At 71.5% G+C, this 40,372-nt stretch carries 34 protein-coding genes and 1 pseudogene; 15 read left to right on the top strand and 20 right to left on the bottom strand.

Annotated features, from left to right (window positions below; genetic code table 11):
• The 5 genes from ACIBCM_RS21165 to ACIBCM_RS21145 all read right to left on the bottom strand — a co-directional run.
• On the bottom strand, positions 1-154 hold a 154-nt coding region (locus tag ACIBCM_RS21165), incomplete at its 3' end, for an NTP transferase domain-containing protein (protein ID WP_399245377.1).
• Between the two features lie 89 nt (positions 155-243).
• Positions 244-2,265, bottom strand: coding sequence for a glycosyltransferase family 4 protein (locus ACIBCM_RS21160; RefSeq protein WP_399245343.1), 2,022 nt, complete (start codon positions 2,263-2,265; stop codon positions 244-246).
• A 90-nt stretch (positions 2,266-2,355) separates the two neighbouring features.
• Complete coding sequence (locus tag ACIBCM_RS21155) at positions 2,356-4,491, bottom strand: hypothetical protein (protein WP_399245341.1); 2,136 nt, start codon at positions 4,489-4,491, stop codon at positions 2,356-2,358.
• Positions 4,492-5,213: 722 nt separating this feature from the next.
• Positions 5,214-5,915 carry a hypothetical protein gene (locus ACIBCM_RS21150; RefSeq protein WP_399245339.1) on the bottom strand — a complete coding sequence of 234 codons (702 nt, stop codon included), beginning with the start codon at positions 5,913-5,915 and terminating at the stop codon, positions 5,214-5,216.
• Between the two features lie 505 nt (positions 5,916-6,420).
• Positions 6,421-7,083, bottom strand: a complete 663-nt coding sequence (locus ACIBCM_RS21145; RefSeq protein WP_399245337.1) for an RNA polymerase sigma factor — start codon at positions 7,081-7,083, stop codon at positions 6,421-6,423.
• Here ACIBCM_RS21145 and trpS point away from each other — a divergent pair.
• From trpS to ACIBCM_RS21130, 3 genes are all read left to right on the top strand, one after another.
• The gene (gene trpS / locus ACIBCM_RS21140) at positions 7,082-8,095 is read left to right on the top strand and encodes a tryptophan--tRNA ligase (RefSeq protein WP_399245335.1); all 1,014 of its coding nucleotides are present in this window, start codon (positions 7,082-7,084) and stop codon (positions 8,093-8,095) included. The two genes, ACIBCM_RS21145 and trpS, sit on opposite strands and share 2 nt — an antisense overlap.
• A gap of 430 nt (positions 8,096-8,525) precedes the next feature.
• The gene (locus ACIBCM_RS21135; protein ID WP_399245333.1) at positions 8,526-9,116 is read left to right on the top strand and encodes a 2'-5' RNA ligase family protein; all 591 of its coding nucleotides are present in this window, start codon (positions 8,526-8,528) and stop codon (positions 9,114-9,116) included.
• Positions 9,117-9,192: 76 nt separating this feature from the next.
• Positions 9,193-9,825, top strand: coding sequence for a hypothetical protein (locus tag ACIBCM_RS21130; RefSeq protein WP_399245332.1), 633 nt, complete (start codon positions 9,193-9,195; stop codon positions 9,823-9,825).
• 35 nt (positions 9,826-9,860) lie between these two features.
• On the opposite strand, the gene ACIBCM_RS21125 is transcribed toward ACIBCM_RS21130, so the two are convergent.
• Entirely contained in the window at positions 9,861-10,616 is a 756-nt protein-coding gene (locus ACIBCM_RS21125; protein WP_399245330.1) for a decaprenylphospho-beta-D-erythro-pentofuranosid-2-ulose 2-reductase, read from the bottom strand.
• 147 nt (positions 10,617-10,763) lie between these two features.
• The gene (locus ACIBCM_RS21120; RefSeq protein WP_399245328.1) at positions 10,764-12,149 is read right to left on the bottom strand and encodes an FAD-binding protein; all 1,386 of its coding nucleotides are present in this window, start codon (positions 12,147-12,149) and stop codon (positions 10,764-10,766) included.
• A gap of 646 nt (positions 12,150-12,795) precedes the next feature.
• Between ACIBCM_RS21120 and ACIBCM_RS21115 the strand changes: the two are divergent.
• The 3 genes and pseudogenes from ACIBCM_RS21115 to ACIBCM_RS21105 all read left to right on the top strand — a co-directional run.
• A pseudogene (locus tag ACIBCM_RS21115) lies at positions 12,796-13,089 on the top strand (phosphatase PAP2 family protein); the annotation flags it as partial.
• Positions 13,086-14,054 (top strand): decaprenyl-phosphate phosphoribosyltransferase, encoded by a 969-nt coding sequence (locus ACIBCM_RS21110; RefSeq protein ID WP_399245326.1) that lies wholly within the window; start codon positions 13,086-13,088, stop codon positions 14,052-14,054. The pseudogene ACIBCM_RS21115 and the gene ACIBCM_RS21110, both read left to right, overlap by 4 nt.
• 40 nt (positions 14,055-14,094) lie before the next feature.
• The gene (locus ACIBCM_RS21105; RefSeq protein ID WP_399245325.1) at positions 14,095-15,117 is read left to right on the top strand and encodes a YihY/virulence factor BrkB family protein; all 1,023 of its coding nucleotides are present in this window, start codon (positions 14,095-14,097) and stop codon (positions 15,115-15,117) included.
• 361 nt (positions 15,118-15,478) lie between these two features.
• Here the strand turns inward: ACIBCM_RS21105 and ACIBCM_RS21100 are convergent, their stop codons facing one another.
• Positions 15,479-16,714: a D-alanyl-D-alanine carboxypeptidase family protein gene (locus ACIBCM_RS21100; RefSeq protein ID WP_399245323.1), complete on the bottom strand. Its 1,236-nt coding sequence runs from the start codon at positions 16,712-16,714 to the stop codon at positions 15,479-15,481.
• A 121-nt stretch (positions 16,715-16,835) separates the two neighbouring features.
• Between ACIBCM_RS21100 and ACIBCM_RS21095 the strand changes: the two genes are divergently transcribed.
• The gene (locus ACIBCM_RS21095) at positions 16,836-17,096 is read left to right on the top strand and encodes an SCO4848 family membrane protein (protein ID WP_399245321.1); all 261 of its coding nucleotides are present in this window, start codon (positions 16,836-16,838) and stop codon (positions 17,094-17,096) included.
• Positions 17,097-17,196: 100 nt separating this feature from the next.
• A complete protein-coding gene (locus ACIBCM_RS21090; RefSeq protein WP_399245319.1) occupies positions 17,197-18,714 on the top strand; it encodes a metallophosphoesterase in 1,518 nt (505 codons plus the stop codon).
• 103 nt (positions 18,715-18,817) lie between these two features.
• Here the strand turns inward: ACIBCM_RS21090 and ACIBCM_RS21085 are convergent, their stop codons facing one another.
• Both ACIBCM_RS21085 and ACIBCM_RS21080 read right to left on the bottom strand, forming a co-directional pair.
• A complete protein-coding gene (locus ACIBCM_RS21085) occupies positions 18,818-20,242 on the bottom strand; it encodes an ATP-binding protein (protein WP_399245375.1) in 1,425 nt (474 codons plus the stop codon).
• 164 nt (positions 20,243-20,406) lie between these two features.
• The gene (locus tag ACIBCM_RS21080) at positions 20,407-21,093 is read right to left on the bottom strand and encodes a response regulator transcription factor (protein WP_399245317.1); all 687 of its coding nucleotides are present in this window, start codon (positions 21,091-21,093) and stop codon (positions 20,407-20,409) included.
• 180 nt (positions 21,094-21,273) lie between these two features.
• Between ACIBCM_RS21080 and ACIBCM_RS21075 the strand changes: the two genes are divergently transcribed.
• On the top strand, positions 21,274-23,733 hold the full coding sequence (locus tag ACIBCM_RS21075) for an MMPL family transporter (protein WP_399245315.1): 2,460 nt from the start codon (positions 21,274-21,276) through the stop codon (positions 23,731-23,733).
• A gap of 111 nt (positions 23,734-23,844) precedes the next feature.
• Here ACIBCM_RS21075 and ACIBCM_RS21070 read toward each other — a convergent pair whose 3' ends face one another.
• The 3 genes from ACIBCM_RS21070 to ACIBCM_RS21060 are packed head-to-tail and all read right to left on the bottom strand — an operon-like array spanning position 23,845 to position 25,652.
• Entirely contained in the window at positions 23,845-24,642 is a 798-nt protein-coding gene (locus ACIBCM_RS21070; protein ID WP_399245373.1) for a TetR/AcrR family transcriptional regulator, read from the bottom strand.
• A gap of 59 nt (positions 24,643-24,701) precedes the next feature.
• Positions 24,702-25,190, bottom strand: coding sequence for a thiol-disulfide oxidoreductase DCC family protein (locus ACIBCM_RS21065; protein WP_399245313.1), 489 nt, complete (start codon positions 25,188-25,190; stop codon positions 24,702-24,704).
• A gap of 6 nt (positions 25,191-25,196) precedes the next feature.
• Positions 25,197-25,652 carry a hypothetical protein gene (locus ACIBCM_RS21060; RefSeq protein ID WP_399245311.1) on the bottom strand — a complete coding sequence of 152 codons (456 nt, stop codon included), beginning with the start codon at positions 25,650-25,652 and terminating at the stop codon, positions 25,197-25,199.
• A gap of 481 nt (positions 25,653-26,133) precedes the next feature.
• Here ACIBCM_RS21060 and ACIBCM_RS21055 point away from each other — a divergent pair, with 481 nt between their 5' ends.
• Both ACIBCM_RS21055 and ACIBCM_RS21050 read left to right on the top strand, forming a co-directional pair.
• Positions 26,134-26,805, top strand: a complete 672-nt coding sequence (locus tag ACIBCM_RS21055; protein WP_399245309.1) for a hypothetical protein — start codon at positions 26,134-26,136, stop codon at positions 26,803-26,805.
• Between the two features lie 11 nt (positions 26,806-26,816).
• A complete protein-coding gene (locus tag ACIBCM_RS21050; protein WP_399245308.1) occupies positions 26,817-26,984 on the top strand; it encodes a hypothetical protein in 168 nt (55 codons plus the stop codon).
• 185 nt (positions 26,985-27,169) lie between these two features.
• On the opposite strand, the gene ACIBCM_RS21045 is transcribed toward ACIBCM_RS21050, so the two are convergent.
• From ACIBCM_RS21045 to ACIBCM_RS21020, 6 genes are all read right to left on the bottom strand, one after another.
• The gene (locus tag ACIBCM_RS21045) at positions 27,170-27,709 is read right to left on the bottom strand and encodes a hypothetical protein (protein ID WP_399245306.1); all 540 of its coding nucleotides are present in this window, start codon (positions 27,707-27,709) and stop codon (positions 27,170-27,172) included.
• A 384-nt stretch (positions 27,710-28,093) separates the two neighbouring features.
• A complete protein-coding gene (locus ACIBCM_RS21040; RefSeq protein WP_399245304.1) occupies positions 28,094-28,852 on the bottom strand; it encodes a succinate dehydrogenase iron-sulfur subunit in 759 nt (252 codons plus the stop codon).
• Positions 28,852-30,606 (bottom strand): succinate dehydrogenase flavoprotein subunit, encoded by a 1,755-nt coding sequence (gene sdhA / locus ACIBCM_RS21035; RefSeq protein WP_399245302.1) that lies wholly within the window; start codon positions 30,604-30,606, stop codon positions 28,852-28,854. The genes ACIBCM_RS21040 and sdhA overlap by 1 nt, the downstream gene beginning before the upstream one ends.
• Positions 30,607-30,627: 21 nt before the next feature.
• Positions 30,628-31,104, bottom strand: a complete 477-nt coding sequence (locus ACIBCM_RS21030) for a succinate dehydrogenase hydrophobic membrane anchor subunit (protein ID WP_399245300.1) — start codon at positions 31,102-31,104, stop codon at positions 30,628-30,630.
• An 8-nt stretch (positions 31,105-31,112) separates the two neighbouring features.
• The gene (gene sdhC, locus ACIBCM_RS21025; protein WP_389267287.1) at positions 31,113-31,493 is read right to left on the bottom strand and encodes a succinate dehydrogenase, cytochrome b556 subunit; all 381 of its coding nucleotides are present in this window, start codon (positions 31,491-31,493) and stop codon (positions 31,113-31,115) included.
• 491 nt (positions 31,494-31,984) lie between these two features.
• Complete coding sequence (locus ACIBCM_RS21020; protein WP_399245297.1) at positions 31,985-32,494, bottom strand: 2-oxo-4-hydroxy-4-carboxy-5-ureidoimidazoline decarboxylase; 510 nt, start codon at positions 32,492-32,494, stop codon at positions 31,985-31,987.
• Between the two features lie 831 nt (positions 32,495-33,325).
• On the opposite strand from ACIBCM_RS21020, the gene ACIBCM_RS21015 reads away from it, so the two are divergent.
• Positions 33,326-34,933, top strand: coding sequence for a glycoside hydrolase family 20 protein (locus tag ACIBCM_RS21015; protein WP_399245296.1), 1,608 nt, complete (start codon positions 33,326-33,328; stop codon positions 34,931-34,933).
• Positions 34,934-35,068: 135 nt separating this feature from the next.
• Here the strand turns inward: ACIBCM_RS21015 and ACIBCM_RS21010 are convergent, their stop codons facing one another.
• Positions 35,069-36,328, bottom strand: coding sequence for a serine hydrolase domain-containing protein (locus ACIBCM_RS21010; RefSeq protein WP_399245294.1), 1,260 nt, complete (start codon positions 36,326-36,328; stop codon positions 35,069-35,071).
• Between the two features lie 771 nt (positions 36,329-37,099).
• Between ACIBCM_RS21010 and ACIBCM_RS21005 the strand changes: the two genes are divergently transcribed.
• The 3 genes from ACIBCM_RS21005 (at position 37,100) to ACIBCM_RS20995 (ending at position 40,289) form a co-directional block, all read left to right on the top strand.
• Positions 37,100-37,756 carry a hypothetical protein gene (locus ACIBCM_RS21005; RefSeq protein ID WP_399245292.1) on the top strand — a complete coding sequence of 219 codons (657 nt, stop codon included), beginning with the start codon at positions 37,100-37,102 and terminating at the stop codon, positions 37,754-37,756.
• A 677-nt stretch (positions 37,757-38,433) separates the two neighbouring features.
• A complete protein-coding gene (locus tag ACIBCM_RS21000; protein WP_399245290.1) occupies positions 38,434-39,327 on the top strand; it encodes an RNA polymerase sigma factor in 894 nt (297 codons plus the stop codon).
• Positions 39,327-40,289 (top strand): hypothetical protein, encoded by a 963-nt coding sequence (locus ACIBCM_RS20995; RefSeq protein ID WP_399245289.1) that lies wholly within the window; start codon positions 39,327-39,329, stop codon positions 40,287-40,289. The genes ACIBCM_RS21000 and ACIBCM_RS20995 overlap by 1 nt, the downstream gene beginning before the upstream one ends.
• Positions 40,290-40,372: the final 83 nt, after the last annotated feature.

Below are 40,372 nucleotides of genomic sequence, written 5' to 3'. Positions count from 1 at the left end.
CGGCCTGCTCGAAGATCGTCAGCGTGTGCTCGATCACGGCCTTGCCCGCGATCTTCAGCAACTGCTTCGGAATCGACAGCCCCACCCGTTGACCCGTACCACCCGCCAGCACGACTGCCGTGGTACGGGGCCTGGCCTCACGAAGCACTGACACGAAACGACCTACCTTGAAACGACTGGGGGACGCAGCGATGGGGACCGTTGCGGCGAGGGGGGCCGGGGGACGTCCCGGGACGGGGCGCCTCACAGGTCGACCACGTTGAGAGCGACATCGTTCGAGGCGGTGTAGAAGAGGCGGACCCGGACCTGCGGCGTCGGCCGTCCGAGGAGTCTTCCGGCGAGGGCTCGCGCGAGACTCCCCTGCCTCCTCTTCCGCAGTACGGCCAGCGGATAGGTGTAGATGTCCTTCTTCGCGACCACATCGTCCATGATCCGGCCTATTCGCACCGGCTGTGCGTCCGGGGCATAGCGGAGGAAGGCGTCCCACACATCGTGTGCGGTGATCTGCTCGGCGGCCGGGGCGGAACTGGTGACGGTGAAGTGGAACAGTCCCGTCCCGCCCCACCGTCCCGGAACGGTCAGTTCCGTCGCGGGCTTCCCCCGGCGGCGCAGTATCAGTACCGGAGTCCCCTCCGGGGTGGCGCCGATCAGACTGCCGGACAAGGTCATCTTCCGCCCGTCGACCCGAACGTCCGCGGCCTCGGCGTGCACCTTCCTCAGCCACGACCGGAGCAGGAGCGTGCCCCTGCTCCGGTCGGCGTACGGCACCAGATTGCGGACCGGCTTCCCGGGGGCGAGCCGCTCGGCGGCGCGCATCGCCCCGCGCTGATCGGTATCGCGGGCGGCGAGGCGGGCCCGCCCACCGGTCGTCGGAGACTCGGCGAACAGTTCCCAGACCCCTTCGCCGATCTCCCCGTCGGCGGGAACGGTCACGGAACCATCCGGCCCGAACGGGAAGACACGTACCTCGGTACCGTCCGTGGTCCGTACGCACAGCAGCCGCAGCCCTGCCGCTTCGGCCGTCGGACGGGGCGTGACCAGCTTGATGACCACATCGCCGTCCGCGTCGGCCACACAGTCGGCCACCGGCTCGAAGTCCGGCGCGACCGCGCGCAGTGCGGCGGCGGCGGTCAGTTCCTCGAAGAGGTTCTCGTACTCCTTGACGATCACCGAGGGGTCGAAGCGGCGGGCGTTCTCGCGGGCCGTGCCGCCGAGACGGCGGCGCAGTTCCTCGTCGTCGATCAGCCGGAGCAGTGCCCCGGCGATCGCCTCGCGGTCGCCGACCGGGACGAGGACGCCGTCCACACCGTCCTCGATGATCTCCCTCGGTCCGTAGTCGCAGTCGGTGGAGATCACCGGCAGGCCGCAGCGCATGGCCTCGACGAGGGTCATACCGAACGATTCGTGGCGCGAGGTCGAGACGGCTATCGCGCCCTTGGCCCACTCGGGTTCGATCGGGGAGTGCGGCCCCATCAGATGGACGCGGTTGTAGAGGCCCATGGTGAGGATCTTCTCGCGGAGTCCGGCGCGCTGGTCCCCGCCGCCGTAGATGCGCAGCACCCACTCCGGGCGTTCGGCCGCGACCTGGGCGAAGGCGTCGACGAGCACGTCGTACTGCTTCACGGAGGCGAGCCGTCCCGCGGCGACGACGGTGGTGCCCGTCCCGTCGGAGGGGGCGACCCGGGGCTCGGGAACGCTGTTCGGGATGGCCAGCACCCGGGTGCGCGGGAGGGGCATCCGCTCCCGCCACACCGCCGCGTCCCCCTCGGAGACCGTCACAAAGGCGTCCAGCGCGCCGAGATGCTCGTACATCTCGGCACGCAGGGCCGCCTTGTGGTGGTTGTGCGTCATGTGCTCCTGCCCGATGCGGACCGCGCCCGGCGGGGCGAACCGCGCGACGTACGCGACCAGCCCGGGCCGGGTCCCGACGACTATGTCCGCGTCGGAGGCCGCGTAGTGCTCGCGTACGCGGTCGTCGGTGAGCGCGCTGTACTCCTTGTAACGCGCTTCGTTCCGGGGGAAGTACTCGGCGGGCTGGAGCCGGGAGGGTTGTTCCCCCTCGGCCGCTGCGGAGTTCACCCGGGTGTCGACGAGGGGGACGACGGAGATCCGGGGGTCGATGGCGAAGAGCGGAACGTCCCGGTGGCGGAAGACCGAGACGATCTCCACCTCGTGCCGGTTCACGAGTTCCTCCGCCAGATTGAGCGTGGTGCGGATCGTTCCTCCGATGCCGTAGACGGTGTGAATGAGAAAGGAGATCTTCATCGGCCTCTGACGCTCCGCTCCATCGCGCTGTTCCCTGAACTTGTATGCCGGTTACCGGCGTTCATGCTGTTTCCCATCCGGCCTGATCCATCAGGCATGCCCTGGGCGGTCCTGCCGGTCCGCCGCCTGGTCCGGCCAGCCTCCGCCGAAGCCGCTGATGCTGAAGTCGCCCCCGTCGTCCCGGGGGCTCTCGTTCTCGGGGGGCCGGGCGGGCGTACGGGCCGGGGCCATCGGCAGCCGTTCGGCCGGGCGGCTGCCGGGTGTCCCGGCGCGGGCGGTCAAGGCGGCGACCGCGGCGTTGAACCGGTCGATGGAGGCGGGTTCTTCGGGCCCCAGCAGATACCGCTTCAGCTCGCGCCGTGCCGTCGCCGACTTGTCGGCCGCCGGGTCGGCGACGGCGTCCAGCAACTCCCCCAGTTCCACGGCGCTGTTGGAGACGATGACCGCGGCCCGGGCGGCGGTGTTCCTCCACTTGAACTCCTCGGCGCCCACGGCGGCCGAGTCGACGACGGCGTACGGCTTGCCGCTTGCGATGTAGTCCGAGACCACGCTGGAGATGTCGGACACCAGGCCGTCGGACTCGTTGAAGCAGTCGTAGAGAGCCGGCCGGTCTCCGGTCACCGTCCGGTGCTCCCACCGGTCGAAGGAGCGCCAGTACGCGTGGTTCCACTCGGCCAGCAGCGACGTGACCTCCGCGAGCCGCTGGGGCTCGGCGAGGGAGACCCGTGACATCTCGGCCTCGTCGCCGGGCCGGCCGCGCTCGGAGAGTTCGGCCAGCCGCACCTCGATATCGGCCAGGGCCTCCCGCGCCGCGGCTCGGCCGGCCTGCGCCGTGGCCGGCTCCCCGGCCCAGCGCGGGTCGGCGGCGCGCTCGGCCGCGGCCTTTGCGATCATCGCGGTGATCCTGGCGTGGACCACCCCTGCCCTCGCGCTGCGGGTGCCGGTGAAGGGATGCGGCCGGTAGATCACCCGGACCGGGGGCTCGGCCTTCAGCAGGCTCCTGACGATGTTCTCACCGGCCGACAGCAGTGAGGTGTTGCCGGGACCGTCGTCCCAGCCCTCCCAGGTGGGGGCGTACAGAATCGTCGGGACCGGGGGCTTCGGCGCCCCGGTCCAGCCCTCGATGGGGGCGAGCTGGGGCCGTCCGACCTCGACGATCTGTTCGTCGCGTACGCCGACCTCCGCGCGCCCGTACCGGTCGCGCCCCGCCCGCCCCGCCGTCCACACCTCGTCGTACACCTTGCTGAACGGGTTGACGCTGGCCGCCTTGTCGCTGTCCCCGTGCCCGATGAAGACATGTTTCATCGTCGGGACACGCAGCAGGTGGATGTTCTTGCCGACATTGGCCGGGTACAGAGCGACCCGGACCGTGGACAGGTCCAGGTTCATCAGGTCCTCCGCGCCCGGAACGCAGAGGACCGGCACGGAGGTCTCGTCCAGCCGGGGCACGATGGAGCGTTCCCGCAGGATGATCAGCGGGCGGGCGTCCAACCGCTCCATCGTCTCCACCCACATCCGCACCTGATAGGCCGAATTCCTGGAGCCGGAGAAGTACAGGACGACGGTCGGCCGGTAGGCGCGGAGCCAGGCGTCGACACATGTGAGTACCTGTGAGGTGCCCGGCACGAGCCGGTTCGGGCGCAGTCGGAGGCAGAGGACGGCGAGACAGAGCAGGGCGAGACCGAGGCTGATCGCCATGCCGGCGTACGCGGGAGCGCCGGTGTCCGTCCGGGTGGCGGCCAGCACACCGGCGACGGCGGGGATGTCGAGGTGGAGCATCTTCTCCGCGGAGCGGTGCAGCAGGGCACGGGGCGGGGCGTCGGGTATCCGTACGCCGTGCAGATCGATGTTGCGCGTGACCACCGGCATGACGCGGCGCTGCCTGATCAGGGTGGTGAGGGCACCGTGCGGAGCCTGTAGGCAGAGGAGGAGCAGAAAGCCGCCGATCGCGACGGGGAACAGGGGCGGATCGGTGAGGTCCAGCCGCGACAGCATCAGTATCAGGAGCAGCTGACGCAGCAGGAAGCGGGCCTGCAGGCCGAACCTGATTCTGCTCAGCCGCTTGACGAGGTGGCTGCCGCGCTGATGGAGATACCAGTCGGCCGCATAGGACGCCACAGCGGCCACGGCGAAGCCCACCGCACTGGGGACCAGCGCGGCGATCAGCGCGCAGAGCAAGCCCAGTCCCAGAAGAACCGCGGCGGCCAGTTCGGATCCGCTGCCCACGCGGGCCCGGCGAATGGCGGTCGAAAGCACGAAGAACCTCTCCGAGGGGATGTGGCACAGGCGACGGACCCCGGCGCCACCGCTTCGGCGTGGCCGGCTGTCTTTCGCTCCGCGGGTCGCGGAGCGGTGCCGGTGTTCCTGTATCCCCGGTGTCCGCAGCCGAAGGGGTTCCCCCTTCACGGCGTAGATGCCGCAGGGCTGGGAGAATGTTGCGCCGCGGCGCGTCATCCCGTCCGTGATGGTCCGGACCGGTCTGCTGAGCGGGCTGTCGGTGAGGCCCCGAACCGGTCCCGATCCGCGGACCGCCGGAGTCGTCCGCGGTGAGCGGTCGTTCCAGCCGCTCAGCCGGGGCAGCCGACGGGGCCGTGGCAGCTTGTGCCGGGAATGCCCGGGGAACCCGCCGCGATCGGCCCGTGGCCCACCGGGTTGGTCACGGACACCTGATACAGACACCCGAAACGGACACCTGGTACGGGGCGCAGCCCGCCGGCAGGCCGTTCCCCCGGCAGCCCCGCGACACCATCCGACAGGGCATACACAAGGGTCGTCGCCGCGAGATGGGCTCCGGGCGTCCGGGCGGGCTCGGGCCGTCGCCGCGTCGGGGGAGACCGGAACGGCCGGACGGACCGAGGGAGCCCCAGAGGGCAGGGCAGGCCCGGCGAGCCCTGGGAGACGACCACCGAGGGGCGGCCCTGCGGGCTCGGAAGGGCTCCGGGGGAGCCTCAGGGGGTCGATTCCGCGATCTCCCGCGCCCGGGAGAGGGACTCGACGCCCTCCAGTCGGAGCGTGACGCTTTCGTCCGATGTGAGCCACAGCAGAGTGGGGCCCGCGGTCCGTTCGGACTCCGTCCAGGTGCCGGTCCGGCCGTCGAGCAGCTCGAAACGGAGAAGGTGGGGGCTGGGGAACCACAGACCCGTGCCCCCGGCCATGGAGATCCATTCGGGGTGGTGGGGGCTCCTCTTGGCGAAGCCGAAGTCCAGCCGCGCCGGGAACTGGTCCAGGCGGACCGTCCGGCCGGGGCCGTCCTCCCAGCACAGGGTCACCATCGAACGGTCACCGGGCTTCTCCGTGACCGAGACCGCGTCGGGCGGACCGAGTTCCTCCGGGACCAGGGCGGCGAAGCCCGCCCGGCGCTCCGCCTCCGCCGGGGTGACGGGCGCCGGGCAGCCGGGAACGGGGTCGCCCGGGGCCGGAGTCGCGGACGGGTCGTACCGCACCTCGACTCCGCCGAAGCCGAACCAGTCCACCACCGCCGCCCGCACCGGGGGAGTGAGCGCCAGCACCACCAGCACCCCGGACAGGAGCATCGTCAGGGAGCGCCATCTCCGGCGCACCCAGCCGCGCAGCCGCTCGGCGCGGCCGGGAGGCGGCACCGGGACCGGCACCGCGTCGGCGAGGAGCCGGGCGAGCACCCGCTCCGCCATCGTCTCGCCGTCGACGTCCGGGATCCTGATCCCGCGCCCCAGCGCCCGCAGCTCCTCGGCCAGTTCGCCGGCCCCTGGTGCACCACGGACCCGCCCGCCGTCCTCACCCCGGTCACCCCGGTCGCCCCGGCTGTCCCGGTCGCCCCGGCCTTCGTGATCTTCCCGGCCATCCTGGGCCGGACCTCCCCGGCCTTCCCCGCCTGCCCGGCCACCGCGGGTCTCCCGGTCATCGTGGCCTTCCGGGCCGCGCCCGCCTTCCCGGTCGTCCCTGCCTGCCCGGCCACCGCGGGTTCCCCGGGCCTCGCGGCTTTCCCCGCGTTCCCGGTCTTCCGGGTCGCCCCGGCCTTCTCCGTCGTCCCAGCCCCCCCGGCCACCGCGGGTTCCCCGGGGCTCGCGGGTTTCCCCGCCTTCGCGGTCATCGTGGCCTTCCGGGGCCCGGGGGCCTTCCGGGTCGCGCCCGGCTTCCCCGTCTCCGTGTCCGCCTCCCCGCGCGGTGCTGAAGTCCTCACTCATGCTCCTCACCTCCCGTCGCCCCTATCGACCGCCCCAGTTTTGCCAGCGCCCTGCTGAGCCGGGACTTCACCGTCCCCCTCGGCCAGCCCAGCGCCTCCGCCGTCTCCGCCTCGTCCAGCTCCAGCAGATAGCGGTGGGCCACGACCTGGCGCTGCTCCTCGCTCAGCTCGTCCAGGGCCGCTATCAGCTGCTCCCGGCGCTCCTCCCGGACGGCGGCCACCGCCGGATCCGCCGATTCCGGTATCAGCGGCTCCGGGCCGAGCAGCAGCGCCTCCCGGTCCGCCAGCGCTCTCAGGCGCCCGGCCGAGCGCACTGTGTTCCTGGTCTCATTGACGACGATCCGCAGCAGCCAGGGTCTGAAGGCGGCGCCCTCCCGGAACCGGCCCAGCCCCTGATACGCCTTGAGGAACGCGCTCTGCACCACGTCCTCCGCGTCCGCCCCCGCCCCGAAGGCGACCGCCGCCCGCAGCGCGACCTGCGTATGGGCGCGCACGAGCTCCGCGTACGCCTCCGGCTCTCCGGCGCGTACCCGAGCGATCACCGCCTGCTCGTCGACGACGCTGCGGCCCCCCTCCAGGGTCCCCTCCCGCGTGCTCACACCTTTGATACACCGGCGGCCGGACTTCGGTTCCACACCTGAGAGAATGAGAACCATGGCCGCACTCCGACCCCGCGCTCTCTCCGGTATCCAGCCCACCGCAGGCTCGTTCCACCTCGGGAACTACCTCGGAGCGATCCGCCAGTACGTGGCGCTGCAAGAGACCCATGACGCGTTCTACATGGTCGTCGACCTGCACGCGATCACCGTGCCGCAGGACCCCGCCGAGCTGCGCGCCAACACCCGGCTCGCCGCCGCCCAGCTCCTCGCGGCCGGGCTGGACCCCGATCGCTGCACCCTCTTCATCCAGAGCCATGTGCCCGAGCACGCCCAGCTCGGCTGGATCATGAACTGCCTCACCGGCTTCGGCGAGGCGTCCCGGATGACGCAGTTCAAGGACAAGTCGGCGAAGCAGGGCGCCGACCGGGCGACCGTCGGGCTGTTCACCTACCCGATCCTCCAGGTCGCGGACATCTTGCTGTACCAGGCGGACGCCGTCCCGGTGGGCGAGGACCAGCGCCAGCACATCGAGCTGACCCGCGACCTCGCGGAGCGCTTCAACACCCGCTTCGGCGAGACCTTCACCCTTCCGGCGCCGTACATCGTCAAGGAGGTCGCGAAGATCTACGACCTCCAGGACCCGACGAGCAAGATGAGCAAGTCGGCGTCCACTCCCAAGGGCCTGGTCAATCTGCTCGACGAGCCGAAGGCGACGGCGAAGAAGGTCAAGAGCGCGGTCACCGACACCGACACGGTGATCCGCTTCGACCCCGTCGAGAAGCCCGGTGTGAGCAATCTGCTCACCATCTACTCCACGCTCACCGGCCGGACGATCGCCGAGCTGGAGAAGGAGTACGAGGGCCGGATGTACGGCGCGCTGAAGACGGACCTCGCCGAGGTGATGGTGGAGTTCGTCACGCCGTTCCGCACGCGTACGCAGGCCTACCTCGACGACCCCGAGACGCTGGACTCGGTCCTCGCCAAGGGCGCGGAGAAGGCGCGTTCCGTGGCCGCGGAGACGCTCGCCACGGCATTCGACAGAGTCGGATTCCTGCCCGCCAAGCACTGATTCCAGCCACGGGCATCCCGCGACACCCACGGGTCCGGACCCTGAAGCGCGCTCTCAAACAGGGTCCGGAACCGGCCTGACCTGCGGCGGAGACCCAAGCAGGGCCGGATGGCCGCGGGCCAGTGTGTCCAACGCCTCTGGCCACATCCGTCATCAAGCCGCCACACTGGCGGCTGGACGACGGACGGGAAGAGCCGGACGACGGACGGGACGACCCGGGAGTACGACCGGACAGGACGACCGGGGACGTACGACCGGGAGCACGGGCCGAGGGCCCGGTCGGCGGACAGCCGGCGGACGCCCGGCGCACAACCGGCGGACAGCCGCGCGGCCCACGCGCGGCGGACGGCACGACAACAGCACGACCGACGGCACGACAGACCGAACGGCAGCCCGGCACGACAGCCGCGAGACGAACGAGGAGAACGATGTGGGGACCGTAACGCTCGGCGTTTCGATCGCGGTCCCGGAGCCCTACGGCAGCCTGCTCCAGGAGCGGCGCGCGAGCTTCGGGGATCCTGCCGCGCACGGCATTCCCACCCATGTCACCCTCCTTCCGCCGACCCAGGTCGACCCCGCGGCGATGCCCGGGATCGAGGAGCATCTGAGCGTGGTGGCCGCCGCGGTCAGGCCGTTCCCCATGAGGCTCTGCGGGACGGGGACGTTCCGGCCGATCTCCCCCGTCGTCTTCATCCAGGTCGTCGAGGGCGCGGCGGCCTGCTCCAGGCTCCAGCAGCGGGTACGGGAGCCTTCCGGCCCGCTGGTGCGCGAGCTCCAGTTCTCGTACCACCCGCATGTGACCGTCGCGCACGGGATCGCCGAGGAGGCGATGGACCGGGCGTACGAGGAGCTGTCCGCGTTCGAGGCGGCCTGGACCTGTGCCTCCTTCGCGCTGTACGAACAGGGACCGGACGGTGTGTGGCGCAAGCTGCACGAGTACGCCTTCGGGGGCGGCATCGGAGGCGTACCGGCGCAGGGCGGCTCCCCGGTCGACGAGCCCGCGACCGCGCCCTTCACGTAGGACGCGTCCGGCACGTCAGGCGGGCCCCGGTCGCGCACGGCACCTCGGATCCGCACCCGGTTGGTAGCCTGCGCCGATGGGGCTGGACATCACCGTGGTCATGGCCGACTGGGAGCACCTGGCCCGGATGCCGGCCGGCGAACGTCTGGAAGCGCTGACCGATGCCGTGTACCCGTCCTTCCGCTGTGCCCCGTGCGAGGAGGCCGACCTCGCGGCGCAGGGCGGCTGGGTAGGGACGTGCCGGTCGAAGTGGTGTGCCGAGTACCGGTTCTTCGGAACCACCGGTTCATACAGCTGGCACGTCCATCTGGCCAACGCCTGGGACGACATGAGGGCGTCGGCCGAGCCCGGTCTGAGGGGCGCCCTCGACTGCTTCCTGGGGGGCCTGGTGTGGGACGGCCCGGGCGGGGGCGCGGCGGACAGGTACGACGCCCCGCCGTCCGCGGGCGGCTTCCCGGACGACCCCGCCCCCTGGCGCCCCCGGGTACTGCTGCTCCGCGCGCCGGACGAGGTGCCGGAGCTCGTCCGCGCCTGGGAACTGGCCGCGCCGCGGCTGGAGGAACTCCGCGAGCCCTTCGACACCGAGGCCGCCGGCTGGGCGGCCCGGCCCGGCACCTTCGACGACGCCGTCGGGCTCATACGCGAGTGGGGCGAGGTGGTCACGCGGGCCCGGGCACGGGGCTGGGGCCTGGTCGGGCTCCCGTTCTGATCACTCCGTACCGCCGCCCCGGCCCCGGGGACCCGTCACACCGGGAGCCTGCGGAACAGCGGGCGCGGGACGTGCCGCAGTGCCGACATCACCACACGCATCGCGCCCGGCACCCACACGGTCTCCGACCTGCGCCGGAGCCCCTGTTCCACGGCGAGGGCGACCGCTTCGGGCGTGGTGGCGAGCGGTGCGTCGGGGAGGCCGGCGGTCATCTTCGTACGGACGAATCCGGGGCGTACGACCATCACATGCACGCCCGTTCCGTGCAGCGCGTCCCCGAGTCCCTGGGCGAAGGCGTCGAGACCGGCCTTGCTGGAGCCGTAGATGAAGTTGGTGCGCCGGGCGCGTTCCCCGGCGACCGAGGACAGCACGACCAGCGAGCCGTGGCCCTGGTTCTGGAGCGAGGCGGCGCAGACGAGGCCCGCCGAGACGGCTCCCGTGTAGTTGGTCTGCGCGACCCGGACGGCGGCCGGGGGGTCGCCCTCGTCGTTCGCCTGGTCCCCGAGCAGACCGAAGGCGAGCAGCACCATGTCGATGTCGCCCTCCGTGAAGACCTTGCCCAGCGCCTCCTCGTGGAGGGCCGGGTCCAGCGCGTCGAAGGCGACCGTGCGCACATCGGCGCCGAGCACGCGCAGCCCCTCCGCCGCGGCTTCGAGGTCGGGGGAGGGGCGGCCCGCGAGCCAGACCGTACGGGTGCGGCGGGCGATCAGCCGGCGGGCGACGGCGAGCCCGATCTCGGATGTGCCACCGAGGACGAGCAGGGACTGCGGGGTGCCGAAGGCGTCCTTCATGACCGGTGACTCCTTGAGGGGTGCTGGGATGGGGCGGGGTGTGGTCCGCGTACGTCTGCCGATGGCTGCGGTTCCTGCCTGCAACCGGTGACGTCCTGCGATGTCCGGTGACGTCCGGGCAGGCAGGCAGGCGGGCGGGCGGGACGGTCAGAGCGCGAGCCGGCGGGAGAGGTCGGAGGTGAAGACCCCCCGGGGGTCGAGCCGGGCCCGAAGCTCGCGGAAGCCGGCGAGCCGGGGGTACATCTGCGCGAGCAGTTCGGGCCGGAGCCGGGAGTCCTTCGCCAGATAGACCCGGCCGCCCGCGCCGACGACCTCCTCGTCGAGTTCGTCCAGGAACGCGCCCAGGCCGGGAAGACCGGCCGGGATGTCCAGCGCCAGCGTCCAGCCGGGCATCGGGAAGGACAGCCACCCGGGGTCGCCCTCGCCGAACCGTTTGAGGACCGCGAGGAACGAGGGGCAGCCGCGGCGCGCGATCCGGCGTACGACCCGGCGCAGTGTCTCCTCGCGGCCGTGGCCGACCACGAACTGGTACTGCACGAAGCCGTCGCGGCCGTAGATCCGGTTCCAGTGGGGGAGGCCGTCCAGCGGGTGGAAGAACGTCGAGAGCCGCTGGAGTTCACCCGTCCGGGAGCGGGGAGCCCTGCGGTACCAGAACTCGTTGAACAGTCCGACGGACGTACGGGTGAGCAGGCCCCCGGGCACAAAGGCGGGGGCGGCGGGCAGTTGACCCGGCCGGAACGCGAGGGGCGCCCGGCGGGCGCGCGCGGGGAGCGCGGCGAGTGGCGCGTGCTCCCCCCGGGTGATGACCGAGCGGCCCAGCGCGCGCCCGCGGGCCAGCAGATCGATCCAGGCGACGGAGTAGCGGTGGCGCCGGTCGGCGGCGCTGAGCCTGGCCATCGCGTCGTCCAGATCGGTGGCCCGTTCCGTGTCCACCAGCATCATCGAGGTCTCCACCCGGTGCAGCCGGATGGTCGCCGAGAGGATCACCCCGGTCAGGCCCATACCGCCCGCCGTCGCGTCGAACAGATCCGTGCCCGGCACGGCGGTGTGGACGGTGCCGTCCGCGGTGAGCAGCTCCAGCGCGCTGACATGGCGTGAGAAGGACCCGCTGACGTGATGGTTCTTGCCGTGGATGTCGGCGCCGATCGCACCGCCGACGGTGACATGCCGGGTTCCCGGTGTCACGGGTACGAACCAGCCGAGCGGAAGCAGCACTTCCATCAGCCGGTGCAGACTGACCCCCGCGTCGCAGACGACGGTTCCGCCGCTCGCGTCGACGGAGTGGACGCGGTCGAGGGCGGTCATGTCGAGGACCGTGCCGCCCGCGTTCTGCGCCGCGTCTCCGTACGCCCGGCCGAGCCCCCGTGCGATCCCGCCGCGCGCGCCCCACTCCCGTACCGCCGCGGCGGCCTCCTGGTGGGTTCGGGGCCGCATCAGATAAGCGACGGTCGGAGCGGTACGGCCCCAGCCGGTGACGGACACGAACGAGTCGTCGAAGTCGGTGGCGGGTGTGGTGCGGGTGTCGGCAGCCATACTCGTGACCGTATCGCCGCTTATGCCCACATTTTTGCAGGCCTCACGGACTCGCCGAAATGGGTGATTAAACGAGTGTCATCAAAGAAGGACGTGAAAGTCGGCCGATCGCCCAGAAGAGTCCCGTCAGGCTCATGAGAAGGGGTGGCGAATGAGATACGCGGACCGGGCGCCGTACGCGGCGGCCGACCGACGGCTGCTGGCGGCGATGCGCGACTGCGGAGACCGGCCCGGTGTCGCGGCGGTGGCCCGCGCGCTCTCCTTCGCCGGGGAACACGGTGCGCTCTGGCTCGCCACGGGGCTCGCGGGGGCGGCGGCCGACCCCGCCCGACGGGGCGCCTGGCTCCGGGCCACGGCACTGATCGCGGGCGCGCATCTGGCGAGCATGGCGGTGAAGCGCGTGGTCCGCCGTCCGCGGCCGGGGACGGCGGACCCGGCCGTACGGAGCCGGGGGGCCGGACCCGGGACGGTTCGCCGGGGTCCGGGATCCGCGACGGTTCGCCGGGGTCCGGGATCCTCGACCGCTGAGTTGGGCCCGGGACCCGCGACCGTTCCGGCGCCCGGGCCGGAGGACGGTGACGTGTCGGGGACCCGGGCCGGCCCTGCGTCCGGGACCGTGGAAACCTCCGCCCCGGTACACGGCCACGCGGGACGGGCCGCGCGCGGGACCGGGGACCGTACGCCCCTTGTCCGTACAGCCGGGGCGCACTCGTTCCCCAGCTCGCACGCGACCTCCGCCGCCGCGGCCGTGGTCGCCTTCGGAGCGCTGACGCCCGCCGGACGCCGTCTCGTGCCGCCGGTCGCCGCCGCCATGTGTGTGTCACGGCTGGTCGCGGGGGTGCACTACCCGACGGACGTCGTCGCGGGCGTCGCCCTCGGAGGGATCGCCGCACGGCTGGGGGCACGGTGGGCGGCCGGCGACGGGAGGCGGGGGCGGTGACCGAGCGCGGCACCGCACTGCTCGAACGGCCGGAGCCGGAGCGATCCGGACAGCAGCCGGGGAAGGCCGACCCACCCCGGGCCACCGGTCTGCCCATGGGGCTGCTGAGGACCGTACGGCCCCGGCAGTGGGTCAAGAACGTCCTGGTCATGGCCGCGCCCGCCGCCGCCGGTGAGCTGATGTCCCCGCACACGGCCCGTCAACTCGCCCTTGTCTTCATGCTGTTCACCGCCGCGGCGTCGGCCGTCTATCTGGTCAACGACGCCCGTGACGCCGAGGCCGACCGGGCCCATCCGGTCAAGCGCCACCGCCCCGTCGCCTCCGGTGTGGTGCCGGTCCCGGTCGCCTACGGCACCGGCGCGATCCTCGCCGCTCTCGCGGTCACGGGCGCCATGACCCTGTGCAACGCCATGACGGGCGCGCTGATCGCCGCGTACCTCTCCATGCAGCTCGCCTACTGCGTCTGGCTGAAACACGTCCTCGTCGTCGACATGGCCGTCGTGACGACCGGCTTTCTGATGCGCGCGATGATCGGCGGGGTCGCGCTCGGCATCCCGCTCTCGCGCTGGTTTCTGATCACGACCGGCTTCGGGGCGCTGTTCATGGTCGCGGCCAAGCGGTACTCCGAAGCCGTCCAGATACAGGACGACAAGGGGGCGACACGTGCGCTCCTCAGCGAGTACACGGCCGGTTATCTGCGTTTCGTGTGGCAGCTCGCGGCCGGGGTCGCGGTCCTCGCGTACTGCCTCTGGGCCCTGGAGAGCGGTGGGGTGGCCGCCTCGGCGCTGCTGCCCTGGCGCCAGCTGTCGGTGATCGCGTTCATCCTGGCGGTGCTGCGGTACGCGGTGTTCGCCGACCGGGGCACCGCCGGAGCCCCCGAGGACGTGGTGCTGGGCGACCGCGCGCTCGCCGTCATCGGGCTGGTGTGGGCGGCGATGTACGGGCTCGCGGTCGCCGACCTGTGAGCGCACCGGTACGGGAGCGGCGGGAGGGTACGCGTACGACATGGACTGGTTGAGCAGGCTCCCCGTGATCGGGCCGCTGATGGCCCGGCTGATGCGGACGCACGCCTGGCGTTCGTACGAGACCCTGGAGCGCGTCCACTGGACGCGGCTCGCCGCCGCGATCACCTTCATCAGCTTTCTCGCGATGTTCCCGCTGATCACCGTCGCGGCCGCGATCGCCGCCGCGCTGCTCAGCCCGGACCGCGTCACCGCGCTGGAGGACAAGCTCAGCCAGCAGGTGCCGGGCATCTCGGACCAGCTCGACATCAACTCCCTGGTGGCCAACGCCGGCACGGTCGGGGTCGTCGCCGGAGCGCTGCTGCTGCTGACCGGCATCGGCTGGGTCGGCTCGATAAGGGACTGTCTGCGGGCGGTGTGGGGGATCGACGACAAGGGCGACGACAACCCCGTCGTCCGCAAGGCGAAGGACGGCGCCGTTCTGCTCGGCCTCGGCGGGGTCGCGCTGGCCTCGCTCGCCGCGTCCGCGCTCGGCTCCACCGCCGTCGGCTGGTCGGCCGAACGGCTCGGCATCAGCGACGGCGGGGCCGGGGGCGTACTGCTGCGGATCGCCGCGATCGCCATCGCCGTCGTCGCCGACTTCCTGATGCTGATGTATCTGCTGACCCTGCTCCCCGGTGTGCATCCGCCGCGCCACCGCCTGCTGACGGCCGGGCTGATCGGCGCGATCGGCTTCGAACTGCTCAAGCTGCTGCTCAGCGGCTATCTCAGCGGGGTGGCGAGCAAGAGTGTGTACGGGGCGTTCGGTGTGCCGATCGCCCTTTTGCTGTGGATCAACTTCACGGCGAAGCTGCTGCTGTTCTGCGCGGCCTGGACGGCGACGGACAGCAAGGACGAGACGCGTGCGGAGGACGGGGCGCGTCCCGAGGGCGGGCCGCCGGACGGGGACGGGGGCGGGCGGCCGGAGAAGGGGGCTCAGGGCAGGGCGGAGAAGCCCGAGGGGGACGGGGAGTCCCCTGAGGAAGCGGCGGGTCGGCGTCGGGCGAAGAACAACGGCCCGTCCTGAGGGGGCTCCGCCGGTCGGGACGGACGCGCCGAACATATCGGACATGCCGCCGGTCGGGCCGGTGGCCGGATGAAGTGGCGGGATCCGGTCGGGCCGGACGGTTGGAAAGCCGGGGGGAGCCGGTGCGAGCCGGTGCGAGCCTGTGGGAGGCGCCCGGGACGACCGGCGCGGCCCGGGCCGGCCCGTACGCAGGCGGGTGGCCCCGGTCCGTACGCAGGCGGGTGGCCCCGGTCCGTACGCAAGCGGGTGGCCCCGGTCCGGGCCCGCAGATACGCCGGACCGGCCCGCCCGATCCACTCCCGCCCGATCAGGCTCCCCACCCGATCAGGCTCCCCTCCTGTTCCCCCGCGCCCTTCCCGGTTCAGCCGCGCCGGGACGGCCAGCGGCGGTTGACCAGGAACACGCCCCCCGCCAGGGCCACCAGGACGCCGCCCGCGATCGCGAGGGCCGTACCGACGCCCCCCGAGGAGCCGTCCCCGGTGGCGGCGACCGTCTGTGCCTGGGGGCCGTTCTTCGTCGGCCCGGCCGCGGTCGGCGGCGCCTGCGGCTCGGCGCCCCTCGGCGCCACCAGCTCGCCGACCGGGGTGACCTTGCCGGAGGCGGCGAAACCCCAGTCGAGAAGGCGGCCGGCCTCCTTGTAGACGGCCTGGTCCTCGTCGGAGTCCGGGTTCATGACCGTGACGAGGAGCACCTTGCCGTTCCGCTCGGCGACACCGGTGAAGGTGGCGCCCGCCTGTGTGGTGTTGCCGTTCTTCACCCCCGCGATCCCCTTGTAGAGGGGCACGCCGGACTCACCCGTGAGGAGCCGGTTGGTGTTCTGGATCTCGAACTTGTCGCGTACTCCGTTCTCCACCGTGCCGGGGAACTCGGCGCTGACGGTGGAGCAGTACTCGCGGAAGTCCTTCTTCTGGAGGCCGCTGCGGGCGATCAGCGTGAGGTCGTACGCGGACGAGACCTGGCCGGCCGCGTCGTAACCGTCGGGGGAGACGACCCGGGTGTCGAGCGCCTGGAGCTCCTCGGCGTGCGCCTGCATGTCCTCGACGGTCTGGGGGATCCCGCCGTTCATCGCGGACAGGACGTGGACGGCGTCGTTGCCGGAGCGCAGAAAGACCCCGAGCCACAGGTCGTGGACCGTGTACGCGTGGTCCTCCTTGACGCCGACGAGGCTGCTGCCCGCGCCGACCTCGGCGAGCTCCTCCTCGGTGACCGTGTGGGCGGCGTTCTTGGGCAGCTTGGGGAGCAGGGTGTCCGCGAAGAGCATCTTGAGCGTGGAGGCGGGGGGCAGCCGCCAGTGGGCGTTGTGTGAGGCCAGGACGTCACCGGTCTCCGCGTCGGCCACGATCCAGGAGCGTCCGCTCAGTTCCTGGGGGAGTACGGGAGCCGTGGAGCCCAGTCTGACCTGGGTTCCCGGCTTGCCGAGCAGCGCGCCCCCCACGGTGGACATGGCGGCCGGCGGGACCGGCTGCTTCGGTGCCGTGGCTCCGGGGTTCTTCGCGGCCCTGCCGTCGTGGGTGTTCGCGGCGGCGGGGACGGAGACGAGAAGAGGCAGCAGAGAGGCGGCAGCGACGGTCAGCGCGGTCTTCTTCAATACAGACACGGACGGAAAAGTACCTGGAGTTCGGGAAAATATGGTTGTCGGGTTGATGACTCGCCGTGAAGGCCGCCGGGACAGCCCACCCCCGGACGCCCTGGCGACGGGCGGCCAGGATACTGGGGGTATGAAGCTCAGCCGCCCCGTGTCCTTGTTCCTGCTCGCCTTCGGAGTATGGAGTTGGGTCATCTGGGTCACTTTCGTCAAGAACCTCTGGAAAGACGGCAGCGGGCTGGCGTTCGACGACGCGGGTGACCCGACCGGATACTTCTGGGTGCATCTGGTGCTCGCCATCGCGTCCTTTCTCCTGGGGACGGCCGTCGGCGTCATCGGGTTCCGTGGTCTGCGGGCCCTGCGCCGCGGAGCGTCCGAGATGGCCGAGTCGTAACTTCTTCGATCACCTCGGGCACAAGGACAACATCCGGCGCGTTAGCTATCGCGTGGGCATATGACGCCCTCTGAGCACGCGAAGGATAGGGGAGCGTCCTGTGATCGTGGTCGTCCTGCTCGTGGTGGTCGCGGTGATCTCACTGCTCGCCGGGGCCCACTGGTACCTCTGGCGGCGGCTGGTCCGTGACACCACGGAGAACCGCGCGGTACGGCGGACCGGCGCCGTGGTGCTGGTGGTCCTGCCGCTGCTGTCGGTCGCCACGATGGTGTCGGCCCGTTCCGGAGCGCCCTTCTGGCTGGAACAGGTGCTGGCCTGGCCTGGCTATCTGTGGCTGGCGCTGCTGTTGTACCTGGTCCTGTTCCTGGTGGCCGGTGAGGTCGTACGGGCGGTCTGGCTGCGGCGGGTGAAGCGGGCGGAGCGGGATCCGGCACCGGGAAGCGGGGCGGATTCCGCCGGTACGGCAGGCCCTTCCGGCCCCTCGGGACCGTCCGGTCTCTCCGGCGACCCGTCCCCGGCCCCCTCCCCGGCAGCCGCCGCGCGGCGCGAGTCCACCACCACCGCGCTCGTGATGGACCCGGTGGACGGTACGGGACGGCCCGCGACGGAGAGCGGAGCCGCCACGGCCCGGGTTTCCGCGACGGCGGACGATCCGGCCACCCTGCCCGGCCCCGACTCCGACCCCGCCGTGGACGCGTCCCGGACCCGGACGCAGACAGAGCCCGAGCCCCAGGCCCGGACCACGGCCCCGGATCCCGCTCCGGCCGGAGCCGCGCCCCCGGCCCCCGCCGTATCACGGCGGCTCTTCGTCTCACGTGTCGTCGGCGGGTCGGCCGCCGCCGCCGCGCTCGCGACCGTCGGCTACGGGACGTACGGCGTGCTGCGCGGGCCCCGGGTGAAGCGGGTCACCGTACCGCTCGCCAAACTGCCCCGCGCGGCCCACGGTTTCCGGATCGCCGTGGTCAGTGACATCCACCTCGGGCCGATCCTGGGACGGGCCCACACCCAGCGGATCGTGGACTCCATCAACTCCACCCGGCCCGATCTGGTCGCCGTCGTCGGGGACATGGTCGACGGCGAGGTGGCCGACCTCGGGTCCGCCGCCGAGCCCCTGGCCCAGCTGGAGGCCCGCCACGGATCGTTCTTCGTGACCGGGAACCACGAGTACTTCTCGGGGGCCGAGCAGTGGCTCGACCATGTGCGGGAGCTGGGGCTCAGACCGCTGGAGAACGAGCGCGCGGAGATCCCCGGCGGGTTCGACCTCGCCGGGGTCGACGACGTCGAGGGCGAGAGCGAGGGCAAGGGCCCCGACTTCGAGAAGGCCCTCGGCGACCGGGACCGTACCCGTGCCTCGGTGCTGCTCGCCCACCAGCCGGTCGTCATCCACGACGCGGTGAAGCACGGCGTCGACCTCCAGCTCTCCGGCCACACCCACGGCGGCCAGCTCTGGCCCGGCAACTACCTCGCCGAACTGGCCAACCCCACCGTCGCCGGACTCGAACGCTACGGTGACACCCAGCTGTACGTGACCAGGGGCGCGGGCGCCTGGGGCCCGCCCGTACGGGTCGGCGCGGCCTCCGACATCACCGTCGTCCAGCTGGCGTCCCGCCAGGCATAGCCGCGCAGCCGCTTCCCGCCCGGGTCCCGCTTCCCGCCCGGTGCCGGGTTCCGGGGCGGGGCCCGCCAAGGTCCCGCCCGGGCGACGCCTCCGGGGCCGTGCTTCACCCGGGCGGGAAGGTCACGGTCACCGCCAGCCCCTCGCCGGGGGCCGTGCGGACCGTGACCTCGCCGCCGTGGGCCGCTGTCACCGCGTGGACGATCGCCATACCGAGACCGCTGCCGCCGCCCCCGCCGGAGCCCGCCCGGAAGAAGCGGTCGAAGATCCGGTCGGCGTCCTCGGGGGCCATACCGGGGCCCTCGTCCGAGACCAGCAGCCGTACCGTGGCGTCCGGTCCGCGGACCACCTCCACCAGGACGGGCGCGCCGGCCGGTGTGTGGACACGGACATTGGACAGCAGATTGCCGACCACCTTGCCGAGGCCCGACTCGTCACCCCGTACGGTCGCCGCCCCCTCGGCCCGTACGGTGACGGGACGGTCCGGCTGCTGGGCCACCAGATCATGTGCCGCGTCCCGCACCAGCCGGCTCAGATCCACGGGGCTCATCCGCACCTCGGGCCGCCGGTCGAGACGGGCGAGGGTCAGCAGTTCCTCGACGAGCCGGCCCATCCGGTCGGCCTCCGTGTTCATCCGGGACAGCGCGCGCGCCCGGTCGGCGGGCCGCCGCAGCATGCCCCGGTCGTACAGCTGGAGATAGCCCCGGATCGCGGACAGCGGTGTCCGCAGCTCGTGCGAGGCGTCCGCGACGAAGCGGCGCAGCCGCTCCTCGCTGCGCTCCCGGGTCTCGAAGGCCGATTCGACCTGGTGGAGCATGGAATTGAGGGCGACCCTCAGCTGCTCGATCTCATTGACCGGATGCCGTCCGGCCGGTACGCGCCGGGTCAGATCGCCCTCCGCGATGGCCGAAGCGGTCTCCACCATGCCTTCCAGCGGCTGCACCAGATGCTTGGTCCCCATCGTGGTGATCAGGGCGAGAAGCGCCAGCAGAAAGGCCCCGAAGGCGATGTCGAGCCTCAGCGCCTCTCTGATCCCGGAGCGCACGGCATCGGTGCCGGTGGCCACCAGGACGATGGTGCCGTCGCCGAGACGGCTCCCGACGACCCGGTACTGTTCGCCGTCCACCGTCACATCGCGCACCTTGTCCGAGGCGGCGAGGGCGACGGGATCCCCCACCGCGTGCGCGAGACTCCGCTGGCGGTCGGTGGGTTCGAGCCGGTCGAGGGGGATCGGCCGGTTCTGCTCGTCGACGGCGATGAGGACCGTGTGCGAGCGCGGGAGACCGCCGGGTATGGAGACCCCGGGCGAGCCGACCTGGTCGACGAGGGTGGAGATGGCCCGGATGGAGTCGATCTCGTCGCGTGTGAACCCGGTCTTCTCCAGCGCGGCCCGGCTGGTGATCAGTTCGGCGTCCACCCGCTCCAGCAGATAGTGCTGCATCGTCATCAGACTGACGACGATCGCGGCGGCGATGCCGAGCAGCAACAGCAGCACATTCACCAGGGTGAGCTTGGTGCGCAGGGACTGCATCCGCCGCCGCCGGTCCCGCACCCAGCCCCGGAGCGGATGCGGCGAGGCGGTCCCGGCCCCCGTCCCCCGGCCGGTCCCGGCCCCCTTCTCCCGGCCGGTCCCGCTTTCGCCCCGGCCGGTCCCGGCCCTCCCGTGACCGGCCTCGGGCGCCTTCTCGCGCGCCGTCATACGAGCCCGTATCCGACACCCCGGCGCGTGGTGATCAGCGGTGGCCCCAGAGGATCCAGCTTGCGCCGCAGATAGCTGATGTAGGTCTCCACCACGGTGGACTCCGCCTGGTGCTCGTACCGCCACACATGCCGCAGCAATTGCTCCTTGGGCACCACCCGCCCCTCGTTGCGCACGAGGAACCGCAGCAGCGCGTACTCGGTCGGGGTGAGCTGGACCGTGTGACCCGCGCGCCGTACCGCGTACGTCGTCTCGTCGAGCTCCAGGTCCCCGTACCGCAGCGGCGGCCGTACGGGCAGCACATCGGCGGGCCGGGTCCGGCGCAGCACGGCGGTGATCCGCGCCACCACCTCGTCGACGTTGAACGGCTTGGTGATGTAGTCGTCGCCGAAGCCCAGCGCGCCCACGATCTCCGCCGGGGCGTCGCGCGCGGTGACGAAGACGACCGCCGTCTGCGGGTGCCGGTCGCGCAGCTCACGGCCGAGCACCCGGCCGTCGCCGTCCGGGAGCATCACATCGAGCAGCGCCACATCGGGCCGGGTCCGTTCGGACAGCCGCTGTGCCTGCCGTACGCTCCCCGCGGCCATCACCTCGAACCGGTGGTGGCGCAGGGCGATGGTGAGGACGTCCGCGATGCTCGGCTCGTCCTCGACGACCAGGACGGTCGCTCCCTCGTGGTCCATGACCGAAGCCCCCTTCGCCGATGCATTCAGTATCCGCGCACCGGGCGCCGGCGGGGCGGGCCGCTGTCTGGGAGTTCCTTGAGAGTCAGGGCCGCGGCCCGCCGCCCGGCCGGTTCCCGGCCGATGCTGAAGCCCGGCCCGGGGGACACGGGAAGACCGGACGACGAAGGGGCAGTGATCGTGGAGGCATGGGCACGGTGGTGCTATCGGCGCAAGTGGGCGGTTCTGCTGTTGTGGGTGGGCGCGCTGTTCGGTCTGGGGGCCGCCGCCAGTGTGGCGGGCACCAACTACTCCAGCATCTTCAGCCTCCCGGACACCGACTCCCGGCGCGCGACCGAGCTGATGACCGAGGCCTTCCCCGAGACCTCCGGTGACGAGAACACGGTGGTGTGGCGGGCCTCGGACGGCACGGTGCGCGACGGGGCCGTCAAGGACCGGCTGGAGGAGGCGCTGGAGAAGATCGCGGCCATGAAGGGAGTCGGGGAGGTCACGAGCCCTTACTCCCCGCAGGGCGCGGCACAGATCAGCGAGGACGGGCGGATCGCCTACGCGCGGGTCGTCTTCACCGAGCAGGCCGACGCGATCTCCAAGGACCTGGTCGAGGACGTCGTCAAGGCGGCCGAGGAGGCCCGGGGGGACGGCGTCCAGGTGGAGCTGGGCGGGCAGGCGATCGTCTTCGCCAGCGAGCCCGCGGAGGGTACCGCCGAACTCGTCGGCATCGTCGCCGCCGGAATCGTGCTCTTCGTCGCCTTCGGCTCGCTCTACGCGATGCTGCTGCCGCTGGTGATCGCCATCTTCGCGGTGGGCACCGGCACGCTGACGGCGAACCTGCTCGGCCATGTCACCGATGTGCCCGAAGTCGCGCCGGTGCTCGGCACCCTGGTCGGCCTCGGCGTCGGTGTCGACTACGCGCTGTTCATCGTCACCCGGCACCGCAAGGGGCTGCTGCGGGGCGCCGACCCCGAGGAGTCGGCGGTCACCGCGCTCAACACCTCCGGTCGCGCGGTCATGTTCGCGGGCGCCACAGTGTGTATCGCGCTCGCCGGGATGCTCGTGATGAATATGCGCTTCCTCAACGGTGTCGCGCTCGCCACATCCCTCACCGTCATCCTGAGTGTGCTGGCCGCCGTGACACTGCTGCCCGCGCTGCTCGGGATCCTGGGATCGCGGGTGCTCAGCAGGCGGCAGCGGCGCCGGCTCGCCGAGCAGGGCCCGGTGACCGCGGAGCCGCGGGGCGCCGCCGCCCGCTGGGCGAGGGTCGTGGAGCGGCGGCCCAGGGTCCTCGGGCTGATCGCGCTGGTGGTGATGGTGGCGCTCTCGATCCCGGTGCTGTCGCTGCGGCTGGGCACGACCGACCAGGGCAACCACCCCGAGGACTCCACCACCCGCAAGGCGTACGACCTGCTCGCCGACGGCTTCGGGCCCGGCTTCAACGGTCCGCTCCAGCTGGTCGCCGACGGCACGGAGCCGGAGGCCGTACGGGAGCTGGTGGAGCGGGCGCGCCAGACCGACGGGGTCGCCCGGGTCGTCGCGCTGCCCATGCCGCCGGGCTCCGATGTCTCGGTGATCCAGGTCGTTCCGACGACCTCGCCGCAGTCCGTGGAGACGGACCGGCTCATCGACGCCCTGCGCGCCGATATCAAGGAGTCCGGCGAGAAGGTCCACGTCGGCGGGATCACGGCGGTCTTCAAGGACTTCGCCCAGGTCACCGGTGACCGGCTGCCGTACTTCGTGGCGGCGATCGTCGTACTGGGATTCCTGCTCCTGATGGTCGCGTTCCGCTCGCTGGTGGTGCCGCTGACAGCCGCGCTGATGAATCTGATCGCCGCCGCCGCGTCCTTCGGGCTGCTGGTGGCGATCTTCCAGTGGGGCTGGGGGGCGGAGGCGCTCGGCATCGGCAAGGAGGGCCCGATCACCGCGTTCCTGCCGGTCATCATGCTGTCCCTGCTCTTCGGGCTCTCCATGGACTACCAGGTCTTCCTGGTGAGCCGGATGCACGAGGAGTGGGTGCACACCAAGGACAACGCGCGTGCGGTACGCGTCGGTCTCACCGAGACCAGCCGCGTCATCAACTCCGCCGCCCTCATCATGATCTGTGTGTTCGCCGCGTTCGTCTTCAGCGGTGACCCGGAGGGCGCGATGGTGGGCGTCGGTCTGGCCGGAGCGGTGGCCCTGGACGCGTTCATCCTGCGTACGGTGCTGGTTCCGGCGGCGATGCATCTGCTGGGGAAGTACAACTGGTGGCTGCCCGCGGGTCTGGAGAAGCGTCTGCCGCATCTGGCGGTCGAGCCCCCGGAGCGGCCCGTGGCGGCGCTCGCGGGAGTGCCGATGACGAAGTCCGCGGCGGGGACCCCCGGTTCGGACGGCCCGCACGGATCGGTCGTCCACGGTTTCGTCCGTACGCCGGAGGGCGAGCAGGTCGGGGACGCGGAGCTGTCGCTGGTCTCGCCCGAGGGCCGTACGGTCGACCGGGTCGCCTCGCTGGCGGACGGCTCGTACATCCTGTCGGCGCCGGGTGCCGGCGCGTATCTGCTGACCGCGACGGTCGGGGCGGGGACATCCTGGTCACGGCACATCGTCATCGGCGGCGAACCGCTGGTCCATGACGTGGTTCTGACGGAGGTGGGCGCCGGGCGCTGAGCCCTCCCGTTCGCCCGGCCGGGACGGGGCCGCCCGGGCCGGGGCGCGGTGTTCCCCCGGAGACCTTTCTCCGGGGGAACACCTGGGAACACCGGGCGGGACCGGGCAGCATTAGGTCTCGGACACGGAGGGTGAGCCGGGTTCCGGAACGGTGCGCCTCTTCCGTATGCCCGCCGTGGTCTTCCCGCCTCCGGTGGCGGGCTTCCGGTCCGTGGCGGACTTCCGCGCGGCCACTGTTTCGGCCATCCCCGGCAGCAGATCCGTGAGCAGTTCGTGCACATCGCCGACCAGCGGGCGCAGCACCCGGAACCGGGAGAGGACGATGCCCCGGGTGGTCAGCCGGGCGCCCTGCTCGGCCAGCCGTCTGCTGCGCTGCCGGCCCTCGGAGCGGTCGAAGACCCAGTAGAGGACCAGCCCCATCTGGGAGAGCCACATCAGCTCCGGGAGGGAGTCCGCCAGTTCCGCCGGGATCTTGGTCTTCGCCCCGGACAGAACCTCCCGGTGGACCTGGATCGCCGCCTGGCGGGCGGGTTCCGACTCGGGGGAGAAGGGGCTGAGGGGGCTCTCCGGATCGGCCGCGTTCTTGAAGAACTGGGCCGAGAACTCGTGGTAGGGCTCGGCGATGTCCAGCCAGGCGCCCAGGACCCCCGCCAGCCGGTTGCCGAGATCGGTCTCCGTGTCCAGGAGGGGCCGGACCGCCGCCCGGTGCTCGGCGGCGATCCGGTCGTAGAACCCCTGGACGAGATGTTCCTTGGAGGCGAAGTAGTAGTACGCGTTGCCCACGGACACCCCCGCCTCCTTGGCGATGGCCCGCATGGTCGTCCTGTCGTAACCGCGCTCCTGGAACAAGTGGAGGGCCGTTTCCAGGATCAGCGTGCGGGTCTGCTCGCTCTTGGGGGCGCTTTTCAGGGTGCTCTTACGGGAGTCCGCGGCTGCGGGGGCCTTCGCGTCGGTCACGGTGACCGAGCCTAACCGGGTAGGGCGCACTGGTCGTCACAGGGCGGACCGGCCCCTGCCCTCGGATCGGCCCCTGCCCCCGGACCGGCCCCTGCCCCCGGACCGGCCCCGGGCCCGGCCCCCGGCGCGGTGGCGTCCCGGTACTTGGCCGCGGCCAGCATCGTGACCCGTACGAAGGGGGCTCCCGCCGGCGTGGAGAGCCAGTGCGCCTTGGGACGGTGTTCGGCGAGTGCCCACAGACAGACGATCCAGGCGGCGGCCCCGGTGAAGATCTGTCCCCGGTCCCCGACGACGGTGATCTCCCTGAGCGTACGGGTGTGGTCGAGGCCCGGGTAGCGATGCCGTGCCTCGGCGGACCCGGCGGGGACCGGCTCCAGCGGGACGAGCTGGCGCTGGCGTACCAGCCAGTGCCGCAGATGGACGCAGAGGGAGCACCCCGCGTCATAGAGGACGGTGAGCCGGGTGACCGGGATGCCCGGGGCGCGGACGACGGCGGACACGGCCGCTCACACTCCGGCCGGGGGTGCCGCCGGCGGGGTGGTGGGCGGGCTCCACGAGCCGGGACCGGTGGGAGGGAGCCAGCCCTGAGGGCCCACCGGGGGCACCTGCTCGTGCTCCAGCGCACCGCGCCTGCGGATCTTGTTGAGCACATAGACGTTGGTGAGGTGCATCAGCCCGAGGACGAGCAGCACCACGCCGAGCTTCACCGAGAGGGCGTCGAAGAGGCCCCTGGTGTCCTTCACGCTCTCCGAGACCCGGAGGTAGAGGGCCACGAAGCCCAGGTTCACCAGGTAGAAGCCGACCACCAGAAGGTGGTTCACGGCATCGGCCAGTTTCTCGTTGCCCTTCATCACATCCGAGAGGAAGATCCGGCCGTTGCGGCTCAGCGTGCGGGCCACCCAGACGGTCAACGCCACGCTGATCAGCAGATAGACGATGTAACCGAGAACAGTGAGATCCATCCCCCCGACCTTTCTGAACATGTTCAAAAGATCCGACAGGGAGAATGTAGCGCTATTTTTGAACGTGTTCAACGCGGAATGCAGGCTTCCGGAGCGAAGGTTGGGGAGGGTCGCGCCGGGCGGGATCCCCGGGAGCGCGGGGGCGTTCTTTTTTGGCGCTCGGTTCACCTCCGAGGCGCCTTAGCGTCCGCCGACGGTCGATCGTGCTCGACCACTCGTTCCTCGCGGCCTCCGCGCGTTCTCCCTTTCGGCACCCGCGCGCCTCTTCGGCTCACTCGCGGAAAGCCCGGTCACCCACCCCCACAGGTGCGGACCCCTTTTTTTGGGCGCTCGGTTCGCCTCCGGGTGTCGGCAGGTTCAGATATCCGAGCGTGTGGAACAGGGCAATGAGGCCCATGCCTCCAACTCGACAGGGACACGGTGCCGTAGGAGGCGCAGGGGCCGAAGCCTGCTCCCTGGGCTACTCGGTAGCGTCCTTCTGGTGAATCTCAACCTTTTCGACGATGTGCCCGACGGCCTGACTCAACGAGCTCGGTCGTTCGTCCAGGCGCACGGAGTCAAAGTCGACGTCAGGCACGTCGAGGACCACAGACAGTGGTGGCGTGAGCGAGACGTCCCGGCGGCGGTCATCGACCGGATGGCAGCCTATGAGGAGCGCTGGGGCGGTCTAGTCCTACCACCCGCGGCTCAGTACGACGGCGGCCCGAGGTATCTCGAAGCCGATTCCCCCGAAGGCTCTGATTCTGAAGGTTGGTGGTTCGAGGCCGGGACGCAGCGGACCGCAGTCCCGTACGGGTTCGCGATCGGGCCGTCCGGCGAGTTCGGCATTCACGCAGGTCGGTGGGTGCCTCTCCATGCCACCATCGAGGGCTGGGTGGAGTCGCTCGCACTGACGCACCACGCGTCCATGTGGGCGAAGCGGATCATCGAGGTCACCGGCGATGATGTAGACGGCATCGTGCTGGACGGGTTCGAGCCGGTACGCGAAGTGATGGGACTCGCCGACGCCTGGTGGCGAGGGGGCGACTCATTGGTGGCGGTCTATACAGGTGAGGCGGAGGCCCTCTCCTTTCCGCGGGGCCGCACCGCATTCATCTATTCCGGCTTGGATGAGTGGGGCCTGCGAGGAGGCGTCAAGGACAGCACCAGCTGAGGACATCAGGAGTGCTCTCGCCAGCGTCTGATGGGCGGTCGGCCGCCCGGCCGGGGACCCTGCTGCCCGGGGCCCGCCACGAGGAACCGGCGTGGGCGGGGCATCTGCCGAGCCTGGAGCGACCGGGGGAGATCATCTGTCTGCTGACGGACTTCCCGGCCCCGCCGACGGGCGGCTGAACTCCCGTTACGGGGACGGTCGGTGACGGCCCGTCGTACGGTCGCGCGCTGTGGTCCGGCGGCGGACCGCCCGGCCGGCCGCTACCCCGGACCGGCGGTCATGGGAACCGGCCGGCGGCGCGGACCCGGGGCCCGCGCGGCAGGCGGCCGCGGACCCGCCGGTCCGCGAACCGCCCGCGGCCGTGTCACATCGCGCTGATCGACCGCGCGTAGTTGACCTGTCCCATGACCTGCTGGAAGGTCATCGGGCTGGTCGCCGGGATCATCGTCGAGTGGTGCCGTCCCCCGCTGGTGACGGTGACCTGGATGAAGCCCGTCGTGACCTTCTCCTTCATCAGCAGGAACAGCAGCCCCAGCAGACAGAAGATGAAGAACACGATCGCGAGCACGATCGCATGGGTGGGGATCTTCTCCTCGTACCGGGACATGTCCGTCGCGTTCCACACCGCGCCCTTGAGCGGCATCGTGCCCGCCGGGGTGACGATCGTGTCCTGGAGCACGGTGATGTCCCCGATCGACACCAGCGGCACACCGCCACCGGCGGGCGCGGGGGTGTGCATCGGCACCGGGACACCCGCCGGCTGGGTCTGGCCGTGCCCGGGAGCCGCCTGCGGATAACCGTAGCCCGGTGCGGGGTAGCCGTAGGCCGGTGTCCCGGGAGGGGAGTCGGGGCCCCACTGGTACTCGGGCTGTCCGTCCGCCGCGTACGGATTCGGCTCGGTCATGTCAGGCTCCCCGCTTTCCACTGCGTCAACTCAGAGGCCCCTCGATCCTGCCAGGTATCGCCTCGCCAGGAGAACCCCGCACTGCGATATGCCCCGGAACCGCCCCGATTCACAGGAACGGCACACCCGTCCCGCCCAAGTGGCCGAGATCCCGGGCCGCCCGACGATGCCCCGGACACGCCGGAGGGCTCCGCCTCCCGGACCGGGACACGGAGCCCTCCGTACACAGACGCCGTACGAGTACGAAACACACGCCGTACGAGTACGAACGCACCGCACGAGCCGCAGTGGCAACCTCCGTACGCAGCCTCCGTACGAAGACGCTCACGAACCCGCCACACGCGACTACCGCGCACGAACCGCCGCGCGAAACGCGGCGGACCGTCAGAAGCGGCGCGTGATCAGGGCGCGCTTCACTTCCTGGATAGCCTTGGTGACCTCGATACCGCGCGGGCAGGCGTCCGTGCAGTTGAACGTCGTACGGCAACGCCACACGCCGTCCTTGTCGTTCAGGATCTCCAGCCGCTGCTCCCCGGCCTCGTCACGCGAGTCGAAGATGAAGCGGTGCGCGTTGACGATCGCCGCCGGGCCGAAGTACTGCCCGTCGTTCCAGAACACCGGGCACGACGAGGTGCACGCGGCGCACAGGATGCACTTGGTGGTGTCGTCGAAGCGCTCGCGGTCCTCGGCGCTCTGGAGGCGCTCACGCGTCGGCTCGTTTCCCGTGGTGACCAGGAACGGCATCACGTCCCGGTACGCCTGGAAGAACGGCTCCATGTCCACGACCAGGTCCTTGAGGACCGTCAGGCCCTTGATGGCCTCGACCGTGATCGGCTTCTCCGGGTTGAGGTCCTTGATCAGCGTCTTGCAGGCGAGCCGGTTCTTGCCGTTGATCCGCATCGCATCGGACCCGCAGATGCCGTGTGCGCACGACCGGCGGAAGGTCAGGGTGCCGTCGACGTCCCACTTGATCTTGTGGAGGCCGTCGAGCACCCGCTCCTTGGGGTCGATCTCGATCTGGAAGTCCTCCCAGACCGCGTGCTCCGACACCTCCGGGTTGAAGCGCCGGATCCGGAAGGTGACGGTGATGTACGGCGAAGCGGCGGACTCCGCCTCGACCTTGTCCATGACTGGTGTGGCCATCAGTACTTACGCTCCATCGGCTGGTAGCGGGTCTGGACGACCGGCTTGTAGTCGAGCCGGATCGACTCGGAGCCGTCGTCGCCCACCTCGCGGTACGCCATGGTGTGGCGCATGAAGTTGACGTCGTCGCGGTTCGGGTAGTCCTCGCGGTAGTGACCGCCGCGGGACTCCTTGCGGGCCAGCGCGGAGACGGCCATGACCTCGGCCAGATCGAGCAGATTGCCCAGCTCGATCGCCTCCAGCAGATCCGTGTTGAACCGCTTGCCCTTGTCCTGGACGGACACGCGCTTGTAGCGGTCGCGCAGCTCGCCGATCTTCTCGACGGCCGACTTGATGGTCTGCTCGGTGCGGAACACCATGACATTGGCGTCCATGGTCTCCTGGAGCTCACGGCGGATGTCCGCGACCCGCTCGTTGCCCGTGGAGTTCCGCAGCCGCTCGACCTGCTCGCGGACCAGGGCGGCGGGGTCCTCCGGCAGCTCGGTGTGGTCGTTGTGCGCGGCGTACTCCGCGGCGGCGATGCCGGAGCGGCGGCCGAAGACATTGATGTCCAGCAGCGAGTTGGTGCCCAGACGGTTCGCGCCGTGCACCGACACACACGCGACCTCGCCCGCCGCGTACAGACCGGGGACGACGGTGGTGTTGTCGAGAAGGACCTCACCCTCGACGTTGGTCGGGATGCCGCCCATGGCGTAGTGCGCGGTCGGCTGGATCGGGATCGGGTCCGTGTAGGGCTCGATGCCGAGGTAGGTGCGGGCGAACTCGGTGATGTCCGGGAGCTTGGCGTCCAACTGCTCCGGCGGAAGGTGGGTCAGGTCGAGATAGACGTGGTCGCCCTCGGGGCCGCAGCCGCGGCCCTCCCGGATCTCGGTGTAGATCGACCGGGAGACGACATCGCGCGAGGCGAGGTCCTTCATGACGGGGGCGTACTTCTCCATGAAGCGCTCGCCGTCCTTGTTGCGCAGGATGCCGCCCTCGCCGCGGGCGCCCTCCGTGAGCAGGATGCCCATGCGCCAGATGCCCGTCGGGTGGAACTGGAAGAACTCCATGTCCTCCAGCGGCAGGCCGCGCCGGTAGCAGGCCGCCTGGCCGTCGCCGGTGAGCGTGTGCGCGTTGGAGGTCACCTTGAAGAACTTGCCGGTGCCTCCGGAGGCGTAGATGACGGCCTTCGCCTGGAAGACGTGGATCTCGCCGGTCGCCAGTTCGTACGCGACCACACCTGCCGACGTCCTGACGCCGTCGACCTCGGTGATCAGCTGGTCCAGGACGTAGAACTCGTTGAAGAACTCCACGCCCTCCTTCACACAGTTCTGATACAGCGTCTGGAGGATCATGTGGCCGGTGCGGTCCGCCGCGTAGCAGGACCGGCGGACCGGGGCCTCGCCGTGGTTGCGGGAGTGCCCGCCGAAGCGGCGCTGGTCGATGGTGCCGTCCGGGGTCCGGTTGAACGGCAGGCCCATCTTCTCCAGGTCGAGGACCGCGTCGATGGCCTCCTTCGCCAGGATTTCGGCGGCGTCCTGGTCGACGAGGTAGTCACCGCCCTTGACCGTGTCGAAGGTGTGCCACTCCCAGTTGTCCTCCTCCACATTGGCCAGCGCTGCGGCCATGCCGCCCTGCGCCGCGCCGGTGTGGGAACGGGTGGGGTAGAGCTTCGTCAGCACCGCGGTACGGCTGCGCTTGGTGGCCTCGATGGCGGCGCGCATGCCCGCGCCGCCGGCGCCGACGATGACGGTGTCGTACTTGTGGATCTTCATGAGGTGTCGTCAGCCCCGGCTCTAGCGGATGTTCGGGTCGAAGGTGAAGATCACCAGCGAGCCCAGCAGGATGGTGAACACCGTGGCGGTGTACAGCAGGCCCTTGAGCCACAGACGCGTGTTCGGGCGTTCGGCGTAGTCGTTGATGACGGTACGCAGGCCGTTGGCGCCGTGCAGCATCGCGAGCCACAGCATCAGCAGATCCCAGACCTGCCAGAACGGGGACGCCCAGCGGCCCGCGACGAACGCGAAGCCGATCTTGGAGACGCCGCCGTCCAGCACCAGCTGGATCAGCAGATGGCCCAGCACCAGGACCACCAGCACCACGCCGGACAGGCGCATGAAGAGCCAGGCGGCCATCTCGAAGTTGCCGCGGGTGGAGCGCGGGGTCCTCGAGGTGCGCTTGCGGGGGGCCTCGATCAGGGGGGCCGGATTGTCGGTGTCGTAGCGCGGGCCGCTCTCGACGGGACCGATCGCGGAAGAGGTGTCAGCAGACATGTCCGGCGTCAGCTCCCGAAGACTTCACGAAAGGCGTGTCCGAGTACGGGGTAGAGGGCACCCGCCATCAGCACGATCCAGATTCCCATCACGCTCCAGAGCATCTGCTTCTGGTAGCGCGGGCCCTTGGACCAGAAGTCCACCGCGATGACCCGCAGGCCGTTCAGGGCGTGGAAGAGAATGGCGGCCACCAGGCCGTATTCGAGAAGCGCGACGATCGGCGTCTTGTAGACGGCTACGACCTTGTCGTAGTCCTCGGGTGAGACGCGGACAAGAGCGGTGTCCAGCACATGGACGAACAGGAAGAAGAAGATGAGGACGCCGGTGACTCGGTGAGCCACCCAGGACCACATTCCTTCCCGGCCGCGGTACAGCGTTCCAGCCGGCACGGAAGACCCTCCGGGAGCGGGGACTGGGGCCGGCCGCTTGGGGGGTCGGTCTGGCCCGGCCGGGTACGGTCCACCGGCCCCGGCCATCGTAGCGACGACTTGTCGGTTCGCTCGCGCGGGGTCCGTAGGTGTGATCAAACAGGCAATCAAACAGCCTCGGACGGGCTATCGGAACCCCTTGGACCAGCCGAATCGGCCCGGCGGAAAGATGGCCGGATACCGCTCGCCGCTCCGGGCGCGCCGGGGGCTCCCGGGGCCGGCCGGGCGCGCGGGGAGCGTCTGGGTTGCCCGAGGTCGCGGGGGTCGTCGGGGTCTGCGGGTTTCCCGGTGGTCCGCGGGGGCGCGGGTCCACCGGGAGTGTCGCGCCGCGACGGGCCGCGCCGCGCCGTCCAGGGCCGGGCCGACGGTCCGTCGGGCCGGCCGTCCGCTGGGAGTCCGTCGGCCGGGGCGGCTGTCCGCGGGGGTGGCCGTCCGCCGGGCCGCCGGGACCGTCAGAGCGACGTGCTCGCGATGTCCGACTCCGGGTGTCCGGCGACCGCGTGGGTGAGCCGGGAGCGGGCGAGTCCGCGCAGCTCCTCGGCGGAGACGGCCCGCTCGTCGTCGGGATCGTGCGTCAGCCGGGTGCGGATGCCCGCGAGGATCTGGTCGAGGTACTCGTCCGGCCGGTAGGGGTCAAGGCAGATCACGAACGCGTGGCCGAAACGGCTCTCGTACGCAGCCTGCGCGGCGGCGAGCGCGGTGTGGGCGGCCTGGGGCGCGTCCGGCTGCGCCCCGGCCGGGTACTCGTCGGCCAGCGCCTCGCCCAGATCGGCGGGGGAGAGGTCGTAGGCGGCCTCGTCGGCGGCGGCGAGCAGGGAGTCGAGATCCGGGTACGGCCGGTGGGCGGCCACCCGCTGGGCCCAGCGGAGGCTGCCGCAGCAGGCCAGCAGGGTGGCGATGGCGCTCTCACCGGGCGCGTCGTTGAAGCGCTCCAGCCCGGCCGCCACCCCAGCGCCCCGCACCGGTGGCCGGGGTCCTGACTGTGCCCGAGGCTGGGGAGGTAAAGCTGCCGGGCGGGCGGTACGGCCCGGATGGTGGTGAAGTGCCGGCGGTCGCTTCGGGAGGCCGTCGGAGGAATCGCGGGACAGCGTGGGCTCCTCGAAACAGAACAGCGGTACCGCTGGGAAGGGAGGGGTGTTTGAGACGCAACGCTATCGACGTGCGCGAGGCGCTGTCCGACGGATGCGCGATTTTCACCCGGACGGGAGAGTTGCAGGTCATCTGATAGACGACTTGAGGGGGATTCAGCGGGGTTTACGCCCCATATGGGAGGTATCCACGTGACGCGCCACTCAGGGTGGGGCCCCGGGGACGGGACCGATTCCGGCTCCGGATCAGCGACGGACCATGCGTGCGAGCCACGCCCGCCCCGGGGTCCCCACCGCCCGCCCGGCCCCGCCTGCGCCCCGGACGACCGCCCGCCCGGCCCCGCGTCGGCCCTCCGCCCGGACCGCCCTCCTGAATCCGGACCCGCACCCGCACCCGTGCCTGTGCCTGTTTCCGTGTCCGGGCGTGTCGCGGGTCTGGTGCGTCGGCGTGTCGTGTGGCCGGTGCGTCGGCGCATCGCGGAGCCGGTGACTCGGCGTGTCGCGGGCCCGGCGCCCGGGTGTGCGGAGGGTCCCGGGTCCGGCTCCGGTTCATGCCCGGGGGCCCTGCCCGGGTCCGGGACCGGGACCGGGGCCGGTCGAGGATCCGGTCGGGGGGTCGGGGGCGGGTCCGGGCGTGTCGGAGGCTCCCGGGGCCCGGGGGCGGGGCACGGCAGCGGGCGGGGCCCGCGTTCCGGGCCGGGTGGTGTGGCCGCCGCCGCCCTGGTGGCCGTACTGGTCACGGTGCTGGGCGGGTGCGCCTCCGGTTCCGGGGAGGAGTCCGGTTCCGTGACGAGCGGCACGCGGCCGGGGCAGGGAGCCACCCCGCCGACCGGCCCCACCGCCCCCGGCTCCCCTTCTCCCTCGCCCTCCAGGACGTACCCCCTGTCGACCGTGCCCGCGACCATCCCCGCCGTACGGACCCATGAGCCCGCCCGTGGCCCCGGCTGGCGGCCGGGCCCCGGGACCGGGGTGGTCGTCGCCCGGGGCAGCGAGGCCCTCGCGGACGAGGGCAAGCTGCTCGCCGGGGAGCTGAAGACCGCCTACCGGGGCGTGGTCCCCGCCCGCGCCGGTGATGTGGAACTGGCGCTGGACACCGCGCAGGCGGGCGGCCCCGAGTCGTACACCGTCCGCACCTCCGGCGGCCGGGTCCTGATCTCCGGTCCGGCCGAGGCGGGCGTCTTCTACGGCACCCGTACGCTCAAGCAGGCCGTGCGCTCGGGCGGCGCGATGCCGGAAGGGGTCGTACGGGACGCTCCCGGCCGCCCCCAGCGCGGGCTGATGATCGACACCGCCCGCAAGAACTTCAGCGCCGCCTGGCTGGAGGACCGGCTGCGTGAGATGGCCGACATCAAGCTCAACCAGCTCGGACTGCACTTCTCGGACGACCAGGGCTTCCGTATCGAGTCGCAGACCCACCCCGAGGTGGTCTCGCGCGAGCATCTGACCAAGGCCGAGGTCCGGCGTATCCTCGCCCTCGCGAAATCGCTCCACATCGCCGTGGTCCCCGAGATCGACTCGCCCGGCCATCTCGGCGCCGTCCTCGCCCACTATCCGCAGCTCCAGCTGAAGGACGCGTCGGGCTCGCCCGTGGCCGGGGCCATCGACATCGGCAACCCCGCGTCGGCGCGGCTCGTGGACGAACTGCTGAGGGAGTACGCGGATCTGTTCGACGGTGTGTACTGGCACCTCGGCGGTGACGAGTACCAGGCCCTGGTCCGGCAGAACCCGGAGGCGTCCTTCCCCGGGCTCGCGGCTCTCGCCCGGCGGGAGTACGGCCCCGAGGGGCGTGTCCAGGACCTGGCCACGGCCTGGGTCAACGACCGCGCGGCCGTGCTGCGCCCCCTGGGCAAGAAGGAGCTCAGGGCGTGGAACGACGGCTACTTCCGGGGCGGGGTCGTCAGTATCGACAAGGACATCGTCGTCGCGTACTGGACGGGCAAGGAGATCGGCGCCCGCCCGCCGGAGGAGTATCTCGCCGAGGGCCGCAAGGTCCTGAACTTCAACGACGAGTACCTCTACTACGTCCTGGGCGAGCCCAACGAGTTCGTCTACCCGACCGGGCAGCGCATCTACGAGGAGTGGACCCCGCTGGTGCTCCGGGGGACGGGTCCGGTCCCGGCGAAGTACTCGGGACAGATCCTCGGCGGGAGCTTCGCCGTCTGGTGCGATCTGGCGGAGTCCCAGACACCGGAGGAGATCGCCCAGGGCATCGCCCTGCCCCTGAGCGCCACGGCCCAGAAGCTCTGGGACCCGCGCACCCCCACCAGGAGCTGGCAGGACTTCACGGCCCTGGCACAGCGGCTGGGCGACTGACCGGCCGGGGCGGTTGGACCAGGCTGACCGGCCGGGCCGGGCCCGGCAATAGGTCGGCCCGGCGATCAGCCTGCCCCGCAATCGCTCGGCCCGGCGACGGTCAGCCCTTGCGCGCGGCCGTGCCCTGCCCGGCGGTCAGCGCCGGCCGGTGACGGCCTGTATCTGCCGCTCGATGATCTCCCGCAGCGGCACGCCGTCGCGGTTGCTGAGGACGACGCCGACCCAGCCGGTGTCCGGGTAGATGTTCCAGGCGGCGCCGACCCCGGGGTCGCCGCCGGCGCGCCCCCACACCCACTGGCCGCCCACGATGCGGACCGGCATCGCGTACGCCCCGAACCCCGCGTCGGCGGGGGCTGCCCGGCCGGCCACCAGACCACCCCCCTGGGGGGCCTGGGGGATCTTGGCCCCGGTGAACAGGTCGGCGTAGGGCCGGTCCAGCACCGTGCCGTCGAGCAGCGCGTACGCGAAGCGGACCAGGTCCGGGGCGGTGGCGAAGCCGCCGTCCCCGGGGGCGTCGATGAAGTTGCGGCCCGGGTTCCTGCCCGGCACGTACGGGCTCGGGCTGCCCTTGTCCAGGTTGCGGACGGCGTCCACCCGGCTGCCGTCGGCCAGCTGCATATACGGGTGTGCGACGCGCTTGTCGGTGAGCCACCGCGGTCTGGTGACGAACGCCGAGCCGGTCATGCCGCAGCGGCCGAAGACGTGTTCCTGGACGTAGTCCCAGTACGTCGTGCCGGTCACGGCCTCCACGATCATCGCGGGGATGGCGACCTCGGCGCCGGAGTGGTCGGTGGCGGTGCCGGGGGCGGCCACCGGCTCGGCCTGCCGGGCCCACCGCTCTCTGTACTCGTGCACCTCCTCCCGGCTCCGGAAGACGCGTTGTACGTCCAGCTCAGGGGTGTTCAGCCCGGAGGTGCCGGAGAGCAGATGGTGGACGGTCACCTTCTCGGCGATCTCCTCGGCGAAGCCCGTCAGATAGGTGCCCACCGTGTCCGAGAGCTTGACCATGCCCCGCTGTGCCAGCTGAAGAACGGCCACCGCGCCGAACGGCTTGCCCGCCGAACTCAGGGAGAACGCGATGCCCTCGTGGTTGCGGATCCCCTTCTCCTCGTCGGCCATGCCGTAGCTGCGCGACAGCACCGTGCGGCCCCGGTGCGACAGCAGCACCACGCCGGAGAACCGGTCCTCCGCGGCCAGCTCGGCCACATACCGGTCATAGGCTCCGCCGGGCCGGGTGTCCGGCGGGATCGCGTCGGGAGCGGCCGGGGCCGGACCGGCGCGGCCGGGGAGGGCCCCCGCCGGGGTGGCGCCGGCCGCGGCCGCGCCGACGGCCGCCAGCCCGCCCCACCCGAGCAGCCGCCGCCGGTTGACACCGCGTACGGGATCCGAATCCATGCTCACGTCCCTCTTCCGATCGACGAACCGACCGTCGGTATGCGGTGGTCCGAACCTCCGCCGAAGAGCCCTGACAACTCTGACAGCCCTGACGGCGCAGAGAGCACTCAAGACGGAGGGCTGTTGCGGTGGTGTATGCGTTTTCCGATACGCCGCCGATACACCCAGAGCCCCGGGCGGCACGGAACCGGGGTGGCCGGGCCGGGCCTCAGCGGCTGGGCGGCCCTGCCGGGCCGGCGGCCCGGGCTGAACGGTCGGGCCGGGCAGACCGGCCGGGCCGGGCGGGACCTCGGCGGCTCCGCTCTTCAGCGTCATTTTTGCGGCCGCGACCGGCGGTGGAGCCGTCCGGTTTTCTACGGTCCGGCTGTCCGTACGGTCCCCGCCCGGTCGCTGTTCGGGCGCTCACTCCGGTGCTCGGGCGGGGGAGTCCCCGCGGGCGCGCAGTCGCGAGCCGGTGGAGATCGCGGTGTGAGCCCGCCCGGGGGTGTGCGTGCTCACACCGCGCTGCCCGGGGCTCGAACGAAACCACAAGGGCTCCGCAAGCCACGTTCCGGGTGGCCCGAATGTAACAGAGGTGTGGCGCAAGTGTGTGCGACCGGCGCTCAATTGATGAATGAATACAGGGACGCCCGGCTCGGTGGAACCCATGGCGGCCGATGCCCCGGAAGGGGTACTTTGCGCCAAGCGCCTTGGGGTCTGCCGTAAATGAGCCATGGGGCGCGGTAGTTCGCACGTGGAGTGAAGTGCTGCGTCCGCGATGGGAGGCGTCTTGTGGCGTCGAAGTGCCTGAGGGAACATCTCGCGCAGGCGGATGAGCGCGGCCTGGCCGCGAGCGCCCTCGCGTGTCTGGAACGCTGTCTGCCGCTGATCTCGTCCGACGCCGAAGCGCTGCGCCCGCTGTGGGCGGGTCTCGCGAAGGGTGCGGAGGACTGGTCCACGGGCCTGGCGAAGGTCAGGGACCCGCTGATGGGTCCCCTTGGTCAGGGCGGGGTCAACGGGGACGGTGGCAGCCGAGAGGGCGGGTCGGGCGAAGGTGGCGTACGGGATGAAGGGGGCATTCTGGTGCGGCAGATGCTTGCCGGCGCGCCTCCCGTATGGACGGCCGGACTCCTGCGGGCCTGGGCGGACGCGTGCTCGCTGGCCGCGCTCGAACTCCACCACCGCTTCGACGCCCGCTCCGCCCCGCCCGCTGGAACCCCCGGCGCGGGGGAGGCCGATGTCGCCGGTCTGCTCAAGGGCTGCCGCGAGGGCGACTCCGGGGGCGCCGGGCCGCTGGTCAACGGGGAGCTGCGGCGTCAGATCCGGGTCCTGGAGATCCTCGCCGGCACCGAGGGCGGTGTCGGGCTGAGGCAGGCGCTGGTCGTGTCCACGGAGGGTCAGCGGGTGCTGCGCGCGGTCGTCTCCCGGCGCTCCCGGGTGGGGCGCTGAGGCGGCGGAAGGATCCCGTCGGATGTCGCAGGCTCTGCGGAAGGTGCGGATGTGTCAGGTGTCCCGGTCCTGGGGCCGGTCGCGGACTCAGGTGTTCCAGGTGTCCCGGTCCCGGGGTGGGCGCGGGTCCCGGGTTCGAGTGTCCCGGTCCCGGGGTCGGCTTCGGGCGGGGGCTCAGGTGTCCCGGTCCCGGGGTCGGTCCCGGTCGCGGACTCAGGTGGCCCAGGTGTTTCAGGTGCCCCACGTATGTCGGATGTGTCAGGTGTGTCGAATCTTCCAGGTGTCCCGGCCCTGTCGGCCGTCCCTGGTCTCGCACGGAGATCCCGGAGTGTGCGTCCCCGTTGTCAGAAGTCAGCGCAAGAGCCCCGCGTGCGATCGCGCGGGGGAGATCACCGAGGTACACGAGGTGCCGGAGGAGGCTGAGGGAAGGACGACCGGGGCCGCCACCCCCCACAGGAGAGGCCTCGGTCGTCCTTCGACGGGGTCGCCGTGCGTCCCCGTACTCCACTCAGCGCCGGGCGGGCGTTTTCTGTCACACCCCCCTGAGTCGGCAAATTGTTGCAAGTTGTACAAGCCATGGACGTAGCCCCTTGGAACGACGTAGCGTGCTGACTCGCGTACGACGGGCGCAGGCCACAGCTGTGGTGACCAGCTGCGATTCGGAACAGGTAGAGGTAGTGCTGGGGGACGACGCGGAGCTGACCGCCGCGGTGCTCGCGGCTCAGGACGGGGACGAAGGCGCCTTCCGTACTGTGTACCGCGCGGTGCACCCGCGGTTGCTCGGCTATGTGAGGACGCTCGTCGGCGAGCCGGATGCCGAGGATGTCGCCTCGGAGGCATGGCTCCAGATAGCCCGCGACCTCGAACGGTTCAGCGGAGACGCGGACCGCTTCCGGGGCTGGGCCGCGAGGATCGCCCGTAACCGCGCCTTCGATCACATACGGATGCGGGGGCGGCGCCCCGCGGTCGGCGGGGACGAGACCGAACTCAACGGCAGACCCGCCGAGTCGGACACCGCCGACGAGGCGATGGAGGCACTGGCCACCGGCAGCACGATGGCGCTCATCGCCCGGCTGCCGCAGGACCAGGCCGAGGCAGTCGTGCTCCGGGTGGTCGTGGGCCTGGACGCCAAGACCGCGGCCAAGACCCTCGGCAAGCGGCCGGGCGCCGTCCGTACCGCCGCCCATCGCGGACTCAAGCGGCTCGCCGAGCTGCTGGGCGCCGATGATTCGGAGGGTTCCAGTCCGCCGGTATCGGGAGAACACCGCCGGGACGGCCGCTCACGGCCGGAAAATGACGGGGCGGATGGTGGATCCGGTGGATCGGGGTGCGCGTACCCCCGTCCGGGGGCGTACGGTGCGGACGGCGTCCGTGCGGAGGACGGGAACGGCACCGGTACGCCGGACGGGCCCGGTCTCGCCGACGGGGCCGACGGCTCGGACCGGGGCGCCGGTCCCGCCGGGCACGGCGCCGATCTGAACGGCGTACCACCACAGCGCGGTCCGGGGCCGGGTGCCACGACACCCGCCGGTGTGACGCATTCACGGCCGCGGACGCAGAAGGACATGTGATGGCCGACGAGCGGTACGAGTGGCTTGACAAGGAGACAGCGGAACATCTGTTGCGCGGGGAGCCGGTCGAAGCCCTCGATGAACACGCGCGTACCCAGGCCGTACGACTGAACCGGGCGCTGCACAGCGTCGCCCGCCCGAGTTTCCCCGGCTACTCCGGCGACGGTGAGATGCCCGGTGAGGCCGCCGCGACGGCCGCCTTCCGCAAGGCCCGCGCGGACGTCCGCGCCTCCGGGGGCGAGTTTCCCGGGTCCCCGCGTCCGGCCGCCGCACGCCGCTCGGCCCGGGGCTGGGGCCGGCCGGTCCGCTTCGGTGTGGTCGCCGCCGTCGCCGGGTTCGCCTTCGGTGGTGTCGCGGTCGCGTCCGGCAGCGGGCTGCTGCCCTCGCCCTTCGACGGGCCGCCGGGGCCCAGGAGTACGGTCTCGGCCAATCCGCCCGGTCCGCCGGTCTCCGAGTCGCCCCAGGGGCGCGCCGAATCCCCGCCGGGCGATGTCGGTCCGTCCCAGCCGATCCCGCCACGGAGCGGGGGGCCCGGCAGCGAGGGCAGCGACACCGACCCGCCGGGCGCCAAGGGGAAGAACGGCAGGGACAAGAAGAGCAAGGACAAGAAGAAGCAGCGCAAGGCCGAGCTTGAGCAGAAGACGGCCGACGCCTGCCGGGAGTACCGCAGCGGGACCATCGCTCCCGACCGCCGCAAACGCCTGGAGATCGCCGCCAAGGGCGCGGGCCGGGTGGACAAGTTCTGCGACAAGCTGTTGCGCGAGTCCGACGGCGACGACGGTGATCAGGGCAAGCCGAAGGACAAGGCGAAGGACAAGTCCAAGGACAAGGACAAAGACGGGGAGAACGTCGGCAGCGGCAGCGGCGGTGGCAACGGGAACCCGGAGAACAGCGGCAACGGCACCAATCATGGCAACGGTGGCGGTGGCGGGGGTAGTGAGCGGGTCGCCGACGCGGGTTGAGTGGGCGGGGTGGGTTCTCGGGCCCCGGCCCCTTGCCGAGTTGCCCGTCTCCGGGTGCGGGGTTTGTCCTCAAGCGCCGGACG

Origin of the sequence: Streptomyces sp. NPDC051018 (assembly GCF_044456085.1) — a bacterium.
Lineage (GTDB): Bacteria > Actinomycetota > Actinomycetes > Streptomycetales > Streptomycetaceae > Streptomyces.
This window is presented reverse-complemented; position numbering and strand designations above follow the sequence as displayed.

Bases quoted from the DNA above. Each gene is read 5' to 3' on its own strand.
- ACIBCM_RS21045 (WP_399245306.1), bottom strand. From the start codon at position 27,709: ATGACCGAGCCGAATCCGTACGCGGCGGACGGACAGCCCGAGTACCAG.
- sdhA (WP_399245302.1), bottom strand. From the start codon at position 30,606: ATGAAGATCCACAAGTACGACACCGTCATCGTCGGCGCCGGCGGCGCG.
- ACIBCM_RS21030 (WP_399245300.1), bottom strand. From the start codon at position 31,104: ATGTCTGCTGACACCTCTTCCGCGATCGGTCCCGTCGAGAGCGGCCCG.
- ACIBCM_RS21120 (WP_399245328.1), bottom strand. From the start codon at position 12,149: ATGGCTGCCGACACCCGCACCACACCCGCCACCGACTTCGACGACTCG.
- ACIBCM_RS21105 (WP_399245325.1), top strand. From the start codon at position 14,095: ATGGACTGGTTGAGCAGGCTCCCCGTGATCGGGCCGCTGATGGCCCGG.
- ACIBCM_RS21145 (WP_399245337.1), bottom strand. From the start codon at position 7,083: ATGGTTCTCATTCTCTCAGGTGTGGAACCGAAGTCCGGCCGCCGGTGT.
- ACIBCM_RS21010 (WP_399245294.1), bottom strand. From the start codon at position 36,328: ATGGATTCGGATCCCGTACGCGGTGTCAACCGGCGGCGGCTGCTCGGG.
- ACIBCM_RS20995 (WP_399245289.1), top strand. From the start codon at position 39,327: ATGGCCGACGAGCGGTACGAGTGGCTTGACAAGGAGACAGCGGAACAT.
- ACIBCM_RS21125 (WP_399245330.1), bottom strand. From the start codon at position 10,616: ATGAAGGACGCCTTCGGCACCCCGCAGTCCCTGCTCGTCCTCGGTGGC.
- ACIBCM_RS21160 (WP_399245343.1), bottom strand. From the start codon at position 2,265: ATGAAGATCTCCTTTCTCATTCACACCGTCTACGGCATCGGAGGAACG.
- ACIBCM_RS21130 (WP_399245332.1), top strand. From the start codon at position 9,193: ATGGGGCTGGACATCACCGTGGTCATGGCCGACTGGGAGCACCTGGCC.
- ACIBCM_RS21080 (WP_399245317.1), bottom strand. From the start codon at position 21,093: ATGGACCACGAGGGAGCGACCGTCCTGGTCGTCGAGGACGAGCCGAGC.
- ACIBCM_RS21095 (WP_399245321.1), top strand. From the start codon at position 16,836: ATGAAGCTCAGCCGCCCCGTGTCCTTGTTCCTGCTCGCCTTCGGAGTA.
- ACIBCM_RS21060 (WP_399245311.1), bottom strand. From the start codon at position 25,652: ATGGATCTCACTGTTCTCGGTTACATCGTCTATCTGCTGATCAGCGTG.
- ACIBCM_RS21085 (WP_399245375.1), bottom strand. From the start codon at position 20,242: ATGCAGTCCCTGCGCACCAAGCTCACCCTGGTGAATGTGCTGCTGTTG.
- ACIBCM_RS21150 (WP_399245339.1), bottom strand. From the start codon at position 5,915: ATGGCGGAGCGGGTGCTCGCCCGGCTCCTCGCCGACGCGGTGCCGGTC.
- trpS (WP_399245335.1), top strand. From the start codon at position 7,082: ATGGCCGCACTCCGACCCCGCGCTCTCTCCGGTATCCAGCCCACCGCA.
- ACIBCM_RS21040 (WP_399245304.1), bottom strand. From the start codon at position 28,852: ATGGCCACACCAGTCATGGACAAGGTCGAGGCGGAGTCCGCCGCTTCG.